General features: G+C 42.6%; 53 protein-coding genes and 1 tRNA gene (2 of these 54 running past the window's edge). 33 read left to right on the forward strand and 21 right to left on the reverse strand.

Features of this window, described 5'->3' with window-relative positions; all coding sequences use genetic code 11:
- Window positions 1-159, forward strand: the 3' end of a protein-coding gene (locus PY04_RS01775) for a DHHA1 domain-containing protein (protein ID WP_014733466.1). 1,056 nt of this gene lie to the left of the window's left edge; the window shows 159 of its 1,215 coding nt (coding positions 1,057-1,215); the start codon falls outside the window, past its left edge; its stop codon occupies window positions 157-159.
- Here PY04_RS01775 and PY04_RS01780 read toward each other — a convergent pair.
- Window positions 136-957, reverse strand: a complete 822-nt coding sequence (locus PY04_RS01780) for a 7-cyano-7-deazaguanine synthase (RefSeq protein WP_014733467.1) — start codon at window positions 955-957, stop codon at window positions 136-138. The two genes, PY04_RS01775 and PY04_RS01780, sit on opposite strands and share 24 nt — an antisense overlap.
- Before the next feature lie 58 nt (window positions 958-1,015).
- Between PY04_RS01780 and PY04_RS01785 the strand changes: the two genes are divergently transcribed.
- The gene (locus PY04_RS01785; protein WP_014733468.1) at window positions 1,016-1,585 is read left to right on the forward strand and encodes a DUF116 domain-containing protein; all 570 of its coding nucleotides are present in this window, start codon (window positions 1,016-1,018) and stop codon (window positions 1,583-1,585) included.
- Window positions 1,586-1,615: 30 nt separating this feature from the next.
- Here the strand turns inward: PY04_RS01785 and PY04_RS01790 are convergent, their stop codons facing one another.
- The 3 genes from PY04_RS01790 to PY04_RS01800 are packed head-to-tail and all read right to left on the reverse strand — an operon-like array spanning window position 1,616 to window position 4,471.
- Window positions 1,616-2,524 (reverse strand): radical SAM protein, encoded by a 909-nt coding sequence (locus tag PY04_RS01790; RefSeq protein ID WP_014733469.1) that lies wholly within the window; start codon window positions 2,522-2,524, stop codon window positions 1,616-1,618.
- Complete coding sequence (locus PY04_RS01795) at window positions 2,521-3,261, reverse strand: dihydroorotate dehydrogenase electron transfer subunit (RefSeq protein WP_048055895.1); 741 nt, start codon at window positions 3,259-3,261, stop codon at window positions 2,521-2,523. The genes PY04_RS01790 and PY04_RS01795 overlap by 4 nt, the downstream gene beginning before the upstream one ends.
- A complete protein-coding gene (locus tag PY04_RS01800) occupies window positions 3,239-4,471 on the reverse strand; it encodes a dihydroorotase (RefSeq protein ID WP_048055896.1) in 1,233 nt (410 codons plus the stop codon). The genes PY04_RS01795 and PY04_RS01800 overlap by 23 nt, the downstream gene beginning before the upstream one ends.
- Before the next feature lie 293 nt (window positions 4,472-4,764).
- Here PY04_RS01800 and PY04_RS01805 point away from each other — a divergent pair, with 293 nt between their 5' ends.
- The 10 genes from PY04_RS01805 (at window position 4,765) to purL (ending at window position 16,292) form a co-directional block, all read left to right on the forward strand.
- Window positions 4,765-7,251 carry an ABC transporter substrate-binding protein gene (locus PY04_RS01805; protein ID WP_014733472.1) on the forward strand — a complete coding sequence of 829 codons (2,487 nt, stop codon included), beginning with the start codon at window positions 4,765-4,767 and terminating at the stop codon, window positions 7,249-7,251.
- A gap of 268 nt (window positions 7,252-7,519) precedes the next feature.
- Window positions 7,520-8,569, forward strand: coding sequence for an ABC transporter permease (locus PY04_RS01810; RefSeq protein WP_014733473.1), 1,050 nt, complete (start codon window positions 7,520-7,522; stop codon window positions 8,567-8,569).
- A 10-nt stretch (window positions 8,570-8,579) separates the two neighbouring features.
- The gene (locus PY04_RS01815) at window positions 8,580-10,010 is read left to right on the forward strand and encodes an ABC transporter permease (protein WP_014733474.1); all 1,431 of its coding nucleotides are present in this window, start codon (window positions 8,580-8,582) and stop codon (window positions 10,008-10,010) included.
- A 10-nt stretch (window positions 10,011-10,020) separates the two neighbouring features.
- Window positions 10,021-10,980, forward strand: a complete 960-nt coding sequence (locus PY04_RS01820; RefSeq protein ID WP_048055897.1) for an ABC transporter ATP-binding protein — start codon at window positions 10,021-10,023, stop codon at window positions 10,978-10,980.
- 11 nt (window positions 10,981-10,991) lie between these two features.
- On the forward strand, window positions 10,992-11,999 hold the full coding sequence (locus tag PY04_RS01825) for an ABC transporter ATP-binding protein (protein WP_014733476.1): 1,008 nt from the start codon (window positions 10,992-10,994) through the stop codon (window positions 11,997-11,999).
- An 11-nt stretch (window positions 12,000-12,010) separates the two neighbouring features.
- Window positions 12,011-12,544: a hypothetical protein gene (locus PY04_RS01830; protein WP_014733477.1), complete on the forward strand. Its 534-nt coding sequence runs from the start codon at window positions 12,011-12,013 to the stop codon at window positions 12,542-12,544.
- Entirely contained in the window at window positions 12,507-13,076 is a 570-nt protein-coding gene (gene pgiA, locus PY04_RS01835; RefSeq protein ID WP_014733478.1) for a glucose-6-phosphate isomerase, read from the forward strand. The genes PY04_RS01830 and pgiA overlap by 38 nt, the downstream gene beginning before the upstream one ends.
- Window positions 13,077-13,146: 70 nt before the next feature.
- Window positions 13,147-13,389 carry a phosphoribosylformylglycinamidine synthase subunit PurS gene (gene purS, locus PY04_RS01840; RefSeq protein WP_014733479.1) on the forward strand — a complete coding sequence of 81 codons (243 nt, stop codon included), beginning with the start codon at window positions 13,147-13,149 and terminating at the stop codon, window positions 13,387-13,389.
- 1 nt (window position 13,390) lies between these two features.
- Complete coding sequence (gene purQ / locus PY04_RS01845) at window positions 13,391-14,062, forward strand: phosphoribosylformylglycinamidine synthase I (RefSeq protein ID WP_014733480.1); 672 nt, start codon at window positions 13,391-13,393, stop codon at window positions 14,060-14,062.
- A gap of 115 nt (window positions 14,063-14,177) precedes the next feature.
- On the forward strand, window positions 14,178-16,292 hold the full coding sequence (gene purL / locus PY04_RS01850; RefSeq protein ID WP_014733481.1) for a phosphoribosylformylglycinamidine synthase subunit PurL: 2,115 nt from the start codon (window positions 14,178-14,180) through the stop codon (window positions 16,290-16,292).
- On the opposite strand, the gene PY04_RS09625 is transcribed toward purL, so the two are convergent.
- The 5 genes from PY04_RS09625 to PY04_RS01875 are packed head-to-tail and all read right to left on the reverse strand — an operon-like array spanning window position 16,282 to window position 22,835.
- The gene (locus PY04_RS09625) at window positions 16,282-16,452 is read right to left on the reverse strand and encodes a hypothetical protein (protein WP_014733482.1); all 171 of its coding nucleotides are present in this window, start codon (window positions 16,450-16,452) and stop codon (window positions 16,282-16,284) included. The two genes, purL and PY04_RS09625, sit on opposite strands and share 11 nt — an antisense overlap.
- Before the next feature lie 13 nt (window positions 16,453-16,465).
- Entirely contained in the window at window positions 16,466-17,908 is a 1,443-nt protein-coding gene (locus PY04_RS01860; protein ID WP_014733483.1) for a bifunctional ADP-dependent NAD(P)H-hydrate dehydratase/NAD(P)H-hydrate epimerase, read from the reverse strand.
- A gap of 54 nt (window positions 17,909-17,962) precedes the next feature.
- A complete protein-coding gene (gene acnA, locus PY04_RS01865; RefSeq protein ID WP_237710131.1) occupies window positions 17,963-20,476 on the reverse strand; it encodes an aconitate hydratase AcnA in 2,514 nt (837 codons plus the stop codon).
- The gene (locus tag PY04_RS01870; protein ID WP_014733485.1) at window positions 20,473-21,675 is read right to left on the reverse strand and encodes an NADP-dependent isocitrate dehydrogenase; all 1,203 of its coding nucleotides are present in this window, start codon (window positions 21,673-21,675) and stop codon (window positions 20,473-20,475) included. Before PY04_RS01870 ends, acnA begins: the two co-directional genes overlap by 4 nt.
- 41 nt (window positions 21,676-21,716) lie before the next feature.
- On the reverse strand, window positions 21,717-22,835 hold the full coding sequence (locus PY04_RS01875; protein ID WP_014733486.1) for a citrate/2-methylcitrate synthase: 1,119 nt from the start codon (window positions 22,833-22,835) through the stop codon (window positions 21,717-21,719).
- Between the two features lie 370 nt (window positions 22,836-23,205).
- Here PY04_RS01875 and PY04_RS01880 point away from each other — a divergent pair, with 370 nt between their 5' ends.
- The 6 genes from PY04_RS01880 to lysX all read left to right on the forward strand — a co-directional run bounded on the left by PY04_RS01880 (window position 23,206) and on the right by lysX (window position 30,313).
- Window positions 23,206-24,315 carry a glutamine amidotransferase family protein gene (locus tag PY04_RS01880; RefSeq protein WP_048055898.1) on the forward strand — a complete coding sequence of 370 codons (1,110 nt, stop codon included), beginning with the start codon at window positions 23,206-23,208 and terminating at the stop codon, window positions 24,313-24,315.
- Window positions 24,312-25,820 carry a glutamate synthase-related protein gene (locus PY04_RS01885; RefSeq protein WP_014733488.1) on the forward strand — a complete coding sequence of 503 codons (1,509 nt, stop codon included), beginning with the start codon at window positions 24,312-24,314 and terminating at the stop codon, window positions 25,818-25,820. The genes PY04_RS01880 and PY04_RS01885 overlap by 4 nt, the downstream gene beginning before the upstream one ends.
- The gene (locus tag PY04_RS01890) at window positions 25,817-26,650 is read left to right on the forward strand and encodes a hypothetical protein (protein WP_014733489.1); all 834 of its coding nucleotides are present in this window, start codon (window positions 25,817-25,819) and stop codon (window positions 26,648-26,650) included. The genes PY04_RS01885 and PY04_RS01890 overlap by 4 nt, the downstream gene beginning before the upstream one ends.
- A 97-nt stretch (window positions 26,651-26,747) precedes the next feature.
- Window positions 26,748-27,992 carry an argininosuccinate synthase gene (locus PY04_RS01895; protein WP_014733490.1) on the forward strand — a complete coding sequence of 415 codons (1,245 nt, stop codon included), beginning with the start codon at window positions 26,748-26,750 and terminating at the stop codon, window positions 27,990-27,992.
- A 42-nt stretch (window positions 27,993-28,034) separates the two neighbouring features.
- On the forward strand, window positions 28,035-29,378 hold the full coding sequence (gene argH / locus PY04_RS01900) for an argininosuccinate lyase (RefSeq protein WP_014733491.1): 1,344 nt from the start codon (window positions 28,035-28,037) through the stop codon (window positions 29,376-29,378).
- A 113-nt stretch (window positions 29,379-29,491) separates the two neighbouring features.
- Window positions 29,492-30,313, forward strand: a complete 822-nt coding sequence (gene lysX, locus PY04_RS01905; RefSeq protein WP_048055899.1) for a lysine biosynthesis protein LysX — start codon at window positions 29,492-29,494, stop codon at window positions 30,311-30,313.
- Between the two features lie 10 nt (window positions 30,314-30,323).
- Here lysX and PY04_RS01910 read toward each other — a convergent pair whose 3' ends face one another.
- On the reverse strand, window positions 30,324-33,005 hold the full coding sequence (locus PY04_RS01910) for a hypothetical protein (RefSeq protein WP_014733493.1): 2,682 nt from the start codon (window positions 33,003-33,005) through the stop codon (window positions 30,324-30,326).
- A 131-nt stretch (window positions 33,006-33,136) separates the two neighbouring features.
- Window positions 33,137-34,741: a radical SAM protein gene (locus tag PY04_RS01915; protein ID WP_014733494.1), complete on the reverse strand. Its 1,605-nt coding sequence runs from the start codon at window positions 34,739-34,741 to the stop codon at window positions 33,137-33,139.
- A gap of 153 nt (window positions 34,742-34,894) precedes the next feature.
- Here PY04_RS01915 and PY04_RS01920 point away from each other — a divergent pair, with 153 nt between their 5' ends.
- The gene (locus PY04_RS01920) at window positions 34,895-35,533 is read left to right on the forward strand and encodes an METTL5 family protein (protein WP_048056173.1); all 639 of its coding nucleotides are present in this window, start codon (window positions 34,895-34,897) and stop codon (window positions 35,531-35,533) included.
- A 298-nt stretch (window positions 35,534-35,831) separates the two neighbouring features.
- On the opposite strand, the gene PY04_RS01925 is transcribed toward PY04_RS01920, so the two are convergent.
- Window positions 35,832-40,754: a DNA polymerase domain-containing protein gene (locus PY04_RS01925; RefSeq protein WP_014733496.1), complete on the reverse strand. Its 4,923-nt coding sequence runs from the start codon at window positions 40,752-40,754 to the stop codon at window positions 35,832-35,834.
- A 94-nt stretch (window positions 40,755-40,848) separates the two neighbouring features.
- Here PY04_RS01925 and PY04_RS01930 point away from each other — a divergent pair, with 94 nt between their 5' ends.
- Entirely contained in the window at window positions 40,849-41,661 is an 813-nt protein-coding gene (locus PY04_RS01930; protein WP_014733497.1) for an MBL fold metallo-hydrolase, read from the forward strand.
- On the opposite strand, the gene PY04_RS01935 is transcribed toward PY04_RS01930, so the two are convergent.
- From PY04_RS01935 to PY04_RS01945, 3 genes are read right to left on the reverse strand one after another with little or no spacing between them, the layout of a single operon-like run.
- Window positions 41,658-42,398 carry an ATPase gene (locus PY04_RS01935; RefSeq protein ID WP_048055900.1) on the reverse strand — a complete coding sequence of 247 codons (741 nt, stop codon included), beginning with the start codon at window positions 42,396-42,398 and terminating at the stop codon, window positions 41,658-41,660. The genes PY04_RS01930 and PY04_RS01935 overlap by 4 nt on opposite strands.
- 32 nt (window positions 42,399-42,430) lie before the next feature.
- Window positions 42,431-43,723 carry a phosphopyruvate hydratase gene (gene eno / locus PY04_RS01940; protein ID WP_014733499.1) on the reverse strand — a complete coding sequence of 431 codons (1,293 nt, stop codon included), beginning with the start codon at window positions 43,721-43,723 and terminating at the stop codon, window positions 42,431-42,433.
- 40 nt (window positions 43,724-43,763) lie between these two features.
- Entirely contained in the window at window positions 43,764-44,321 is a 558-nt protein-coding gene (locus PY04_RS01945; protein ID WP_014733500.1) for a Maf family nucleotide pyrophosphatase, read from the reverse strand.
- Window positions 44,322-44,446: 125 nt separating this feature from the next.
- On the opposite strand from PY04_RS01945, the gene PY04_RS01950 reads away from it, so the two are divergent.
- Window positions 44,447-44,731 carry a 50S ribosomal protein L44e gene (locus PY04_RS01950; RefSeq protein ID WP_014733501.1) on the forward strand — a complete coding sequence of 95 codons (285 nt, stop codon included), beginning with the start codon at window positions 44,447-44,449 and terminating at the stop codon, window positions 44,729-44,731.
- Window positions 44,732-44,735: 4 nt separating this feature from the next.
- The gene (locus PY04_RS01955; RefSeq protein ID WP_014733502.1) at window positions 44,736-44,933 is read left to right on the forward strand and encodes a 30S ribosomal protein S27e; all 198 of its coding nucleotides are present in this window, start codon (window positions 44,736-44,738) and stop codon (window positions 44,931-44,933) included.
- On the opposite strand, the gene PY04_RS01960 is transcribed toward PY04_RS01955, so the two are convergent.
- On the reverse strand, window positions 44,908-45,363 hold the full coding sequence (locus PY04_RS01960) for a 6-carboxytetrahydropterin synthase (protein ID WP_014733503.1): 456 nt from the start codon (window positions 45,361-45,363) through the stop codon (window positions 44,908-44,910). The genes PY04_RS01955 and PY04_RS01960 overlap by 26 nt on opposite strands.
- 67 nt (window positions 45,364-45,430) lie before the next feature.
- Here PY04_RS01960 and hxlAB point away from each other — a divergent pair, with 67 nt between their 5' ends.
- Genes hxlAB through PY04_RS01985 form a run of 5 tightly spaced genes read left to right on the forward strand, consistent with a single transcriptional unit; the run spans window position 45,431 to window position 49,044 of the window.
- Window positions 45,431-46,651 (forward strand): bifunctional 3-hexulose-6-phosphate synthase/6-phospho-3-hexuloisomerase, encoded by a 1,221-nt coding sequence (gene hxlAB / locus PY04_RS01965; RefSeq protein WP_014733504.1) that lies wholly within the window; start codon window positions 45,431-45,433, stop codon window positions 46,649-46,651.
- A 43-nt stretch (window positions 46,652-46,694) separates the two neighbouring features.
- A complete protein-coding gene (locus tag PY04_RS01970; RefSeq protein ID WP_014733505.1) occupies window positions 46,695-47,438 on the forward strand; it encodes a hypothetical protein in 744 nt (247 codons plus the stop codon).
- Entirely contained in the window at window positions 47,432-48,097 is a 666-nt protein-coding gene (locus PY04_RS01975) for a TIGR02253 family HAD-type hydrolase (RefSeq protein ID WP_048055901.1), read from the forward strand. Before PY04_RS01970 ends, PY04_RS01975 begins: the two co-directional genes overlap by 7 nt.
- Window positions 48,081-48,266 carry a hypothetical protein gene (locus PY04_RS01980; protein WP_014733507.1) on the forward strand — a complete coding sequence of 62 codons (186 nt, stop codon included), beginning with the start codon at window positions 48,081-48,083 and terminating at the stop codon, window positions 48,264-48,266. The genes PY04_RS01975 and PY04_RS01980 overlap by 17 nt, the downstream gene beginning before the upstream one ends.
- On the forward strand, window positions 48,253-49,044 hold the full coding sequence (locus PY04_RS01985; RefSeq protein WP_014733508.1) for a glutamate cyclase domain-containing protein: 792 nt from the start codon (window positions 48,253-48,255) through the stop codon (window positions 49,042-49,044). The genes PY04_RS01980 and PY04_RS01985 overlap by 14 nt, the downstream gene beginning before the upstream one ends.
- Here PY04_RS01985 and PY04_RS01990 read toward each other — a convergent pair.
- Window positions 49,031-49,636, reverse strand: a complete 606-nt coding sequence (locus PY04_RS01990; protein WP_014733509.1) for an HD domain-containing protein — start codon at window positions 49,634-49,636, stop codon at window positions 49,031-49,033. The genes PY04_RS01985 and PY04_RS01990 overlap by 14 nt on opposite strands.
- A gap of 47 nt (window positions 49,637-49,683) precedes the next feature.
- Between PY04_RS01990 and PY04_RS01995 the strand changes: the two genes are divergently transcribed.
- Window positions 49,684-50,160: a GNAT family N-acetyltransferase gene (locus PY04_RS01995; protein ID WP_014733510.1), complete on the forward strand. Its 477-nt coding sequence runs from the start codon at window positions 49,684-49,686 to the stop codon at window positions 50,158-50,160.
- 28 nt (window positions 50,161-50,188) lie between these two features.
- Window positions 50,189-50,265 (forward strand) — tRNA-Arg (locus PY04_RS02000).
- A 321-nt stretch (window positions 50,266-50,586) separates the two neighbouring features.
- On the opposite strand, the gene PY04_RS02005 is transcribed toward PY04_RS02000, so the two are convergent.
- Window positions 50,587-52,047, reverse strand: a complete 1,461-nt coding sequence (locus PY04_RS02005) for a transporter (RefSeq protein ID WP_014733511.1) — start codon at window positions 52,045-52,047, stop codon at window positions 50,587-50,589.
- Between the two features lie 256 nt (window positions 52,048-52,303).
- On the opposite strand from PY04_RS02005, the gene PY04_RS02010 reads away from it, so the two are divergent.
- From PY04_RS02010 to PY04_RS02025, 4 genes are read left to right on the forward strand one after another with little or no spacing between them, the layout of a single operon-like run.
- Window positions 52,304-52,882 (forward strand): winged helix-turn-helix domain-containing protein, encoded by a 579-nt coding sequence (locus tag PY04_RS02010; RefSeq protein WP_014733512.1) that lies wholly within the window; start codon window positions 52,304-52,306, stop codon window positions 52,880-52,882.
- 10 nt (window positions 52,883-52,892) lie between these two features.
- Window positions 52,893-53,198 carry a DUF211 domain-containing protein gene (locus PY04_RS02015; protein ID WP_014733513.1) on the forward strand — a complete coding sequence of 102 codons (306 nt, stop codon included), beginning with the start codon at window positions 52,893-52,895 and terminating at the stop codon, window positions 53,196-53,198.
- A gap of 1 nt (window position 53,199) precedes the next feature.
- Complete coding sequence (locus tag PY04_RS02020) at window positions 53,200-53,757, forward strand: helix-turn-helix domain-containing protein (RefSeq protein ID WP_014733514.1); 558 nt, start codon at window positions 53,200-53,202, stop codon at window positions 53,755-53,757.
- 57 nt (window positions 53,758-53,814) lie between these two features.
- Complete coding sequence (locus PY04_RS02025) at window positions 53,815-55,218, forward strand: acetate--CoA ligase family protein (RefSeq protein WP_048055902.1); 1,404 nt, start codon at window positions 53,815-53,817, stop codon at window positions 55,216-55,218.
- On the opposite strand, the gene PY04_RS02030 is transcribed toward PY04_RS02025, so the two are convergent.
- The 3 genes in view from PY04_RS02030 to PY04_RS02040 are tightly spaced (at most 51 nt apart) and all read right to left on the reverse strand, a layout consistent with a single transcriptional unit that may run on beyond the window.
- Window positions 55,215-56,291: a DUF835 domain-containing protein gene (locus PY04_RS02030; protein ID WP_048055903.1), complete on the reverse strand. Its 1,077-nt coding sequence runs from the start codon at window positions 56,289-56,291 to the stop codon at window positions 55,215-55,217. The genes PY04_RS02025 and PY04_RS02030 overlap by 4 nt on opposite strands.
- A complete protein-coding gene (glmU, locus tag PY04_RS02035; RefSeq protein WP_014733517.1) occupies window positions 56,288-57,550 on the reverse strand; it encodes a bifunctional sugar-1-phosphate nucleotidylyltransferase/acetyltransferase in 1,263 nt (420 codons plus the stop codon). The genes PY04_RS02030 and glmU overlap by 4 nt, the downstream gene beginning before the upstream one ends.
- A 51-nt stretch (window positions 57,551-57,601) precedes the next feature.
- Window positions 57,602-57,671 carry the end of a ribose-phosphate diphosphokinase gene (locus PY04_RS02040; RefSeq protein ID WP_014733518.1) on the reverse strand. Its footprint extends 767 nt past the window's final position, so 70 of the gene's 837 nt are visible here — the last part of the coding sequence; its start codon lies beyond the right edge, outside the window — the gene reads right to left on this strand; it ends in the stop codon at window positions 57,602-57,604.

Raw genomic sequence — 57,671 nt, forward strand, 5'->3', positions numbered from 1 at the left:
GTTCCTGTCTCAATGAAAGAGCTGTTGCAGAAGGTCATAGATGAGCTTGGAGGTAAGGGAGGAGGAACAGATAACCTTGCAAGGGGTAAAATAGAGGCTGAACCCGAGGACATAATTGATGTTGCTTTGGAAAAGCTAAAGGAGATGCTCGAGACCTAGCTTTTTATATACATATTCCTTTTGTTCCCTCGGCACTCTTGGCCTTTCAACTTTTTTGAGTGCCTTTTCCTTGTCTAGAAGTCCATATCTAACAAGTGCGGCAATTCTTCTATGTTCAAACGAATATCCATGCTTCTCCCAAAATCTTTCCAATGCCGGTCCGAGGATTAGACAGTTACTTGTATATCCAGGGAGCTCTGGAAGCTTAAAAGGTAGCTTTTCTAGAATCCTCATCCTTTCTTCTTCTGTCATGAGGGAGAGTAGTCTTACTTGGATTACTCCTCCGCTCATTAACATATAAGGGTGATGTCCGAATGGAATCTCATGACCCGTTATTATATACTTATATCCATGTCTCAACGCATACTTCCTTAGGATTTCCATTGTTCTCTTTGAGCATTTTCTGCAGGGAGATTTAGCCTTTAGCAATGCCTCTCTGAATATATCGGAATAGTCCTTCTCTATTATAGTTAGCTTGACGTTGAGGTAATCGGCAACTTTCTTAGCATTTTCTATTGCAGCAGGAGCCATAAAGCCGTGGTTCACCATAACAGCCTCAACGTCTAAGTTGTACTCTTTCCTGGCAAGATATAATGCTACTGTGGAATCTTTTCCTCCGGAATATGCAACTATAGCTTTGTCAATATTAGTTATAATTTCTTCTAGCTCTCTCTTGATCTTATCTTTATCCGGAGGATGCTCTAGAAAGGCCTTGCACTCTTTGCATATTGGCCTTCCATTTATTATCAGTATCTTTGTTACCCGCTCATCGTTTATGCAAAGTGAACACCTCAGCATTTTCGACGCCTATACATTTTTAATCCCAGTTTTAAAGTTCATGTTTGGGTTAGTTCCAATGACGCTTGATAATATTATTGCAAAACTACTAGCTCTTGGGGCCGATTTGAGTACAAGGAATGCTGTGAAGGCTGCCTTATCTTTGATAAGTGAGAACGAGGAATTAACTGATCAAATATATGTTGAACTCAAGAATAAAGCGTATAAAGATGACTTTAAGAGAGTTCCAGTTGAGAAGAGGGCAATTTTTATTCCTCAGTGTCTCAGAAACATAAAAGCTTGTGAAGCGGAGTTTACTGAGTATGGTTGGATCTGCAAGAAGTGCGGAAAGTGTCAAATCGGAGAAATAATAGAGTATGCTGAGTCTCTTGGATATAGGCAGTTTTACATTGTACCTGGAGGGAGTCTCGTTAAGAAGATTCTAAAGGATAAAGTTCCCAAGGGGGAAATTAAAGGGGCCGTAGGAATAGCTTGTTGGCCTGAGCTTGCTGAAGCCGCTGAAAAGTTATCTTCGCTGAAAATACCCATTCAAGGAATTCCCTTGCTTAGAGCTGGGTGCATAAATACTATCGTGGACGTTGAAAGAGTTAAAGAGGTTTTGCGACTCGGAATTAGGATCGATTTCTAATTATTTCTAAATTGATAATTGCAGGCATGGTTAAAGATCTAGCTTACTCCTTTTAACTAGGGGAGCAACTTCCCTTGCAACTCTTTTCACGCTGAAGAGAGTTATTGGGTCCATTTGCTTCAGTTGAACCAATAGGCAACCACTTATCCTAACATCTATGTACTTCTTAGCCTCCATGGCTGCCTTCAAAAATTCCCTTATACTTTCAGCCCTTTCAAAGTCCAATCCCGCTTTTTTAAGCCTTTCAACATTTAGTTCGTGGATCGTTAATGGCTGGAGGAACATCTCATCTATTCCTGCTTCTGCTGCTATTTGGGCTATTTTTGGTATGTCTTCATCATTTATTCCTGGCATGAAAATAGTCCTTACAGCTGAAACTACGCTTTTGTCTTCGCCAACTATCTTCAGTGCATTTACGACATTTTCGAAGGTATCCGCATTTGTTATCATCCTATGTTTCTCCCTAGTCGCTGCATCTAGGCTTATCATAACAACGTCAAAATCCAACTTTTCCCAGAGTTCTCTAGTCAGGAGGGAACCATTCGTTTGTAGATCCAGTCTTGCCTCTGGAAATCTTTCTCTAAGCATCCTATTTACCTCAACTATTCTTGGCGATAAGAGAGGTTCTCCATACTGGGATATTGTTATTGCCTTTGGATTGTCCCATCCATAATAACCTGGCTTTGGTGCTTTCCCCAGCTTTACGGCTACGTTGGAGTAGCAGAATATGCAGTCATGGTTACAAGCTGGGGTCAGCTCGTAGCTGGGGTGATGGACAGGATTAGGATTTGTTAGGTCTAGCCCTTGGCAATAATTGCAGTGAGTTGGCCATGTTATCTCTTCTACGAACTTCTTTAGCATTCTTGCCTCTTTATTTTCTAGAATTTGAGGCTCAACTCCCATTAATTTGGCAAATTCTTCCCACGAGTATTTCTTCATACTCTCACCTTCCTTCCGTCCGGTAACCTTGAGAATCTGCCAAATTCTGTTTCCTTGAGTTGCTCTCCCGTGAAAACTGGCCCATCTCTGCAGACGAGGTATGGGCCTAGAGCACAACTACCACACACACCAATTCCGCATTTCATGTACCTCTCTGCTGAGATCTGTACTCTTTGATAATTCATTATCTCGAGGATTTTAGCAAGCATTATCTCTGGCCCGCAGGCATAAACTTGGGAGAATTCTTCTTTTCTGTTCCTTAGAATATCCGTTGGAAATCCTTTTACTCCATAACTTCCATCGTCTGTAGTTATCACGACTTCATTAACATAGTTTTCAATGTCCAAAAGAGCTAGCTCCTCTCTGGTCCTAGCCCCATAGATCAGAACTTTTTCCTCTAACTTCCCATGCTTTGCGAGTGCGTATATGGGAGGTATTCCTATTCCACCCGCCATTAATGCGACTTTTCCCTCCACTTCCGTAAATCCGTTCCCATAAGGGCCTCTTATCCATATGTTATCTCCCTCTGTAAGGTTGAACATTTCACTTGTGAACTTTCCAACCCTTTTTACAACAATTAAATCCTTATCCGCCAGACTGAATGGTTTTTCTCCCTTTCCTGGTATCCATACCATTATAAATTGGCCTGGTGTGAAGTTTAGCCTTTTGGAAAATCTAAATGCTTTGATATTCTTTGCAACTTCCCACACTTCCCTAAGCTTGACCCTCTCTAACAACCCTCTCCCCCCTCGGCTTTCCAATAATTTCATCATTTTCCATTACAACTTCTCCCCTTAGAATCGTCATTATAACTTTTCCCCTGATTTTCCAGCCTTCATAAGGACTCCATCCGGCTTTTGTGTAGAAGTTCTCTGGTTTTACAACCCATTCCTTCTTCATATCCACTATTATAAGGTCGGCATCCTTTCCCTCTTCGAACCCCTTGTTCTTTAGTCCAAATATCCTTGCTGGATTTAATGATGTTTTTTCAACAACATCTTTTAGCGTTAAAAGTCCTTTGTTGACTGCATCCAGGAGTAGATGGAGCTCTGTCTCAAGTTCAGGAAGTCCTGCTGCTCCTGCTTCTTTATCTTCTATCGTGTGTGGGGCATGGTCGCTGGCTATTATTGGGACATGCTTCAATTTCTCCCATAGGTACCTTCTATGCTCTTCATCTCTTAACGGAGGGTACACTTTTAGGAGTTTGTTCTTTTCAAAGTCCTTTTTGGTTAGGAATAGATGGTGGGGAGTGACCTCGAAGCTTACCCACTCTAATTTATCTTTGAGAATTAGCTCTATTCCCTCCTTGGTGGAAACGTGGCATATGTGAAGTTTTTTCTTAACTTCTTTGCTGGCCGATAGGGCCTTTTCTATTGCTCTGATTTCAACAATTGGTGGTCTGTTAGGGTATCTTCTTATTAGCTCATAATCTTCAGCATGCACGCTTACTATCCCAGGAGCCTTGGAGTAGTCCTCCTTAAAGTTTCTGGAGTAAATTCCTCCCGTTGAGGCTCCCATGAAGATTTTATAAAAATCTGCGTTTTTAGAGGGCTCATTTCCAGCTATTAAAAAACCTAGGGCATAATCTGCATAGCTTTTCTTTCTGAAGATATATTCTCTCATTTTCAAAGTTCTCTCATCCATTATTGGGGGTTTTGTATTTGGCATATCAAATACCGTTGTAACTCCTCCATGGATTGCAGCTTTTGTTCCACTTTCTATGGTCTCCTTATAGGATTCTTCAAAATCTCGCAAGTGGACATGCACATCTATCATTCCTGGGAGTACTAGTTGGCCCTTTCCGACTCTTATTTCATTGTCTCCTTTTAGTTTCCTTAGTGAAAATTTTGAAATTTTGCCATCATTCACTCCAATATAACCGTCAAATATCCTTTCTTTAAGGAAAAACTTGCCAGATATTACGAGATCCACTATTCTCACCAGCATGATGAGATGTTTTCTCGATTCTTAAGTTTTTTCTAAGTTTCCTATATCTTGATGGAAATTTAAATTGCAAATAAGGAGATTTCTGAGCTTTTTTATAAAATTCCTTGGATAGTTAAAGCTTTACAAGCTTGTTAAGGTTTGATGTAGAAAATCGTTGTGATACGAGTTTTTTAGTAGCTTATTTGTAATATTGTCGTAATCCTTAAATACTGAATCCGATGTATAAAATCATGCCATACCACTCTATTAGTGGCATTATTGTGCCATTTGAGATACACGGCAGGTGATATCCAATGAAGAGGCTGTTTGGCATATTGACAATATTGGTTGCCCTTGGTATGATAGTGACTCCACTTCTAAAGCCAGTAGCTGCAGAAGATCAGAAAGTCCTTAAGATAGCAATGTATTCAGCAACTGGTTCACTCTTTATGGGTGCCTGGAACCCAAGTGCAGCAGGTTTCAGAGATGTATACTCAACTAGAGCAGCAAGCCTCGCTCAAGATGAAGGGTCAAGTGTCTGGGGTATTGATGGAGACTATCATCCATATAGGTGTACTATAATAAAGGCTGAAGAGAATGTTAAGGTTCCCGATGATGCACTAGTTTTCAACTCAACCACGAAGAAGTGGGTTGCTGCTTATGCTGGAAAGACCGCCCCAACGGCAGTGACCTTCAAGTGCCAGAAGATATACTTCCATGACGGTCACAAGCTTAGTGTCGCTGATGTGATGTACAGCTACTATTGGGAGTGGGAGTGGACAAGCCAGGATGGTGACAATGACCCATACTATGATAAGAACGAGGCAGACTGGAGTGCAGAGACAATGCAGAAGCTCCTCGGTATTAAGGTTGTAAGTGAAGATGACAACCACTTCGTTATAACGATCTACCACACCTACACGTTCCCACCATACAAGAAGTACCAGTACTGGTACTTCACGCCATATGTATCCTTCCCATGGCAATTAATCTATGCAATGAGCGAAGTTGTTGCTCACAACCCCAAGTATTCATTTAGTGAATCCACTGAGGAGGTTCAGCAGATTGATATGCTCACCCCCGAGCACGCAAAGGCTGTTATGGAGGAGCTTGAGAAGCTTAAGAAGGAGAAGCCAATTCCAGATGCTATTAAGCAGTTCATCTACAACGAGCAGGATGAAATTAAGGAGTATGACGACATAATTAACTTCATAAAGAAGCACAACCACATGTTTATCTCAACAGGTCCATACATAATCGATGTCTATAAGCCCGAGAACCTCTACCTTAGGTATGTAAAGTTTGACAAGTGGGTTAAGCCTGAGTATGCTGAGCCAATGTACAACTTTGAGCCATACTTCGATGTTATAGAGCTTTACGGTATACAGAACGAGAACACGATAATCCTTGGTGTTGCTAAGGGTGAGTATGACCTATCCTGGTACTCATTCCCATCATTCAAGTTCTCCGGTCTAAGCGAGGAGGACAAGAAGAACATTGACATGTACGTTAACATTGGTGGATTCTGGGACATGGTTTGGAACCCAGTTCACGACAAGGACAATCCATACCTGATCACAGTTGGAGACAAGAAGTACTTCAACCCATTCGCAATTAGGGAGATAAGATTTGCAATGGAGTATCTCATTAACAGAAACTACATTGTTCAGAACATCCTCCAAGGTTCTGGTGGTCCAATGTACACCCCATGGACGAGTGGTGACAAGCTTGCAATTGAGAAGCTCAAGCCTGTTGTCGATGCATTTGGAATTGATGCCCAAGGTGACGAAGAATATGCTCTCCAGCTCATTGATGAGGCAATGCAGAAGGCAGCTGAGGACCTCAAGAAGATGGGATACACATTAGAGAAGAAGGATGGAAAGTGGTACTTCAACGGAGAGCCAGTTAAGATCGTAGGTATCGGAAGACAGGAAGACGAAAGAAAAGATGAGGCATACTACATCGCCAACATACTCAAGAAGGCAGGATTTGAAGTTGAAGTCAAGATTGTTGACAGAAGAACTGCAAGCAAGATGGTCTACCTAACAGATCCAGCTAACTATGAGTGGAACTACTACACTGAGGGTTGGGTTGCAGGAGGAAGTGTCAAGTTCTCAATTAGCAGGATTCTCCAGTACTACACCACCGCATGGTTCGGTCCTGGATTCGTTGGTTGGAAGTTCACTCCAGAGAACACCTACAGAGCAACAGTTAAGGAGGTTCTTGAGTTCCTTGGCAACGGAAACATCCAGGATGCAATTGACATGCTTGAGCTTGAGTACTACACAAGTGTTGACAAGCTTAAGCCAATCCTTGACTGGACTGCAGATGACATTGGATGGCTTATCTATACCAGCCACTACAAGAACATGACCCTCGACTCTGAGGCTAAGTACTGGGACATGACCAAGCTCGGTGCTGCACTCGGTATTTATGAGAGCTTCAGAGTATTCACTGCAGAGAACTGGGAGTTCTTCCCAGTCAACAAGAAGATCAAGTTCAGGGTTATGGATCCAGCAGTTGGTCTTGGTAACAGCATCGTTATGAAGAGCGCATACCTTGCAGAAGCTCCCGAGACGCCTACTAAGACTGAGACAACAACTACACAAACCCAGACACAGACAGCTACTCAGACAACAGCAACCCAGACTGTAGAGAAGACCCAGACCGTGACCCAGACTGTTGAGAAGACTGTGACTGTTACGCAGACTCAGACTGCTACTGGTGGAGGCATTTGTGGTCCAGCGGCAATAATTGCCCTGGCAGCAGTCCCACTCCTCCTAAGAAGGAGGAGGCGCTGATTTTCTCACCTTCTTTTTTGATTTTCTCTTCTAATTGTCGTTTTGAACTGTTTTTGTTATAGTACTACACTAAAACTCCTACAAAGAGAACCCTTATGGCATCGTAAATGCTTCTGTAATAATCATTAGTTTTTCCTATTAATTGATCTCTTTTTCTACCATTTCGATGTTTTTCGAAAAGAAAATATTTAAGGTAGTTTTACAAGCTTGAAAAAGATAATGCTCAAAAATGTTCGTTACGAATCGGAGTTGAACAGGAGGGTGAGAAATGGGGATGGGTAAATATCTGCTCATAAGAGCTCTCAATGCTCTGATAGTCCTTTCAATAGTTACCCTAGTAGTATCAGCACTTTTCGTGAAAATGGCTGAGAAGGATTTAGAAAATAGAATACAGGAACTAGTAAATTCTGAGTATCAAAGTTTAGTTCAAAAAGGTAGAGCCCCTGCAGATCCAGAAGCTTGGAGAGAGGAGAGAATAGCATACTACAGGCATCAATTTAAACTGGACAGACCGTACTGGTGGAGAGTTTTGTATTATGCGAAGAGGACAATAACCCTTGACTTCGGAAACACAAGAATACCAATATTTGGTACGGAAAGAAATGTTAAAAACATAATAGCCCTCGCCCTACCGAGAACGATTCTCTTATTCACTACGGCTCAAATTATAGTCATTATCATAGGTCTGCTCTTGGGTGTTAAAGCAGCTCAAAAAGTTGGAAGTCTCTTCGACAGAGCACTCTCAATCCTGGCATTGATAACCACGAGCATACCAATGTGGTGGTTTGGAATGATGATGCTCCTTATATTCGCGTTTAAGCTGGGCTGGTTCCCAGCAAATTCAATGCCTGATCCTAATCTAACAGGTCTGGCCCATGTTTTGGATGTAGCTAAAAGGTTAGTTCTCCCTGTGACGACAATAGTCTTTGTTCTGTTTGGAGGATGGGCATGGGTTACGAGAAACATAATGATTGGTACCATGCAAGAAGACTTCATAATGGCTGCTAGGGCTAAGGGTGTTCCAGAGAGGAAGGTTATCTATGGGCATGCTCTAAGGGCTGCTGCTCCACCAATAGTTACAATGACAATATTCTCCCTCCTTGGTTCCCTTGGAGGTGCAATAATTACCGAGAGTGTATTTAACTGGCCAGGGATGGGAAGAGTTTATTGGATTGCAATCCAGACAAACGAGATTAACCTCGTTATGGGGCTGACTTTCATTAGCGTGGCTCTCTACCTAATAGGTGTGATAATAGCTGACATATCCTATGGTTTCCTCGATCCGAGAGTAAGAGTTGGTGCCTCAGCAAAGATGTGAGGTGAGTAAAATGGTTAGGTGGGTTGATCTTAAGGACTCAATTTCAAACTTTTGGTTTGAGTTCAAAAGGCAGAAGACGGGTATACTTGGCATCCTCTTACTAATATTTTGGATAGTTGTTGCAATAAGTGCTCCTTACATAACCGAGCCTGACATTCCAGATAAGTGGAAGACTATATGGATAGATTACCCAAAAACAGTTCCTCCAACTTGGGTTAAGTTCTTTACTGGGGTTGAAGAGGCTCCTCACTACGTTATTCACTCGGATCAGCTTCAGCAGTACATAACAACAACTTCTCGGGGTGTAATAATAGACATTCCCTATAACATGAAATATGATGTCCCACCTCAGGATATTGTTATCATGGATATTTCAGGAAACTCCACAAATAGACGTCTAAAGCCATCTCTAACGCTTAAAGTTAAGAGACCTGACGGGGAGGAAATAACTCTTGTATCTGGGTTAAAGATTAAGGGATCAACTGATGTCCAAGTTGCGAGGGATAGCTCAGTTAGAAAAGCCGTAATAAACTGGGTTAAGCAAAAGACTGGGGTTCAGTTAGATCCAACTAAAGAATTTGAGCTAATAACTACGTTGGACACACTTAAGGTTGTGTTTGCTCAAGTATCACCTGACATGTTAGATAATCCAAAGCCCCTCAAGGGAGAGTATCATATCATAATAGAGATCAAAACTCCAAAAGGTACTTCTGTAGATCTATCAAAGACTGAAGTGATATTTACTGGAAGAACCTACGGATATTTAGGAACCGATGACAAGGGTAGAGATCTATTTGCTGGAATAGTCTGGGGATCGAGAGTTTCACTTTCGATTGGTATAGCAACGGCTGTTCTAACGGTTCTAGTGGGTATTTTCTACGGTGTTGCTGCAGCATACTTTGGAGGATGGACCGATGAGATAATGATGAGATTCCAAGAATTCATGGCTTCAATTCCGAGCTTGCCAATCCTTATCCTACTTGGTACATACTTTGGAGGCCACATACAGCTTTGGCAAATAGTTCTCTTACTTACCGTGTTCGGATGGGTAGGAATAGCGAGAGTTGCTAGAAGTATGGCATACCAGATCAAAGAGCAAACTTATGTGGAGGCTGCTATAGCACTTGGTGCAGGTACTGGTAGAATAATCTTCAAGCACATGGTTCCGCAGTTATTGCCTTACGCATTCGCTCAAATGGCACTTAGCGTTCCAGGAGCAGTTCTTGCAGAGGCATCTCTTAGCTTTCTTGGTCTTGGTGATCCAACTCAAGTAACTTGGGGACAAATCCTTCACGATGCACAAAATGCAGGAGCTGCAGTAAATGGTTATTGGTGGTGGGTAATTCCACCAGGACTTGCGATAGCTCTGGTAGCATTGACATTCGTGCTATTAGGTACTGCATTGGATAGAGTTCTTAACCCAAGACTCAGGAGATTGTGAGGTGGGTAATATGGCGAAAAAAGTCCTTGAAGTTAAGAATCTTAAGATGTATTACTTCACCTCTAGGGGTCCAGTTAAGGCCGTTGATGATGTTTCCTTTGACCTAGAAAAGGGAGAAGTAATGGGACTTGCAGGAGAGAGCGGCTGTGGAAAGTCTTCAATAGGGTTCACACTAATGGGAATGCCTCAGCCTCCCGGAAGAATTGTTGGAGGTAGCATAAAGATCGATGGAAGAGAAATAGTCGGACTTCCAGAAGATGTTCTAAGAAGAGAAATTAGATGGCAGAAAATCTCAATGATATTCCAGGGAGCTATGAATGCTCTGAACCCAGTTTATACAATAGGGTACCAAATGATTGAACCTCTAATTTATCACAAGGGAATGGACAGAGAAGAGGCATTAGACAAAGCAATGAAATATCTAGAAATGGTGGGACTTGACCCAGAGATAGTTTATCGGTATCCTCATGAACTTTCAGGTGGTATGAAGCAGAGAGTCGTTATAGCCACGGCATTACTACTTGAGCCCGACATTGTCATAGCCGACGAGCCGACAACAGCATTAGACGTTGTAGTTCAGGCTCAGATAATAAACCTCATGAAGAGACTCAAAAAGAAGCTCGGTCTTTCAATGATATTCATTACTCACGACCTTAGCATTCTCGCAGAGATAAGTGACAAAGTTGCCATAATGTACGCTGGCAAAATAGTCGAGATAGGACCCAGCGAGAAGATATACAATGAGCCAGCCCACCCATATACACAGAAACTCCTTGCTGCAATTCCAAGGTTGCATGAAGATGTTGAAAAGCTTGAGTTCATCCCTGGAAGTCCACCAAACCTCATAAATCCACCGAGCGGATGCAGATTCCACCCAAGATGCCCATATGCAATGGATAGGTGTAAACAGGAGGAACCAAAGCTTGTTGAAGTTGATAAAGATCACTATGCTGCATGTTGGCTCCTGTGAGGTGAGAGGGAATGGCTGAACCCGTGCTTAAAGTTGAAAATCTCAAAAAGTACTTTCCTGTTAGAAGAGGGCTGTTGGCTTCACTAAGAGGGGAGCCCCCAAAGTTCGTTAGGGCAGTTGATGGGGTTAGCTTTGAAGTTTACAAGCAGGAAGTGTTTGCGTTAGTTGGTGAGAGTGGTTGTGGTAAGACAACAACAGGAAAGCTCGTAATGAAGCTGTTGGAACCAACGGACGGAAAGATATACTTAGAGGGCGTAGATGTTACTGAGTTAAGAACCAAGGAGGAGATTAAGGCATACAGAAGAAAAGTACAGATGATATTCCAGGATCCGTTCAGTTCAATGAATCCAAGATTCAGGATATATGATGTCCTTGAAGAACCTCTCCTTATTCATGGAATAGGAGAAACAAGGGCAGAGAGAGAAGAGCTTATATACAAGGCCCTTGAAATGGTAAAAATAGTGCCTCCAGAAGAGTACGTTCACAGATTTCCCCACATGCTCTCTGGAGGTCAAAGGCAGAGAGTTGCAATTGCTAGGGCTCTCATCTTGAATCCAACGTTTATAGTGGCTGATGAGCCGGTCTCAATGCTTGACGTTTCTATTAGAGCAGAGATCCTGGAGCTTATGAAAGAGCTTAAGGAGAAAATGGGTGTTACCTATCTCTACATCACCCACGACCTCTCTACGGCAAGATACTTTGCTGACTGGATAGCAGTGATGTACCTTGGAAGGATAGTTGAAATGGGCCCGGCCAAGGAGGTTATAGACAACCCAATACACCCATACACAAGAGCTCTATTAGCGGCTGTTCCGGAGCCTGATCCAACAAGAAAAGACGTTATAAAGGAGCTACCGATCAAGGGTGAAGTTCCAAGTGCCGTGAACATACCACCGGGATGCAGATTCCATCCTAGATGTGTCTACTTCAAGAAGGGTCTTTGCGACAGAGAGGAGCCCAAACTCATAGAATATTCCCACAACCACTGGGTTGAGTGTCACCTGGCTGGGAAGATATAACGGTGCCGAAGATGGGAATGCTTAAAGCTTTGAGATATCCTACGATCCTAGTAGGACTTTTTCTTCTTTTTATATCCCTTGGAATAGCCTTTACAGCTATGAAATCCGAGCTTGTTGAGAAGACGCTATCAGGACAGCTTACTCCCGGAACGCACTTAGTTGGAGACAGTGATATAGTTATAATTGTTGATGCTAATTTAACGCTGTTCTCTGAAGATGCTAATGTTTCTGTTTCATGGAGGGGAAAGTATTATTCATTTGAACTTAAAAATGAAACAAGGATTTTTAAAGGACTTACGGATTTCCCTATAATAACCACGGATGGGAATGTGAAATATGAACTAACTGTTGTTGGATATTCATATCCATACTCTTGGCTTTCTCCAGTAGGTTTTGTTGTAATGATAGCTGGAAGCGCTCTTTCTTTGTTAGGGTTCGCGAGCTATCTTCAGGGAGAGATGGAAAAGGTCAAAAGGAAGAAAAGAAAAAACACTGGTGGTGGTGAAGATGTACAAGGAGCCACTTGGCGTAAGGGTGGACTTTGAAACTGGGGTAATAGAGGGAGCGAAGAAGATAGTTAGAAAGCTCAGCGACATGAAGGGATACTTTGTAGATGAAGATGCGTGGAGGGAACTCGTTGAAAAAGAGGATCCAGTAGTCTATGAAGTATATGCGATTGAGCAGGAAGAAAAGGAGGGTGACTTAAACTTTGCTACTACAGTTCTATACCCTGGAAAAGTTGGAAAAGAGTTCTTCTTTACGAAGGGCCACTTCCATGCAAAAAAGGATAGAGCAGAAGTATATGTTGCCCTCAAGGGAAGGGGCGGAATGTTGCTCCAAACCCCAGAAGGGGAGGCTAGATGGATCCCAATGGAGCCTGGAACTGTAGTTTATGTTCCTCCTTATTGGGCTCATAGAACCGTAAATACTGGAAGTGAACCTTTCATATTCTTGGCAATTTATCCTGCAGATGCTGGCCACGATTATGGGACAATAGCGGAGAAAGGATTTAGTAAGATAGTCATTGAGGAGAATGGGGAAGTCAAAGTCGTTGATAATCCAAGATGGAAGGCCTGATTATTTTACATTTTTATGTCAAAATAATGCTTTTAAACATCTCTTTTTTACACGATTTTGGTAATGCGAGATGAGGTGGAAAGTTAGGGTTCTCGTTAGGCTAAAGGAGGGCCTTAATGATCCTGAGGGAAGAGTCATTGGAAATGCACTGAAGAATCTTGGCTATAGAGTGGAGAGTCTTAAAGTGCCAAAGTGCTTTGAATTCTTCTTGGAAAGTGAAAAGCCTGAGGAAGAAGTAGAAGAGATGTGTAGAAAGCTTCTGGCTAACCCCCTAATTCATACATGGGAATACACAATTGAACCGGTGGAGTAATATGCCCAGATTTGCAGTAATAGTTTTCCCCGGGACAAATTGCGACTTTGAAACTGTTGACGCGATAAGAAAGGCGGGTGGAGAAGCGGAGAGAGTTTGGTACAAAGAGTCCATAAAAGATTATGATGGGGTTGTTTTGCCAGGCGGATTCAGTTATGCTGACTACCTAAGAGCAGGAGCAATAGCGGCGAGGCAGAAAATAATTGAAGAAGTTAGAGAACTCGCTGAGAATGGAAGTCCAGTACTTGGAATATGCAATGGGTTTCAGATTCTTACTGAGGCAGGCCTTTTGCCTGGAGCATTAAGACCAAATAAAATTCCTAGGTTTATCTGCAAATGGGTAAATCTCCGAGTTATGGACACAGAAACAGCTTTTACAAGTTTATATGAGCCTGGAGAGATAATAAGAATGCCCATAGCTCATGCTGAGGGCAATTACTATGTTGATGACCCATATAAAGTTCGCATTGTCTTTCAATATAGCGATGAAAGCGGCAAAGTGGATGAGGAGAGTAATCCAAATGGCTCTGTGATGAATATAGCAGGAGTGGCAAATGAAAAGGGAAACGTCCTTGGTATGATGCCACATCCAGAAAGAGCTAGTGATATTTTCCTTGGAAGCGAAGACGGTCTTAAAGTATTTAGAAGTATGGTTGAGTGGGTTAAGAGATAGAATTTTTTCATTATTCTTTTTGCAGAGGACTTCTATTAGACATTTTTCTGTAAAAATAAGTCTTAAAAATGGGATTATTTTTACATTAATTCGTCAATAAAAAGGAGGGTTTCCCATGTTTCCTCATGAAGAAAAATTCATACGTGAGAGACTTGGAAGGGAGCCAAACGAGTTGGAATGGTCAATGCTCGAAGTTATGTGGAGCGAGCATGCCTCCTATAAGTCGAGCAGGCCGTGGCTTAAGCTTCTCCCAACTAAAAATGAGCACGTGATTCTTGGCCCCGGGGAAGACGCCGGGATAATAAAGTTCGATGAAGAAACGTGGATAGTTGCAGGTATAGAAAGCCACAACCATCCCTCTGCAGTAGAACCTTATGGAGGGGCTGCTACTGGAGTTGGGGGGATAGTTAGAGACATCTTGTGTATGGGGGCGAGGCCAATAGCCCTTCTTGACCCGATACGCTTTGGACCTCTTGAGAAAGATAGGAATAGGTACCTCTTTGAGTATGTGGTTAAGGGGATAGCGGATTATGGAAACAGGATAGGGGTGCCAACGGTTGGAGGAGAAACTGAGTTTGATGAGAGCCTGGATGGGTACACCTTAGTTAACGTTGCATGCATCGGGATAATGAAACCAGAACATTTGGTTCACAGCTATGTAACCGAGTCCGGGCTTAAGCTAATTTTAGTAGGGAACAGAACAGGTAGGGATGGCATCCATGGAGTAACATTTGCTAGTGAAGAGCTAAGCGAGAACGCGGAAGAGGAAGACAGATCTGCCGTCCAGATTCCAGATCCATTCACGGAAAAGTTGCTAATAGAGGCAACTCTTGAAGCTGTGTATACAGGCAAAGTTAGAGCCCTTAAAGATCTTGGAGGTGGAGGTTTAACATGTGCTGCTTCAGAAATGGCTGGAAAAAAGGGATTTGGGGCAATAGTCTATGCAGATAGGGTGCCTCTTAGAGAGCCAGGGATGAATGTCATTGAAGTTATGATATCCGAAAGCCAGGAAAGAATGTTGCTAGCTGTTAAGCCCGAGGACGTGGAAGATATAGGAAAGATATTCGAGAAGTACGAGCTTGAATGGACGGTTGTTGGGGAGATAATAGAGGAGCCGAGATTCATAGTTTACTGGCACGGTGAGAAAGTTGCAGATCTTCCAATAGATCTTCTGACGGACGTTCCTGTAATTAAATGGCCAACAAAACCGTATAGTGTTGAGAAAGAAGTTGAGACGCCAAGCATAAGCCTTGAGGAGGCCTTCGAGAAGGTATGGAGAAGTCCCAACATAATATCCAAAAGGTGGGTATGGGAGCAGTATGATCATGAAGTTCAAGGGAGGACAGTGGTTAAGCCCGGCTTTGATGCTGCAGTCCTTAAAATAAACGACAGCTATGGCCTAGCCTTTGTTGCCGATGGAAATCCCGGTCACAGTTATCTCAACCCATACCACGGGGCTATGGGTGCTGTTGCTGAAGTTGTGAGGAACTTAGTCAGTGTTGGAGCTAGGCCTCTAGCCTTGATAGATAATCTGAACTTTGCCTCTCCTGAGAGACCTGAGGTTTACTGGGCCTTTGGAGAAACCGTTAGAGGCCTTGCGGATGCTGCTAGGGCATTTGGCTTGGCTTATGTTAGTGGAAACGTTAGCTTTTATAATGAGATTGTTGACAGGCCAATAAAGCCTACCCCGGTAGTTGCCGGTCTTGGGAAGGTCAAGCTTGAGAAGATACCGGGAGGCCCAGAGGAAGGGGACTTAGTGGCTATAATAGGAGAGACAAGAAGGGAACTCGGTGGTTCTGAACTCTATAGGATTTTGGGCATTAAAGAAGGAATTGCGCCAAGAGTTTACCTTGAAAAAGAAAAAAGGAACGCAGAGGCAGTTTTAAGGCTGATAAATGAAGGATTAGTAAGCTTTGTCCATGATGTCTCAAAGGGTGGTCTAGCCATTGCATTGGCTGAGCTCTCTTCGTGGTTTAACGTTGGACTTAAGGCGGAATTCTCAACAGATCTTAAGCCGATAGATTTTGCATTCAGCGAAAGCCATGGGAGATATCTCCTAACGATTCCTGAAGAAAATTTGGATATTGTTAAGGAATTTGTTCCGGTCAAAGTAGTTGGTAGAGTTGGGGGAGAGAGCTTTGCTATTAAAATCAACAGAGAAAAAGTCGAGAAGAGCTTGGAGTGGCTCTCGGACATTTACTGGAATGAGTTATATCGGATCATGGATTGAATCTCTCGTACCATCTTAGTGCTAGGAATAGGACTATGAAAAATACCGTTATGTAGTAGCTTACTTGGTATGGGACATAGCCAAGAATCCCGAATGTATATAGGATAGTTAGGGGAATAACGAGGGCAAGTAAGAGACGGTAGAGCTTTTTCTTTTCCATATTTCTCCCTCTGCTAAAACTCTAGGATTTTCTTCAATGCTAGAGGAAGCCTCCTAGCAACGTCCATAGCAGTGAATGCTTCCCCCATTTCTTCTTTTGTTAAATCTCCTGCATATCCAACCAAAAATGTTCCAGCAGCAGCCGCTCTTAGTTGGCTGTTCCCTAATGCTAAAAACGCTCCTACGGTTCCAGCTAAGATATCTCCAGTTCCGCCCGTAGTCATACCTCTGTTTCCTGTTTTGTTGTATAGCCAAGTCTTGCCATCGCTTATTATATCGTACTCGCCCTTCAGAATTATTGTTCCACTAATCTCCCTAGCCTTCTCCATTACTATTCTCGCCTTCTCTTCTAGGCTCCCTTCTGGCTTTATTCCGAAAAGCTTTGAGAACTCTCCTGCATGAGGAGTTAATATGAAGGTTTTGTCCGCAAGTACTTCTAAGTGTTCTGAGATTATCTTAAGCCCATCGGCATCTATAACTACTGGTTTTTCTACTTTTTCAATGAACTCTCTAACAAAAGCTTTTGTCGGCTCACTAATGCCCAATCCTGGCCCTATAACTACTGCATCCACTTTCTCTGATATCTTTAGGGCTTCGTCAACATGTCTTGCTGTTAAGTTATCTCCTTTCACTTCCCTTATTATCAGGTCTGGATCATTTATCTTGCGCGAGACTCTCTCTGGCGTTAGAAGAAACACTAAGTCTACAAGATAACTTGCCGCCTTTGCTGCTAAATATGGGGCTCCATAGTAGTTTTCACTCCCTCCAATTACCAGTAGCTTTCCATTTTGTCCCTTGTGGCTTCCCTTTCTTCTGAATGCAAACTTGACATGTGCAGGTCCCACTAAGTGGTAGAGCTCCTTGGGATAGCCTATTTTTACTACTATCCTTTCAAACCCTTCGTATTCCTCCTTGTCCCATTGAAATGTGACAGCAAAATCAGCTTTTACCATTATTTCGCTTGGATAACCACTTGGCAAGTCAATACTGACGATTTTGACCTTTCCGGAGTGTTCGTTTATCTTTTCTATTGCACTCTTTATTGGCTCTCTTGGTGTTCCTTTAGTTCCGGCTCCAAGAAGGGCATCAACTATAACATCGAATTCACTCAAATCCAGCTCTTTTATCTGACTCGAATCCTTGAGTATCCTTATATTTACAAAGTCGAGGTTTTTGAGTATATTCCAATTAAGCTTGGCCTCTTCGCTTCTTATTTTTGTTTCTTCCCCTACCAGGAACACTGTTACACTGTTCTCATAGCTTAAGTGCCTTGCAACTACGAAACCATCTCCTCCATTGTTTCCTGTTCCACAGAACACTGCAATTTTTAGACCTTTTCCATATTTTTCTTCAATAATCCTTGCAACTCCTGCTCCTGCGTTTTCCATAAGTTGAAACGGTGTGATTCCAAGCCATTTGGCATTGATGTCCCAGATATAAACGTCCTCTATCCTCATGGTGCTCCCCAATTATATGAAAAAATAGTGGAATATAAGCATGACCATCTAGAATTAATTTCTGGATGAGGAAAGAAGTTCCTTGAGAGCAAATCTTAATATTCCGCCGGCTTTTATGTACTCGACTTCAATGGGTGTTTCGAGTCTAACTATTGCCTCAAACTCTATCTTTTCTCCATTGGGCCTCTTTGCTATGACCTTTACGATTTTCCCTGGATATAGGTCGTTAAGTCCTTTTATTGTGTATACTTCATCCCCTTTAAGGAGACTTCTGGTTGTTGGATCCTTAAACTGGAGGGGGAGTATTCCCATGCCAACTAAGTTACTCCTATGTATCCTCTCGAAGCTCTCGGCTATTACCGCCCTGACTCCGAGAAGTGCGGGTCCTTTTGCAGCCCAGTCTCTACTACTACCAACTCCGTACTGTTTTCCGGCAATTATTATTACAGGGATTCCTTCTTTTCTGTATCTCATTGCGGCCTCGTAAACACTCATCTCTTCTCCGGTTGGCCAGTAGACCGTTTTGAACCTCGCAAATGTTCCGCGCATCATGACCTCATGGTTGCCCCTTCTAGCTCCGTAGGTGTGGAGGTTTTTGACACCAAGTGATCTTAAGTACTTGCCAGCTGGACTTTCGGAGTCTATCTTTCCAGCTGGACTTATGTCATCAGTACTGATTCTATCTCCAAGCATTATTAGAACTCTTGCATTTTCAATGTCTCCTTTTATCGGTTCGAGCTCAAAGAACGGGGGCTTCCTTATATACGTCGACTTCTCATCCCACTCGTACAGTTCTCCCGAATTCGCCTTAATTACCTTCCAACTTTCGCTCTCAAAGAGGTTTTCATAGACTTCTCTGAACATGTCTTCTCCAATTTCGCTTTCTAACGCCTTTATCTCTTCCCTAGTTGGGAATATGTCCCGAAGATATACTGGTCTTCCATTTGGATCATAGGCTATTGGCTCATTTTCAAAGTCTACATTAATCCTTCCTGCTATCGCAAATGCGACAACCAGGGGTGGGCTGGCTAGGTAGGTGTGCTCTATTTTTGGATTTATCCTCCTTCTAAAGTTTCTGTTTCCACTGATGACAGCCGTGGCAGTTAGACCACTGTCTATGGCTTTCTCAACCTCATCCTTCAATGGTCCACTGTTTCCTATACAGCTTGCACACGCGAATCCATTCACATGGAATCCTAGTGCTTCTAGATAGCTCATTAATCCCAGCTTTTCTAAGTATTTAACAACAACCCTGCTACCTGGAGTGAAGCTTGTTTTTACCCATGGTTTTACTTTGAGACCAAGTTCAACAGCTTTCTTTGCTAGGAGAGCCGCTGAGAGGATGTTGTAGGGATTTGATGTGTTTGTGCAACTGGCTATTGCGGCGAGTGCGACTATGCCGTCCTCTACCTCAGTCTCGGCGTTTTCAATTAATATCTTAATTTTCTTCCTGCTATCTTTAAACTGTTCTTTTGCTTTTCTAAGGGGTATTCTGTCTTCTGGATGATGTGGTCCTGCTATGGAGGGTTCAACTTTAGATAGGTCCACTCTTATCTTTTCATCGAATTTGGGCTCGTTTTCTCTAAACAACATGTTCATTTTTGTATACTTCTCAACGAATGCTGCCTTCTCCTTTCCTCTCGTTAGTGAGATGAATCGAAGTGTTTCCTCATCAATTGGAAAGTATCCTACTGTTGCTCCGTTTTCGGGAGTCATGTTTGCTATTACAGCTCTGTCAAATGATGTAAGTGCCTCAAGATTTCCTGTATACTCCAGGAATTTTCCTACGACTCCTTTTTTCCTTAGCTTTTCGGTGATTGTCAAAACGATGTCTGTGGGGGTTACTTCTGGGGCGGGCTCTCCCTCAAGAATCACCCCAACGACTTCTGGAACTCTCATATAATAGGGTTGACCTAAAAGTGCGGCTTCCGCCTCTATTCCTCCTACACCCCACCCAAGAACTCCTATTCCATTAACCATCGGAGTGTGGCTGTCGGTTCCTAAGACCGTATCTGGATAAGCGATACCGTTTTCATAGAACACTATCCTGGCTAAATGCTCAACGTTTATCTGATGTATTATTCCCTTTCCTGGTGGAACAACTCGAAAGTTCTTAAATGCACTAGATGCCCACTTGAGTAGTGAGTATCTCTCCCTATTTGCCTCTAACTCTGCTTTCATGTTTTCGCGGAGGGAATATCTGGTTCCGTGGTACAGAACTATTAGGGAGTGATCTATTACCAGCTCGACGGGTATTAGGGGGTTTACTTTCGTTGGATCTCCTCCCTGCTCAGCAACGTGATCTCTCATTGCTGCTAAATCAACGACCGCTGGAACGCCTGTGTAGTCCTGCATTATTATCCTTGCAGGATAAAACGGGATTTCTCCTTTCCTCTCAAAGACGTTTGCTAGATGTTCCTCTGTTACAATGCCATTACCAATGTGTCTTAAAATGTTTTCAACAAGAATTCTAAGGGAGTATGGGAGAGAATGGACGTCATATCCTTCTCTCTCGAGCTTATTTAAGCTGTAGAATTTAATCCCTTCTCTCTCTTCTAAATACATCATTCATCCCCCTCAATGGCTTTTATAACCTCGTTTGTGAACTCTTCGGTGCTCAAAGCTTTTTGCTTGTCTTTTGCCAAATCGGCTGTAACTTTCCCAGATTCTATGGTTTTTCTAACGGCTTTCCTTATGAGATCGGCAGCCTCCTCCCATCCGATATATTCTAGTAATAGGGCAACGCTTAGTATAGCTGCTGAGGGGTTTGCTATCCCCTTTCCTGCTATATCTGGGGCTGTTCCGTGAACTGGCTCGGCGAGTGCTATGTGATCTCCTAGATTTAGGCCTGCAGCCATGCCTACTCCGCCAACGAGTGCGGCCGCTGCGTCGCTTATGTAGTCTCCGTTGAGGTTAGGTGTCACTATTATATCATATGCCCATGGTTTGAGGATTATCTGCTGAAACATGTTGTCCGCTATTCTGTCGTTTACTAGTATTTTCCCGGGTTTTTCTTCTCCTATGCTGATGTAATCTCCGAATTCCTTCTCTGCAACTTCATAGCACCATTCCCTGAATGCTCCTTCTGTGAACTTCATTATGTTTCCTTTATGCATTATCGTAACACTCTTTCTTTTTTTGTCAATTGCCCACTGTAGTGCCTTTCTCATAATCCTCTGAGTTGCGAATTTTGATATTGGCTTAAGGCTAAGTCCAGAATCTTCCCTTACTTTTATCCCAAATTCTTCCTCAAGAAACTTCATGACTTTTTTAGCTTCTTCGCTAAAGGCTTTCCATTCGATTCCTGCATAAACGTCTTCTGTGTTTTCTCTAAATATTATAAAATCAACATGTTCCGCGTATGCAAATGGAGTTGGAGCGCCGTAATATTTAACTGGCCTTACGTTGGCATATAGGTCAAGTACTTTCCTTAATGTAACGTTTAAGCTTCTGTGTCCGCTTCCTACTGGAGTTTCGAGAGGTCCTTTTATGGCAACCTTCGTTAGTGCTATTCCCTCTATGGTTTCCTGGGGCAGTAACTCTCCTCTTTCTTTTAGCGCCTTTTTTCCTGCCAGAAGCTCCCACCATATTATTTTTCTTTTTCCGCTGTACGCAACTTCCGTTGCCTTGTCTGCAACTTTTAGTGCCGATGGTATGACTTCCCTTCCTATTCCGTCTCCTTCTATGTAAGCTATGATCGGCTCATTTGGAACTCTGAGCTTTCCATTTTTAACTTCGATTATTTTACCCTCTTGGGGAAGCTCCATATAGCCACCTCCTAAAAGTTATGGAGAGAAGAGTGAGGGAGTTATTCTCTCATCTCTATTGGAACGTATTTTTTGCCAACCTCCCCAACATATTGGAGCCTCGGCCTGATTAGTCTGTTGTGAGAAATATACTCAGCTAGATGAGCTGTCCACCCTGCTATTCTGCCCATCGCGAATATTGTTGTGTACAGCTCTATTGGGATTCTCATTGCATGGAACACTATACCTGACCAATAGTCAACATTTATACTAACCCCTTTTTTGCTTAGGTGTTCTTGAACCAATGCTTCCAGCTTTTCGGCTATTGCGTATAATCTTTTATCTCCGAGCATCTTTGCATATTTTTTGAATATCCTAGCTCTTGGGTCGTACGTTTTGTAGACTCTATGGCCTGCTCCCATTATCTTTCTCTTTTCTTTCAGGGCGTTAAAAAACCATTCTTCGACCTTCTCTGGACTTCCTATCTCCATGAACTGCTTTATTGCTCCTTCAACAGCACCCCCATGAAGAGGTCCCTTTAGCGCTCCTATTCCTGCAACTATTGCGGAGTAATAGTCACTTAGCGTTGAGCCGACTGTCATAACTGTTAGGGTTGAGGCGTTTATCTCATGCTCTGCATACAGAATCAAGGCTACGTCCATAGCTCTTTCCCACTCTTTGGGGGGCTCTTCTCCGTGTAGCATGTACAAAAAGTTTGCTGCATGGCTGAGTTTTTTGGAAGGTTCAATGGGTTCAAGTTCATTCCTAAGTCTGTACATAGTTGCAACTATTGTGGGGATTTTTGCGGTAATGCTGATTCCTTTTTTTAATACGTCCTCCATTGTTGCACTTGGTTCCCCATTTAAATTCCCAAGGAATGAAACGGCAGTTCTCAAAACTCCCATAGGATGGGCTGCTCTGGGCATCTTTTCTAACAAATCGAGAAGTTCGGAGGGTAGCTTTCTATTTTTCACAAGGTTTTCTGAAAATTCTTTGAGTTCCCTCTTTGTTGGTAGCTTTCCAAACCATAGGAGATACGTGACTTCTTCAAACGTACTCAGCTCGGCCAATTCCTCTATGCTGTAACCTCTATAGTAAAGCCTTCCTCCTCTGCCATCTATATAGCATATGCTCGATTGATCTATGTAAACATTTTCAAGACCCCTAATTGTTGTGCTCACGACTTATTTCACCTCCGAAGGTTTTCGGATATCATTATACTTTATATTATTATTGGACAATTTTTGGTAAAATGTGCAATAGATCTTGATGTTTGTAAAGTATAATTTTGGATACATGTTTAAAATATGCACATTTTATGATAGATAAATAAAGAAAAGTGTGAAATCATCATATTAAAAAAATTTTCGTTAATATTGTTTATTTATTGGAGAATATTCTAAGTTAATGTGCATTAATGTCCAGCGATACATTTTCGAACATTATTAGGTTAATTAGCTAATTTTGTCAAAATATTTTAGACCAAAATAGAAAAATATAAAAAATATTCCTGTATCACTATGAGGGATAAATTGAGAAGGGTAGAGAGCCATGAGGTTCAACGATGATAAGGACTTTTCGGCGTGCGGTATTTTTGGCATAATGGACAGGGCAGGGAGAAGGTTCAGCGGAAAGCTCATAGTAGAAGCTATGTCTCTAATGAAGGTTAGAGGAAATGGTCTTGGAGCAGGATTTGCTGTTTATGGCCTTTACAAGAAGTTCAAGGAGTACTATGCCCTTCACATAATGCTTGACAACAAAGATGCAAAGGAAAAAGTGTACAGTTATATAAGTGCAAACTTTGACATAATCTATGAGGACGAGATCCCTGTAAATGACAAGGCGAATGTAGTTGATCCCCCCAAATTTATAAGGTATTTTGTTGCTCCAAGAAAGAAAGGTACGGAGAAGTCCCTTAGTGACGAGGACTATGTAATAAAAAAGGTCATGTATGTTAACAGACACATCGAGGGGGCTTACATAATTTCATCTGGAAAGAACATGGGGGTTTTCAAGGGAGTGGGGTTTCCAGAGGATATTGCAGATTTCTTCATGATAGAGGAGTACAGGGGGTATATTTGGACTGCACATACTAGATTTCCAACGAACACCCCTGGCTGGTGGGGAGGGGCACACCCCTTTAGCATTCTTGATTGGAGTGTTGTCCATAACGGTGAAATAAGCTCTTACGGTACAAATAAGAGATATTTAGAGATGTATGGATATTACAGCACTTTAAAAACGGATACTGAGGTTATGGCATACATTTTTGACCTCCTCATGAGAAGACAGGGGCTTCCAATAGAGGTTGTTGCAAAGATCCTTGCTCCTCCAATGTGGGATGAAATAGAAAGGATGTCCGAGAAAGAGAGAAAATTCTACAAGGCTCTCAGGATGACATATTCACCGTTGCTAGTTAATGGCCCCTGGGCTGTTATAGTCGCCAGACATGGAGAAATGTTCGGGCTTACGGATAGAATAAGACTCAGACCCTTAACTGCCGCGGAGAGGGGAAGTCTGTTCATGATATCATCGGAGGAAGCTCCAATAAGGTATCTCTTTCCGAAAGTTGACAAAGTTTACACTCCTTATGGTGGAGAACCAATAGTTGCGAGACTTGAAAAAGATGTTAAAAAATTCGTAGAGGGTGAAATAACGTGATATCCCACGTACTTCCGGAATTTTTGGTTGAGAGGGACGATGAGAGGTGCATAAAGTGCGGTGCTTGTGTGTACCAGTGCCCCTTTGGAGTGCATCAGTGGAATGAGGACAAGACAGACATACTTATTGACTACACCAAGTGCGTTGGCTGTCAGAGGTGCGTTGTGTTCTGCCCTACAGATGCCTTAATAGTTAGGCCGTATCCTGGCTCCTACAGACCAAATGCTTACTGGACCAAGGATATAATCACGGACATAAAGAGGCAGGCAGAAGGTGGGGGAGTTCTTCTTACAGGAACTGGGAACGATAAACCCTACAAGGTTTACTTTGACCATATTCTATTGAATGCATCCCAAGTTACTAATCCTCCAATAGACCCGTTAAGGGAGCCTATAGAGCTGAAGACATTCATAGGGAGGAAGCCAAGGCAGTTGGAAATTGATCCAGAGAACATTGAAATAAAAACAGAAATTCCTCCCAATCTTGAAATAGAAGCTCCAATAATGTTTGCCGGAATGAGCTATGGAGCCCTCAGCTACAATGCTTTTCTTGCAATAGCGATGGCTGCTAAGGAATTTGGGACCATGTTTAGTACTGGCGAAGGTGGCTTGCCACCTGAGCTCAGGAAGAAGTACGGGGATCATGCAATAGTTCAAGTAGCAAGTGGAAGATTTGGGGTTGATCCAGACTACCTTAACTCCGCTGCGGCCATAGAGATAAAGATAGGTCAGGGAGCAAAGCCGGGCATTGGAGGTCATCTGCCGGGGGAGAAGGTTACTGAGGGAATTGCTAGAACAAGAATGATACCACCTGGAACAGATGCTCTTTCTCCAGCTCCCCACCATGATATTTATTCAATTGAAGATCTGGCAACCTTGATACATGCAATAAAAGAGGCAACGAATTATGAAAAGCCTGTATTTGTTAAAGTTGCAGCTGTACATAACATAGCGGCTATTGCAAGCGGTATAGCTAGGGCTGGAGCAGATGCAATAGTTATAGACGGATTTAGAGGAGGAACGGGAGCGACACCAAAGATAATCAGGGATCACGTCGGGATCCCCATCGAACTTGCGTTGGCAGCAGTGGATAGGAGATTAAGAGAGGAAGGAATTAGGCATGAGGTCTCAATAATAGTCTCGGGAGGGATTAGGAATTCTGCAGATGTTGTGAAGGCGATAGCGTTGGGTGCTGATGCTGTGTACATAGGAACCGCTGCCCTAATAGCAATTGGGTGTACAATGTGTCAGAAGTGCTACACGGGCAAGTGTCCCTGGGGCATAACAACTCAAGATCCGGTTTTAATGAGGAGATTGAGCCCCAAAGCCGCGTCTAAGAGATTGGTAAATCTTCTAAAGGCGTGGAGTTTGGAAATAAAGGAGATGCTTGGTGCAATGGGAATTAATGCTGTTGAAAGCCTTCGCGGGAATAGAGAACATCTTAGGGGAATTGGGCTGGAGAAATGGGAGCTTGAAGTTTTAGGAATTAAGGGGGCGGGAGAATGAGTTTGGAAATTGGGATTGTAAACCCCTACCTGGAGAGAGTGAGGAAGTTAGATGACCTGAGCTCCTACATATTGAAATTTGAAAGTGGCGTTGCCGAGATAAATGCAAGGGATTTAACTCATAAGGAGGTCAACGACCTAATAAGGGAGTGCGTCATAAGAGGAGCTAAAAAAATAATTTTGAGAAACGTTTTTGGGCAGAGGTTCATTGGCACAAGGCTTGCTCTAAACGGTATCAAAGTTGAAATTGAAATACACGGCATCCCAGGGAACGACCTAGGTGCGTTTTTAGCGGGACATAGGATTGTTGTTTATGGAAATGCTCAGGATGGTGTCGGGAACACCATGGATTCTGGTGAAATAATAGTACATGGAAGGGCAGGAGACGTCGTCGCAATGAGCATGAGGGGTGGAGAAATTTACATACGAGACGGCGTTGGCTACAGGGCTGCAATCCACATGAAGGGATACATGGAAAGAAACCCAATCCTTGTGATAGGACAAAGTGCTCAAGATTTCCTTGGGGAATATATGGCGGGTGGAAGGGTTGTTGTGTTTGGAATTGGAATTAAAAGGCACAGGGCTAGATACATAGGCACAGGGATGCATGGTGGGAGAATACTAATAAGGGGAACTGTTGAAGAGCACCAGCTTGCGAAGGAAGCTACATTCTCTCAACTGACAGAAGAGGATTGGAAACTAATTGAAAAATCTGCAGAGAAGTTCTGCAATTACTTTGGTTGTGAGAAAGACGAAATTATTGAGGGCGATTGGAAAGTCGTGGCGCCGAAAAGCAAGAGACCTTATGGAGCCCTATATTCTGGCGAATGAAACTTTTTGTTTTATTTGCAACATTACAATTCTTTTTGTAATATCAATTACAAAAGAAATAAAAATATGTTATTTTTGGTAAATTTTGGTGACAAACATGAAAGTCGTGCTAGCTTACTCTGGTGGTCTCGATACATCGGTAATACTCAAGCTCATGCAGGAAAAACTTGGGGCTGAAGTTGTTACTGTAACGGTAGATGTCGGTCAGAAAGACGATTTTGAAAAGATTGAGGAAAAAGCATACAAGTTTGGGGCAGTTAAACACTATTACATTGATGCCAGGGAAGAATTTGCAAATAATTATGTGTCAAAGGCTATAAAAGCCAATGCACTATATGAGAAAGCTTATCCGCTAGCTACGGCCCTGGCAAGGCCGTTGATTGTTGAGAAGCTTGTAGAGATTGCCAAAAAAGAGGGAGCCAATGTTATAGCTCACGGCTGTACTGGAAAAGGAAATGATCAGGTCAGGTTTAACCTTGGAATAAAGGCCCTCATGCCAGAAGCTGAGATTCTCCAGCCAGTTGCAGAATGGAATCTCACCAGGGACTGGGAAATGGAGTATGCAAAAAAACATGGAATACCTGTAAGCGACAAAATTTACAGTATCGATGAGAACATCTGGGGGAGGAGCATAGAGGGAGGGGTTTTGGAGGATCCTTTTGCAGAGCCACCTGAGGAAGTCTTTGAGTGGACAGTTTCTCCAGCAAAGGCCCCCAACGAGCCAGAATATATAATGCTGGAATTTGAAAATGGTATACCTGTTGCTTTGAATGGAGAGAAAATGCCTCTCCTTGAGCTCATCATTAAGCTGAATGAGATCGCTGGAAAACACGGAGTAGGGAGGATAGACCACATTGAGGACAGGACCGTTGGAATCAAGAGCAGGGAAGTTTATGAAGCACCAGCAGCAGTTACTATAATAAAGGCCCATTACGACCTTGAAAAGCTCACACTAACCAAGTGGCTCATCGAGTTTAAAGACATCGTGGATTCAAAATGGTCTTGGCTGGTTTACAATGGGCTCTGGTATGAACCCCTCAGGCATGCTTTAGAAGGGTTCATAGAGGAGGCCGAGAAGGCTGTTAATGGAGAAGTCAAGGTGAAGCTTTGGAAGGGCAATGCGATAGTAGTGGGAAGGACATCAGACAACGCCCTTTATGATATAAAAGTTGCAACCTACGAGAAGTTCAGTAGCTTTGATCAGAAGCTCGCCAAGGGCTTTATTGAGCTCTTTGGAATGCAGAGTGTTCTGGCCTACAATGTCATGCACGGGGTTAAAACTATAACAACAATAGACGAGCTCAAAGAAGCTTTAAAGGAAGCTGAAAAGCTTGCTGGCTGATGCACTATTTTCACTTCTAAATATTTTGCAGTGGTGAATACAATGTACCGGAAAGCTCTTCTGGGCGAAACAAATGAGCTTGCTCTTAAATATATCTCTTCAATGGAAGAAGACAGGGAAATCGTGGGAGAGGTTATAGAGTGTCTAATTGCTCATGTTAAAGGTTTACTTCATTCTGAGCTAATACCTCCAGACAAGGGCGAACTCATTCTAATGGAACTTTTAGAGCTTAAGAAGAATCCTGAACCTCTCTTTTCGATAGAGGCTGAGGACATTCATGAGGCGGTTGAGATATATCTAAAAAAGAAAATAGGGGGAGATGAAGGCTATCTGCCTCTTGGCAAAAGTAGAAACGATCACGTTGCGTGTGCTCTTAGGCTTAAAACAAAGAAAATCCTAAAAGAGCAGATAAAAGAAGTTCTCTCGCTTCGAAAAGTCCTAATTGAAAAGGCCAAGGAGAACTTGCAAACTTTGATGCCCTCCTTTACTCATCTTCAGCCAGCCCAGCCATCAACCTTTGCTCACTATCTGTGCTCTATAGTAGAAACACTTGAGATGTATACGGACATGCTTTTCTTTGCACTGAAAGTAGTTGACAAATCACCCCTTGGAGCTGGAGCGATCGGTGGAACCACGGTACCGCTCGACAGGGAATACATCGGGAAGCTATTATTTTCTAGTGTAGTTGAGAACTCTATATATGCCACAAGTAGTAGAGACTTTCTAGCCGTGGCGTGCTCTGCGGATGTGTTACTGTCAATATCCCTTTCCAGGGTTGCTGAGGATCTAATTATATTTTCAACTCCCAACTTTAACTACATCCAACTTCCCAGGGAGCATTTAGCGACTAGTAGTATGATGCCCCAGAAGAAGAATCCCGTTACAATGGAGGTTGCCAGAGCATGGGGCGGTGAGGCACTTGGTCACTTCGTGGCTTTGATGACAATATTAAAGGGTCTTCCGACTGGATACAACTTGGACATGCAGGAAGCCAACAAGCATGCCCTCAAAATACTGCAGGGAACCCTTGAAACGCTCAGAATATTTAAAAACGCTTTCGAGGGAATTAAGATTAATCCAGAAAACATGATTAGGGACTCGAAAGTGTTCCCAATACTCGCAACGGACATTGCTGAAAAAATTGCTTTAGCGACTGGGAAACCATATAGGGATGTTTATGTGGAGATTGCTTCGATTATACGGGATTCTGAGAGTGTAGAGGAGTTCTATTCGAGAATATCTAAAAAGTATGGAATAGATGTTTCACTTGAGGAGGGCATTCTGAAGCCTGTTTTGGGGTCTCCAGATCCCGAACAGGTTAAAAATTTCCTGTGGAGGGCCGAGAAAAAATTGGAGGAAGACTCTAGAAAATTGAAGGAGATATAGGTTATGTCCGTCTTTATTTTGTTATATTTGCAACATTTAAATTACAATATAACAAAAAAAGTTACAAAAGTGATTTAAATCTTACAAATGTCATGGCTAGGGGAGGTTAAATAATGAAGATAGGGATAACTTTCACAATACTCAGAAAGGAGGAGCTCATGCTCAAAAAAAGGGCGGAGAAGTTTGGGGAAGTTGTAATGCTTAATGATAGGGAGATTGTGTTCCCTGGTGACTTTGATGTGGATGTCGTAATAGTTAGAGATGTTAGCCATTTCAAGGCTCTCTACATTTCCAAGCTCTTTGAGGAGAATGGCATACCTACAGTTAACCCCCACTGGCTTATCTATGAAGCGGGGGACAAATTGCTCGCAACCTTAAGACTCGCCAAAAAAGTCCCAGTTCCGGAGTGGGCGGTCGCCTTTGACAAAGAAAGTGCCGTGATTGCTGCCAGAAAGCTTGGTTACCCTGTAGTGTCGAAGCCTGTTTTTGGGAGCTGGGGAAGGTTAATAGCTAAGATAGAAAATGACAATGTTGCAGAGGGGATATTTGAGCATAGGGAGTGGATGGGTAATCCGCTCTATAAAGTCTATTACCTTCAGAAATTTGTCGAGAAGCCCGGTCGTGATATAAGGGCAATAGTCATTGGGGGCGAGTTTGTAACGGCAATATATCGCTACTCAAGTCACTGGATAACCAACGCTGCTAGGGGGGCGAAAGCTGAACCTTGTGAAGATGAGGAAGTTAGAGAGCTGGCTATTAAGGCATGGGAAGCTTTTGGTGAGGGAGCGTTAGCTATTGACATCTTTGAGAGCAGGAAGGGCTTACTCGTTAACGAGGTCAACCCTACAATGGAATTCAAATCTGCCTATGAGGCTACAAAGGCAGATATTGCTGGTAAACTTGTCGAATACGCTGTGAGCATTGCAAAAAGGTAAAAAAGAGGGCTCACTCTCCAATGTTAATTCCTAGAATGATGTCTGTTTTCCCACCTGAAACTCCCTTGAGTCTGAAAAGTGCCGTCCAGGATTTGTGGGGAATTCCAGAGTCATAGTCCCAATCGAAGTAGTCATCATCTAGCAGGATCGTAAATCCGATCCCACCCATTGGGTCATCATCGTCTCCCCACTTCTCAAGGTCTTCCTCCCATCCCTGGTATTCAAAGTAAATGAACGGGGTCTGGGGAGCATTGAGGTCTAAAATCGTTGCATTGAACTTTAACTCTCCCTTATTCCCCTCAACTATCCCTCTTTTTAGGCCTTTTTCGAGAACACATTTGCCGGCTGAAAACGATGAAATGTTGAATACTGTGTTTTTGGCTTTCTTTAGCATTACCTTCTCGTAGCGTGGAAATACGTAGGACGTACCTGAGGGAACGAGTGGGTAGACATGAACCTTTGAGTCTGGTATATTCTTGTATTTTTCGAGCTTTTCAAACCCTGTGCAGGCTCTAGTATAGAAGTAATACTCATCCTCAAACTCGTCCGTATCCTTGATGAACCTAACGCTGTGGAGAGTTATTTTTGCAGCAGTCTTTTTCAAGGTTCTTGGCACTTCGACTTCATATATAAAGTACCTAACTAACATGTTTCCATTGTCGGAAATGACCTCTATCTCTCTTCCATTTGGATACCTGCCAGCAGTAATTCCCGTGCTGGCTATTCCAACTTTATCAGGTTTTGCCCCTATAAGCCAGTTAAAGACATTTCCCCACTCTGTACTGATGCCTTGCCCAGATGCCAATAAGTAACTTGTTTTTGCAGCATCATATCCCCACTTTGCCGCTGTTCCTAGCTCAGCAGTTGCCAGTCCTACTGCTAGATCTATTAGCATTCCCGCTCCGAGCGTTACATATTCTCCGGGATCGTCATTGTCCCATGCAACGGTTTTCAGGATTATGGATCTGTACTCTGAGGTTTCATTTAGTGGCATTGAGAAAACTGGATATCCGTTTATAAACCGGTAACTTATGTTCCCCAAGGCCTGTGGAACGTGGTAGAGAAGTCTGCTTTTATCCTCTGCTTCCACCCATCTAACCATTGGATATCCAAAAGTATAGACGGGTCCATATGTGAATGCTGGACCGTTTTTGTGTCCATAAGCGTAAGCCCATGATGCTATCTGAATTTCTCCCTCTCTGTCGTCTTTGTTGCCTTTTATGTATATGTCTTCCACTACTATAACGAGGTACCTCTCAACGTCTTTATCTACCACTATTCCCTCCCTGGCATCGACTATAATGTTGCTTTTCTTTGGAAATCTTATATTGGCTCGGGGGCTTGATATCCATGTAAGAAATTCCCTCTTCCCGATGTATCTAAAAGAATTCTCAAATGTGTAGTCTACTCTCAATGTCCCTCCCCTGCTGAGAATTTTCCCCCTTCCGGAACTGAGTAGCTTTCCATCTCTCTTCCTATAGAGTTTCCATACCAGCCCATTTATGGAGATGTAGTACTCTTCACTGCCATCCATGTCGGTGTCTATGTACATCTTCATCGGCATGCTATTGTGAAATGTGCTTCCATCCTTAAAGTGTAAGATCATGCCGAATCCGTATGAGTATGCCTTGAAAGTTACACCTTCGAAACCATTGACTTCCTCATAATATCCGGCTGATGTGTAGTAAGTTATCCATCCCCTCTCTCCTTCTAAGAGGAGATATCCGCTTTTTGGATAGGATAGTCTGCTTTTTCCACAATTCCCTCTTATCTTAAGGAACACCTGTTGCGGGAATACTTCCGAATAATTTCTGATAGTTAGAGTTGCGTATCTCCCTTTGAATGTAATGTTGCCCCTTTGAATTTCCTCCCCATAGGCGTCTTTTAAAATGTAGTGACCTGAGGGCGATATTAATCCAGAATACAGCTCAAGCTTCCAGGAGTTTCCAAACTCTCTCCCCGTGGTTATCTCAACGACCGTAGGTTCAGGAGATATGATTTTTCCTCCCGGCATGTAGAGCTTCTCTATGTGGATGCAGTCAGTAGGGAGGCTCTCGTTTGCAAATTCTAACGTTAGCGTAACTTCCGCTCCTGGATTTTTTAGTGATGTTTTTGCACCTACAGAAGCTATTATCGATGTGTCGTTGGGTGCAATGGCTACTGAACCGACATCCGTCAGTTGTTCTGGTTTCAAAATGCTCACATATTTCCCTGGAGTTATGATTATACTGTTTAACTTTGGCACCATGGAATCTTCCAGCTTAATACCCATGTTTATCCCTTCAATAACCTCAACTCCTTCTGGGAGCTCTATTGGAACTTCTTCCTCTTCTTTCGGCTCTTGGGTTTGAGTTGGAGTTTGTGTTTTGGTTTCTGTTTTTTCGTTTTCTCTGGTTTCTGTACTTGTCTGGGTTTTTGTGGGGGTTGGAGTTTCAGTTTCTACATCCTCCCGGTGTTCATCGGGTGTCTGGGCTGGGGTTGTTGTCGGTGATGTTGTTTCTGTTTGAGTTTTGCCTGAGCTTTCTGGAGAGGGTGGGGACTGTGTTGACGTTGTCTGCTGGTGCTCGGAAGAAGTTTGCGTCTCTTTACTATTCCTCTCTTCTCCCTGAGTTTTGTAGGGAATTTCAGGGCTGATACACCCACTTATAAACACCAAAATTAACAAGAGCACTCCAAACATAAGTTTCCTCATTATCTAATCCTCCACTTTCAAGCCCAAGCCGTGAGAATAAACTCACGAACTCGAACTTGAATATGCTTAAAAATTTTTAATGTATTAGAACTACTTAAGGCTTCTCATTTACAAAAAGCAAAAAGAAAATTTCAATAAGCCTCGGCAAGGCTTGGTCTATACTCCCACCTATGTTCATCAACTTCTATCTTTATGTCAAGTGGCTCAAGATTCTTCACTTCAAATCCCTTCCTCTTTCCCCACTTCTCTATCTGCCTTAGAACTATTCTAACGCCGATTCTTGCTAGTGGGAAGAAGGGGATTAGGAATGGGTTTCCTCTCATAACCTTTGGTAGCCCCTTAAGAATTTCCCTGGCCATATGCTTCCATGCGTAGTAGAGGTGGAGGAACTGACCGTATGTTATCATATCTTCCACTCTGTAGAATTCTTCCCCTTTTAGGACTCCCATTGGTACAAATGCAAGTGGGGTAACTGTGAAGTGGGCTCTATCCCCTAATTTTTCCTCCAGTTCTTTTTCCATAGTTATTATCAGCCTTGCGGTCATAATCTCTGCTTCGTCATTATCTCCTGGAAGGCCCAGGATTGTAGTATACGCTGGGAACCAGTAATTCTTGTTAAAAACGTAAGTTCCATTGAGTAGAACCCAAGGCCATTCCTCTGGTGAAAAGGGCTTCATCTTATTGTTCATTAGCCTGCCTATTATCTCTGGGTCTGCGGTTTCCATTCCAACTTGTATTCCAATCCAATGATTTTCATTTGCACCAACTATCCTAGAAATTTCTTCTATCATCCCGGGAATTGCCAATGCTCCGGCAACCGTTCCATGTGTTGGGTTGACGTTCCTTGTGTACTTTCTTGCCATTTCAAAGAGCTCAATTACAGCTTCTGCATTTGGATAGAAGTTCTTTCTGTCCTCTACCTTGTACAAGAATATGTCCTCGCTGTGTAGCCAGGCATGGTCTATCCCAGCGCTTACGTTAACTTTAATCTCTTCCTCAATTTTGTCCAGAGGAATGAACCTCGCCACCCTCAAATTCGGTTCGCAGAATCTACACCCTCTCCCGCATCCTCTCATAACTTCAACAAGCCCCTTATAAGATGGCGCGACGATTGTGGGGATTTCCTCGATCCTTGGCCATCCTCTTATGAAAATAGTTTCCTCAGCCCCTTCTTCGATTATCTTTTTAAATATCTCGCATACAGCATGTTCTCCCTCACCAATTACTACGTGGTCTATTTTTAGTCTTTCACGCTCTTCTTTTCTGATTTCCAACTGCCATGCTCCGGGACCGCCAACGACTATCTTGAACTTTAAATTTTTCCTTTTCCTAATGGCGTTGAGTCTTCCAACAAGTTCTCTGAATTTAACCGAAGTATAGCTCTTCCACTGCCCTCCGTTGGTAAACATCATTGTTACTGGGCCCAACCCTAAGGGATCCATCTCATAGAGAGCCACTATCTCAGTATTTTCATCTATAAACTGTTCAACCTTCTTTGGATGTGCTACTACAACATCTTCCCGTGAAAAGCATCTTAAGAGTGCCGCTTCAATTTTTCTGAGTCCATAAGGTGCTTGCGTCAGTTTCCCATTTTCATCTGGTAGTTGTGAATCGAGAAGCCTGAACACCCATTTTGGAAGCTTATCATATGGTGCACACCCGAGAAAATCGAGTAGAGGGACGTCATGATATGTGCTCGTCAACGTTTCGTCTGTGGTCAAGACGATCTTTGTCATCGATGTCACCTCCAGCTATGAAAGAATATTTTCATACTTAAGAAAATTACGCAACAAAAAAAGTAAATTTGACAAAATTTTTGTTAGTTTACTGTGGAACTTGCATTTTTCAATCAAAAATACCAAAAAATAATCACACAAACGTTAATAATGATGAAGAAGAAGGAGCTTGAAATAATCCTTTCAAAGCTTGAAGGGTTTGAGAATCCAAAGCCCCACTTAGAGCAGTATAGAACTCCAGGACGAGCCGCTTCAGAGCTATTATGGCTTGCATATTCACTTGGGGATATTCAAGGGAAAACAATTGCCGATTTAGGTGCTGGGACGGGAGTTTTAACAGTTGGGGCCCTTTTATTAGGTGCAAAAAAGGTTTATGCGGTTGAAGTTGATCCAGATGCAGTTCGCATTCTTAAGAGAAATTTAAAGAAGCTGGGATTTGAGGATAAGGTTGACATTCTTAACTCCAATGTTTCTGAATTCTTTGAAAGAGTTGATACCGTCATTATGAATCCCCCCTTTGGAAGTCAGAAGAGACATGCTGACAGACCATTTCTACTTAAAGCATTTGAAATAGCTGATGTTGTTTATTCAATTCACCTTGGGAAGAAAGAGGTTAGAATGTTCATTGAAAAATTCGCTCGGGACAACGGATTCGTAATCACGCACAGACTAACAACATCAATAGAGATACCTGCTCAGTTTTTCTTTCACAGGAAGAGGTTGGAAAGAGTGGTAGTGGATATCTACAGGTTCACTATTCTGAACCAAAGTGCTGTTAAGAGTCTTTATTAGAAAACTTGGGACACTGACCCCCTCCTCGCCCTGTAGGGCGGGGGTTCCTCTTGGGCGTCAACGCCGGAGCTAAAGTTTGGAACAGAGTAAATACCTCAGGCGACAACAGTTCTTCCAGGGGCAAATCGTGGATTTCAATAAAACAGAAAAAGCTAATCATGGGGAGTTTAAGAAGGAAATTAGTTCAGCCACAGTCCAGCAAATGGTTAATCCTTAAATTTTTTCTTTTGAAAGCCTTGTTCCTGGGTAGTATGAGATCCCCGTAAAAACATCTAGAGGCCCCAAAGCAAGGTGGAAGTCACTTCTTCACCTTAATCCACGCTCCTAGTCCTACTTGTCTGCTCTTCTGGTATTTAAGATCCTCCTTTTTATAGCCAAAGGCCTCAAGGATTCTCAAGACGGCCGGGAGTACTTGGTTCTCGATGTAGTATTCTGCATCATATTTATTCTTTCTGGGATCATACTCTTCAGCAAGGATTGCCCTCTTGCTAATTGGACCATCTCCACGTAGCACGATATACCCTATAACCATTCCTGGTCTTACTTTAACTCCCTTGGCTGCTAGCCTCTTGGCGACTGCCACATGAGGACCTATAGCTTTATATTCATTCAGCGGCCTTGTTATCTGTTCATATATCACAAGCTTCTCTGGAGGTACTTCATACTTCATTAGCTTTTCCGTAACTTCCTTTACTATTTTCACGGCCTTTTCAACGTTACCCTCCTTGAGAATAGCCTCAAGGACTTTTGCCTGTGTTTCTTTAGCTATCTCGCTCCAGTCTCTTCTAACTATCTCGAGCCCTCTTGTAATGATCTTGTCTTCTTCATCAATTAGTGCGTACTTCTTCTTTGTCACGAAGAAGCCTCTTCTGTAGAATCCCTCATACTCGAGCTCTAGAAGACCTGGCAGTTTCTCATTTATATACCTCACGAACTCTAGAGCCTTCTTCTTTATTTCTGCTGGATCTCCTCTGGGTATCGTGGCGTAGAGTCCGTCTGTATCTATGTACAACACCTTGAAGCCGAACTTCCCTTCGAGCTCCTTTCTCACGAGCTCTATGTACTCCCTTCCCCACGCTGTAACGCTCTCTGCGCACTCTTTACAGTACCAGCGAGCTTTTGCATAGCCGTAGTATCCGTAGTAGCTGTTGTGGGCATAGAGAAGGCCAAAGCCTACGAGAAAGTTCTCATCTTCCTCAACACTGAGGTCGTACACGTATCCTTCATAATCCTCAACTTCAACACTCTTGACTCTGTCTAGTGCTATGTCCCCCTTTAGGAGCCATTCAATTTTCTTTGCTTTCCCCTCATCAAGTTCTCCGCTCTCAATGAGTTCCTGGACTTTTTCATACCCTATATCCTTCTTTAATGTCTTTCTCAAAACTTCCTCAAGGACGTCTTTTGGAAGGGAGTAGGGATTGTATGCGTTCTTCTTTTCTGAGAGTTCTTCATTTATGTAAACTGAATAGGAGTTGCTATCTTTATCTATCTTAATTGACGAAACGCCTAGGGAGTTTAGGAGGAAGATAATTTCATTTGTCAAAAGCTCGCTTTTGATTAAAAACTTGCTGGTGTGAATATTTCCATTTAAGTACCCCTCAAGGAAGGCCAAGCGAACGTTATATGGAGATGTGAAAATTTGTTCTGGGATTTTTTTCTCTAAATGATTTCCACACAGACCCTTGAACAGCAGATATGCAGTCTTTTCAGGAATTTCAATATAATCCTGTGCCCTTTTTATCTTTCCAAAGAACTTTATCGCGAGCTTCTCTATGTCATTAAGAGCTTTGCTGTCTCTACTGTATAGCCTCACCATGCAGTTCTGGCTATTCCTTAGCTTCTCTGCACTTCCCTCCCTTACATAGTGACCGAGAAGCTTTGCAAAGTCGTTGTCGAGTTCTATAAAGGGTTTCATCCTGAAGCCATTGTTGCTACTTATGTACCATTCCTTAAGCTCCTTCTCGGGCATTAGGGGAAGGACATCTCTGATTGCATTAAAATTGACTAGGTATTCTCCCTTATCTTTGTTGTATTGAATCACTTTGACCAGCCTTTCATAGAGTTTCCTGTATTCTCTGAGTGCGTCTTCATTCAAGACCTTGTACCCTGTTTTCGTAAGCTTTAGGTAGTTAAGTCTCTCAAGATGCTCAAGGTAGCGTTTTGCTGTTTTAGGTCTCTCTTCTTCCCCAAAAATCCAGCGTAGGGTTCTTAGCATCTCATTGAAAAAGTTCTCTCTTCCCTTGATGGGGATTGTCATGGTGACATCCGAGGTTTCTTCGGGCGGGAGGGAGAGAAGAATCTCGACGATGTTAATTCTTTCGGGTTTTTCGGGAAGCTTGATCCTCATTGGAACGGCTATTAGGTCTCCTTCTCTTACTTCTTCACCCTTCACTTCAATAAGATCCCCATTTCTGAAGACAAAGAGGCTATGTCCGTGAGTTATTTTTATTGTCCTTCCGGATGTCAGCTTTATCTTATAAATATTCCCTGAGTAAGAATGCCTGATAACTGCTTTGATCGGCTTAACTCTTGAGGTCTTTGTTTTTCTGTCAAAGGATATTGCCATAATGTTTTTGGTCTCGAGAACTTCTGTACTGCCGTTTCTAATGACAAGATTTGCATTCCTTTTTATTAAGTTATCAATGAACTCCCCAATCCTGTAGAACTTTAGTCTTCCATTTTCAAGTATGGGAATCCACTCGTCTGGTAGAATGCTATTTGCAAGGATTTTGATAGCTTTCTGCCTGTAATCGAGAAGTTTTTTCTCAACGGGGTTTATTGTAGCTTTCATCTTCCGCTTTATTTTCTGCCTTTCCTCAAGGAGATGGCCGAGTAGGCTTGGAATAAATCCTTCCACATCCTTGCAGAATTTATGTCCGACCTCTGGAGCAATATCGTATTTCCTGCAGCCTTCCCTATTTAGTGTATCTGGAGAAACGTTGTGTGTGATTATTATAGAGGGGTATAGAGAGTTGTGTGTCAAAATGCCGTTTGCAAAGTAATAAGGAGTTCCTTCGAGTGTCAGGTCATATACCTTGCCCTCGTAGTATTCGGTAGTTACTTCAAAGTCTGAGAGTTTATAGAAGGAGTTGTTTCCAATATTATTGCTCTCTCTAATAATTTCAGCAAGGGTCTGGTTCTTCGCTTTACTAATGAACCCTATCATAGTCTGGAAGAGTATGAGGCTGTCCTTTCCTTTGATTTCCAGGATGTACTTTGTTAAAGGTTTTCCATTTTCAGAGTAAGTGTGCTCGGATATGCTGTGCGGAATCCCAAGCTTCTCTAGTAACTTTGATATTAAGCTTAATTTCCATTTCTCTTCTGCTTCTTGAGTTGCAACAATACTTTTTTCGGTCTTATCAACTATCCCACAACCTTCGAAGAATCCTTTGAGTACCGAAGGAGCGTGAAGTTTCTCGATATCATTAATAAGCCTTTTAATTTTGGAGTATGCTTCTTCTTTGGCAACTTTTAGAGTCATCGCGTTGGATCCGTCCTTTTGTAATACAGTGGGGGTCACTCCAAACAGACGTTGGAGGATGTATGTAATCCTTTGGATAACTTCCTCTCCGTTTTCTCTAATTGTTATCTCTATTCCATTCTGGTGAAAAGTTGTTCCTTTGTTCCCAGCAAGTATTATTCCGGCCAGTTCTCCTTTGAGTACATCCTCCTCAGGTAGTTTGGTTTCCTCAATTTTTCCAATCTTTTCAAAGAATGGTGTTGTTATTAATTTGCCCTTGATACCCTCTGTTAGGAGGGATTTTGCAAGAATATCATGTATCAACGCTTGTTTACCGTTTCCGCTAACTACAGGTAGTTTGTGGTTGGGAGTGCATTTAAGGCCGTTTACGTTGATGAGCTCGCCCTTGTAGTTGTATTCCCAGACTTTTTGTACCTTCTGCCATCCATCGATTCCAAGGACGTAGTCTCCTTCCTTGACTTCGCTTATATTAACAATCCCGCGACCCTTAACAATGACTTTAGTATCAGGGGGATGACATCTGAAGTCTAGATAAACTATGTTTTCCCATAACCCCCTTTCTGGCTCTTTCACATATCCGCCAGCGTAGCTCTCTCTAAGCCTCCTCTCATATTCTCTCTCATCGGGCTTATTTGGGGCAAGCTCATTTCTTTCGTAAGCTTTCCTTAAAAGATACCATTCCACTAAATTCCCAGTTGATGACCGTGAGACGTCCCAGAGAGGTTGTCCAACTAGCCTGGTCAACTGAACTTCCATGGGAAAGAACTCTTTTCCAAGTTCATAAGTTACTTGGGCGTCTTCCATTGAATATTTGGCAACTCTCTCTAGTCCTTTTCCAGTTTCCCATGCCTCTGCGATTTCATGTGCATACACCTTCTCCTTAGGCTTCCCAAAGATTGCCTCGTAAACGGCCTCGAGTGTGTAGGTTGGCAGGTTAATGGTTCTCCTGACGACATGGTATAAGTCGAAGTGTATTCTTCCCTTTATCTCTACCGCGTTCATGTCCCCAAGTCTCTGCATCTTTGGTGGGCTTCCGTCCCTTCCGAGTGGTAGTTTTATTCCAAGCTTCTCCGCTCTCTTAACTAAATATGGAAAATCGAAGGAGTCCCCGTTGTAAGTTATTATTACATCCGGGTCTTTCTCTCTAATGACTTTCAGAAATCTTTTTATCATCTCTCTCTCGCTCGACACGACTTCAACATATGGCAGATTAATTCTCTTCCATGTAATGACCTTTGCTCCTTCTTCGTCTGCGTAGCTTATCATCAGAATTGGACCCTTTCCAAACTCTTCCCCCTCGTGGTAGAGGGTCTCTATATCAAATGCTAGAAGCTTCAATTCTTCATCCCCATCCATTGGGACTATTCCTTTGTCTATTAGATATCTCTTGGCGAAGGGTATGTCGTATTCAAAGATTTCAACGACTGCTGGGTGTTCTCTGATCTTTTCCCTAATTGCGGGCACATCCTGTGGGTGCTCAAAATACAGCTTCCAGACCTCAATCGGTCTTCCGAGATATTTCTTCTTTACCTTCTCAACATCGATTATTCTAACTATTTTCCCATGTCTCTCGGCCGTTACTTTTCTAACTTCATCAATTGCTGAATCATCTTTAAGGAGGGCATAGATGTATGGCTTAAACGTTCTGTCGTATTCGATCTTAAATTCTCCATTTTCCTTTTTAAAGAGCCTTATAACGGGCTTTCCATCTTCGGTTATGTAGTCAGCGTCAAGTATCATCCCTCACACCAAGATTACTATAGAACACGCTTTCAAAAAAGATTTTCCACCACGCTTAAAAACCACTTATGTGAGTTTATTGCGGAGGGGTGGGATGATAGAGATAACTTTTCTTGGAGGGGGCGGAGGAAGGTTCGTTACTATAACTCAAGCAAGGGCTACTGGGGGCTTCTTCATAAAGGCCAGTAAAAATATATACGTGGATCCTGGGCCTGGAGCATTAGTGAGGATGTGGAGGTATAAGATAGATCCCAGGAAAATAGATGTCCTCTTTATATCTCACAGGCACACAGATCACTGCAACGATGCCGAGGTTTTAGTTGAGGGGATGACATATGGGGTTACGAAAAAGAGAGGCGTTCTAATAGGTTCCAGAAGTGTTGTTCATGGTGATGAAAATCATACACCTGCCCTGAGCAAGTACCATTTAGATGCACTTGAGGAAGTTCATGCTCCAAATCCGGGTGACAGATTCAAAATTGGGATGGAAGAGATGGTGATAACTCCTTCTATTCATAGCGACCCTACGACCATAGGATTTAGGCTTAAGACCTCCTATGGGGATATTTCCTACATCCCGGACACGGAATATTTCGAAGAGCTCGTTGAGTGGCATGATGGGGCTAGGGTCTTGATAGCCTCTGTAACAAGGCCTAGGGACATGAGGATTCCCTACCATCTCTGCACGGAGGATATTGTTTATATGCTCAAAGCAATGAAGCAGAAGCCAGAGGTTCTCATAATGACTCACGCTGGAATGAAGATGCACTTCGCGGGCCCTTATAAGGAGGCCCAGTTCATTCAAAATGTAACAGGGGTCAAAACGTACGTCGCGAAGGAGGGGTTTAGGGTAACCATTGGAAAGGACATAACCGTCAAGACTTTAAGGCCGGCTAGATTCGTCTAGGCTTTTAGGATATCGATTATCAGCTCTCTCGCCATGTCCTTTGTTAGTGCTCCGGCTCTGAGCTCCCTCAAAACCCTTTGTATTGCAAACCTTTTCATTATGGGGGCTCTCTTTACTGCTTCTCTCCAGAGAGGACAACCATAAGATAACTTATAATCCTTCCATCCAAGTATTTCAAGGAGTATCTTCTTATTTAAGGCTAGAAAAGCTGGGAGATTTAAAATTACAATGTTTCCATTGTAGTAAATTGAACCACTTCCAACACTTAGCATGTCTCCGCTGGCCAATATCTCAGCCCCAATTTCTTTCGCTTTTTTCTCAACGGCGCTCATGACCATTGAATGGCATCTTCCGCATATTGGAGCCCTTTTGTTCATGAGTCTCTCCATCTCTTCTAAATATCCTGGTACATCAACGAGTATTGCTCCTTTTTCTTTGATTTTCTTGATAGTATCTTCACTCATTTGAGGAAGCTTGGCCGTTACTGGGATAGCGTCAAACCCTGCCCATCTAAGTATTTCAAGCGTTGCTGTACTGTCACTACCTCCAGAGTATGCAACTGCAACTTTTGAGGATATATTCTTTCTTTCAAAAGGTTTCCCATATAGTCTCATCTCTAAAAGGTTCCTTAGCCCGATATAGGCTTCATGAGAGATGAATGCCTTAACTCTTTCGAGAGCCCTCAAGCTTGCCTTTAATCTGAACTCCTCAATGAAGCTTTCTGCCCTTGGAAGCATGAAAAAAGAATTTTAAAAGGGTTTAAAAACCTTCAGAAGAAGACTTTTCTAAACTTCTTGCCAGCATAAACTGCGACTCCTTCAAGCTCCTCTTCTATTCTAATTAACTGGTTGTACTTTGCGTTTCTGTCGCTCCTTGCTGGTGCTCCGGTTTTTATCTGGCCCGCATTCAGGGCTACTGCAAGATCTGCTATTGTTGAATCCTCAGTCTCACCACTTCTGTGCGAAACTATGACTCCATATCCTGCTCTAAAGGCAGTGTATGCAGCATCAATGGCCTCGCTTAGTGTTCCTATTTGGTTAACCTTTAGGAGAAGGGCATTTGCTGCTCCCATCTGGATTCCCTTGGCGAGTCTTTTTGGATTGGTGACAAAGAGGTCATCACCAACTATCTGAACCTTGCTTCCGAGCTCCTTGGTTATCATGACAAAGCCTTCCCAATCTTCTTCGTGGAATGGGTCCTCAATTGAGACTATTGGATATGTTGAAGTCAGCTCCTTGTATAGCTCGAGAAGTTCACCCCTATCGTACTCTTTTCCTCCTACCACGTATTTCCCAATTTCCTCGTTATAGAACTCGCTAGACGCTGCATCTAATGCAAGGGCTATCTCTTCCCCTGGCTTGTATCCGGCTTCTTCAATTGCCTTTATTAGGACGTCAAGGGGTTCCGTGACCTCTTTCATTGGAGGCGCGAATCCGCCTTCATCACCAACATTTACCGCGTTCTTTCCGTACTTCTCCATGATAACCTTTTTGAGAACGTGGTAAGTTTCGCTGACCCACCTTATTGCTTCCCTGAATGAGTCCGCTCCTATCGGCATTATCATGAACTCCTGAAAGTCAAGCTCATTGCCCGCGTGAACACCTCCATTAATGACATTGCTGAGGGGAACTGGGAGAACATAGGCATTTACTCCTCCCAGGTACTGATATAGTGGTAGCTCAAGGGAGTTTGCAGCAGCCTTTGCAACTGCCAGTGAAACTGCAAGTATTGCATTGGCACCGAGGTTGCTTTTGTTTTCAGTACCGTCAAGTTCAAGGAGGAGCATGTCAATTTCTCTCTGCCACCTAACGTCCATTCCAATGAGCTCTGGCGCTATTATCTTATTGACGTTTTCAACGGCCCTTCTTACTCCCTTTCCATGATATCTCTTTCCCCCGTCTCTCAGCTCAACTGCTTCGTGTGTTCCTGTTGATGCACCACTTGGGACTGCTGCTCTTCCCATTGCGACATTTGTGTAAACGTCAACCTCAACTGTTGGATTCCCCCTACTGTCGAGTATTTCTCTAGCAACTACAGCCGTAATCTCATAGGGGTTCTCCATATTCGACCACCAAAGGTGATATCCTTTCCATCCTTAAAAATCATGTCTTTGGTTTGAGGCCTAGTTTCATCAATTCGACAACTACCTTAATGGGCAGGCCGACCACGTTATAGTAGTCTCCCTTTATCCATTCCACGAAAACTGATGCATACCCTTGAATGCCGTACCCTCCTGCCTTGTCTTTCCATTCTCCTGTTTTGAGGTACCATTCTATAAGCTCCTTGCTCAGCTTTCTGAACTTAACTTCTGTAATCTCTGCCCCTTCTATTCTCTTTTCTCCCTTAATTATGCAGTACCCTGTGATAACTTTGTGGATATTATCGCTTAATAACTCGAGCATTTTTCTTGCTTCGTGTTCACTCCTGGGTTTTCCTAGGATCATATCATTGAGAACCACGGTAGTATCGGCGGCAACTATTATCTCCTTAGGATACCTCTTTGCGACTGCAAAGGCTTTTCTCCTAGCTATCTCAATAGCCCTTTCTTCCGGTGAACTTGCCATGCTTGTCTCTTCAACATTGCTGGGGACTACTTTAACGTCAAAGAATCTCTCTAGAATTTCTCTTCTCCGGGGGCTTGCAGATGCTAAGATTACCATCGGACTAAACTTTTAACTAAAGATTTTTAAACTCCCCCCTTCCACCACTGAATGCATGATCACTAAGCATGGCTCGGGGGTGTCCGTGAAAGGAGCCCTCCGGGCCCTGGAGGGAGGTGGAAAATATGAAGTATCCGAAGCAGATAAGGACGTACTGTCCGTTTTGTAAGAGGCACACTATTCACAAAGTTGAGAAAGTGAAGAAGAGGCCTAGGAGTGAGCTTAGTGCGGGTCAGAGAAGGTTCAGGAGAATCCTTAAGGGTTACGGTGGATTCCCAAGACCAAAGCCAGAGGGAAGAGAAAAGCCAGTTAAGAAGCTTGACCTTAGGTTCAGATGCACTGTTTGTGGAAAGGCCCACACTAGAGGTAGAGGATTCAGGGTTAAGAGGTTTGAGCTAGTGGAGGTGTGATGCCATGGCTCTCCCAAAGAACATAATTCCCATGCCGAGGTCAAGGTTCCTTAGGGTTAAGTGCATTGACTGTGGAAATGAACAGATAGTCTTTAGTCACCCAGCAACAAGGGTTAGGTGCTTGGTGTGCGGTGCAACGCTAGTTGAGCCCACTGGTGGAAAGGGAATAGTAAAGGCTAAGATCCTTGAAGTTCTAGAGTGATCTCGGCATAGCTTCTGGGATCTTCCCATATCCTCACTTTGATTTTCTCAACATTTTTCCCAGCTTTTTCGAGAATCCTCTCGGCAAACCACTCTGCTAGGTATTCTGCAGTAACGTTCGGCTTGTCTATCACAACTACTTCATTTTTTGGGAGTTCTATTTTCTTCCCATTCCTCTCTATCTGCACTTTGTCATTCGAAGCTTTTACCCATCTTTCGCTGACTATTATTCTGTGATCCAGAAGCTTTGCTAGCTCTGAAAGGTGGTTGAAGTCGAATATCATGCCGTTCTCGTTTAGTTCTCCTTCAATTTCTACTTCCACCCTGTATGTGTGTCCATGTATTCTGAGGCATTTACTTTCGTAAGGTAGTTCAAGAAAATGGCTGCTGTCAAAGTCTTTTGTCCAATAAATCTTTTTCCTTACCTTCATCTCCATCGGAATATAATTAGTATAAAGTTTAAAAGAAGGTAACTCTACTCATCACCGGGTGTGAGAGATGATCCTCCAAGTTGCTCTTGATTTAACTGACATAGAGCAGGCCATTTCAATAGCCGAGAAAGCTGCTCGTGGCGGCGCTCACTGGCTTGAGGTTGGAACCCCATTAATTAAGAAAGAGGGGATGAGAGCTGTCGAACTTCTCAAGAGAAGGTTTCCTGACAGAAAAATCGTTGCAGATTTAAAGACAATGGACACTGGAGCCTTGGAAGTGGAGATGGCTGCCAGGCATGGAGCCGATGTCGTTTCAATTCTTGGAGTTGCAGATGATAAGACAATAAAGGATGCTTTAGCCGTTGCGAGGAAATATGGAGTAAAAGTAATGGTCGATCTGATTGGAGTTAAGGATAAAGTCAAGAGAGCCAAAGAGCTTGAGAAGATGGGAGTTCACTACATTCTAGTCCACACTGGGATTGATGAGCAAGCTCAAGGAAAAAGTCCACTTGAAGACTTAGAGAAGGTTGTTAAGGCTGTTAAGGTTCCAGTCGCCGTTGCAGGCGGTTTAAACCTTGAAACAATTCCGAAGGTTATAGAGCTTGGAGCCACGATCATAATAGTTGGTAGTGCAATAACAAAGGCCAAGGATCCGGAGGAAGTAACGAGGAAGATAATAGACCTGTTCTGGGATGAATACATGAAAACTATAAGGAAGGCAATGAAGGACATCACCGAGCACATCGAGGAAGTTGCAGAGAAGCTTAAGCTTGAGGAGGTTAGGGGATTAGTGGATGCAATGATAGGGGCAAATAAAATATTCATATACGGAGCAGGAAGAAGCGGGCTCGTTGGAAAGGCCTTTGCAATGAGGCTAATGCACCTCGACTTCAATGTTTATGTTGTTGGTGAAACGATAACCCCAGCATTTGAACCGGGTGACCTCCTCATAGCCATAAGTGGTTCTGGTGAGACAAAAACGATAGTAGATGCCGCTGAGATAGCTAAGCAGCAGGGAGGAAAAGTTGTTGCGATAACGTCCTATAGGGACTCAACACTTGGAAGGCTTGCGGATGTTGTGGTAGAAATACCAGGAAGGACTAAGACGGATCTACCTACCGATTACATAGCAAGGCAAATGCTTACCCAGTATAAGTGGACGGCTCCTATGGGAACTTTATTTGAAGATTCTACCATGGTGTTCCTTGACGGTGTGATAGCCCTTCTCATGGCTACATTCCAGAAGACGGAGAAGGACATGAGGAGAAAGCATGCCACTATAGAGTAGTTCTTTGATATTTCTCTCCTTCTCACATTTTGGAGGAATATCAATGAGGCCCATATTTGTGGGCATCGGAAATTATGGTATGAAGGTGGTTTGGAGCATAAAATATAGTAAGGCTAGAAAACTCTTCCTTAACCCTACTCTATACCTTTTTAGAAAGGAACTTTTCTTAAAAAAGCTTGAAGAAGTGTTCTGGAGCATTGAGAAAGAAGCTCAGATATGGTTCATATTTGAGCCAAAATCAGTAAATTTGGAAATACTATCACATATCCTAGAAAACTCACCTTCAGACTTAATGAAGATTGCATATGTTTTAATCCCCGGTAGAGAGCTTGTACTTGAAGAAAAACCTGAGTGGGTGCATTACTTTGAAACAGTCTTCTATGACTCCTTTTGGGAATTTCTAAAAGGTCGAGAAGATAAGCCAATTTGGCAGGCTTATCTTGAGGCATCTGCATCAATAGGGGAGATGTTCACGCGACTTTACAGTTACCTTGACAATCAAATGCTGGTAAATGTTGATCTGGCAGATTTTCTTCAAATAATCAAAGGAGGAAACGTTGGAATTTTGCGGTTATTGAAAACCGTAGATTTCAATTGGCACTGGGGTATATGGGAGAGGGGGTTGATCAATATACTCGCAAATAGCAGTACATCACTAGAAGACGTGATTAATATTCTAAAAAGGTTCCAAGAGATATTAAAGGAAAAAGACATAATATGGGGAGTCAAGATGGATGATAGTATCAAAAGTACAGAAGTACTGGCACTATTGGTGAGAAAATGGTGAGAATAAGAGCAATATTCTTTGACTTGGATGGAACGTTAGTGAGTGAATGGCCCCTGGTGATGACATTTCTTCCAATAGTTTACTCTGAGATTTCGAAGAAAATAGGAGTTCCAAAATATAAGGCTAGGGAGATATTCTTAAGGGAGATAGAAAACCGAAAAGGCACATATGAATGGCACGACTGGAACTTCTTCTTTGAGCTTTTTAAGTTGCCCTTCAAATTTGAGGACTTCTTACTTAGATACCCGGATCGCATTGAGGTTTTCTCTGGTGTTCCAGAAGTCCTTGATAGCTTATCTCGGAAGTACATTTTAGGAGTAATAACAAGTGGACCTAAGTATCAAGAATTAAAACTAGCCCTTACAAATCTCCGCAAGTATTTCGATGTTATTATAACGCGTGATCATGTAAAAGCTGTGAAACCAGACCCTAAAATATTTATTGCAGCCCTTGAAAAGGCTGGAGTTGAGGCTGGAGAATCCCTTATGGTGGGAGATAATTTGGAGCAGGATGTGCTTGGGGCTAAAGGAGTTGGCATGAAAGCAGTTTGGATAAACCCCAGTAATGACAACAGTTATAATATTGCGGATTTTGAGATAAAATCGATTCTAGAACTTCCAAGAATCTTAGAGGTGATTGAGAATGAAGAAGATATTTGAAAAGGAAGGAATTTTCGTAGAGTACAAAGAAAAGATAGTCAAAACGGCAAGAGATGATGTGCTGCTCCATAAAGAGGAGAATCCTACGAGGTTGTGGTGGGAGTTGAAGGAGGCGATTAAGGGTAAGAGGGTTAAGATAGTTGTGTATGAGGTAGATGGAAGTGATTGATCACCTTATTGCTACAGACATAGGAGGGAGGGGAGTAGAGAAGTTATATTTAAAGTATAAGCTAAAGAGACCTCAATACCTTTCAAATGCAGCTAATATTCTTTTAAGTTCTGAGAGAGTCTTAATAGTGTCTGACTTTCCAATACCCCCTTCCATGACTCCTGAAACAGATGGGCCCCCAGGAGCCCTTGCCTTAGCATTAGCTCTAACATCACTTGGGAAAAGTGCAACAATCCTAACGCAGGATATTGTAGCAGATGCGTTAAAGGATTTTTATAGGGATGTTATCACAAAATTTCCAAACATCGAGAAATACTCGTGCTTAGTAAGCATAGAAACTCCTGGTAGGGCCAGGGATGGGAAATATTACTCATTCTCTGGCCTAGAAATAAGGGTTAGGCCTTATGATGAGCTCTTTCTTAATGCCTCAGAGAAGGAAATACCAACAATAGGAATTGGGGATGGAGGAAATGAGATAGGGATGGGCAACTTGGAGCTTAAAGGCAGATATTATTCTACGGTTAGAACAACGGAGTTAGTAATTGCTGGAGTATCAAACTGGGGGGCATATGGCCTTGTTGCAGAGCTTTCGATCAGAGAGGGAGTTAACTTGCTTAGAGAATTTGATGAAAAGTCTGTTGTCACTAGTCTCGTTGAAGCCGGGTTAATCGATGGCATAACGAAAAAGAGAGAGTCAAGTGTTGATGGTTTGCCTCTCGGCCTTCATGAAAAGATAATATCGCTCTTAAACGAAATAATAGACATTAAAATAGCGTGATTTCCTTCTTTAACTCCTCTAGAAAGTCCTCGACGATTTTATGCCTCTCCTCTGCAATTTTCTTTCCAGTTTTTGTGTACATGAGGTCTTTTAGTTTCAGTATTTTCTCCTCAAAATGTCTAATTGAATCCTCTATGCTTCTGCCGTGCTCGCCAGAGTACATAAACACCCTCGCTATCCCTACTGCTCCAAGTGCGTCTATCTTATCTGCATCACTAAGGATTTTTGCTTCTAATGTCCTTGGCTCCACACCTCTTGAGAACCTGTGGGCCTCTATTGCGTGGACTACTTCTTCAATTTTCGGATAGTTGTTTAGTATGTCCCTGGCTATCTTAGCGCTTTCTTTGGCATGATCTTTGATCAATCCTTTTTCCTCTAGTGGCCTTGCAACATCGTGAAGAATCGCTGCTAAAGCTAAAACTTCTAGATCTGCACCTTCTTTTTTGCCGATCTCTAGGGCCAGCTTTAACACTCTCTCAGTATGAGAGAGGCCGTGACTACCTTCCCCCAGCATCTCTTTTGCAACTTCTATTGCTCTCTGGATTTCTGGTTTAATACTCCCTAGGTGCTTCACAATTATCTCTTCGAGCATTTTCGTCCCCCATACCTTTTTAAAACCGGCAGTTTATCTGTTCTTCGATGAGTGAAGTCACAATAGAGAGGCTCAAAGAAATTAATGAAAAAATTCTCCGGGAGCTCATTGAGGTTTACATGAGTGGATATAAGGGACTGGAAGAGTATGGAGGGGAAGGGGAGGAGTATGCGAGAGATTACATTCTTTGGTGCTGGAAGAGGGCTCCAGACGGGTTCTTTGTGGCCAAGGTTGGGAATAAAATAGTCGGGTTTATCGTTTGTGATAGAGATTGGTTTAGCAGATATGAGGGAAAAATCGTTGGTGCGATTCACGAATTTGTTATAGATAAAGAGTGGCAGGGTAAAGGAATTGGAAAGAAGTTGCTGAAGACATGTTTGGACTTTCTTGAGAAATATAATGACACAATAGAATTATGGGTTGGGGAGAAAAACTTTGGGGCAATGAAATTATATGAGAAGTTTGGGTTCAAAAAGGTAGGTAAGAGTGGTATTTGGGTGAGGATGGTTAAGCAAAATTTATAAATCAACATCATAACTTAACCCCGAGTGTGGGCCCGTAGCCTAGCAGGATAGGGCGCCGGCCTTCTAAGCCGGAGGTCGCGGGTTCGAATCCCGCCGGGCCCGCCATTCTTCTAATACCAAATTCCATACACTTCGTCTTCTCCAAGTGTTCATTTGGAATGTTTTTGGCAATTTGATTATGGTATCTAGACTGGCCTTCATGAATAAATCATAATTAGTAGCTAGATCCATCAATAGTCAAAACAATAAATTTACCAAAAATATAAACATCTGAACCTGGAAAATATTATCATTGAAAGCACTCTGATTCAGTATGTTGTTCTGATTAGTTCGTTTAGAACAAAGAACGCAAGAACAGTTGTTACAAAGTATGCAAGGCTTAGTAGACGGTACATCAAACTAACATCAAGCATTGAAAGGCCAGTCTTATCTTTTCACCCTCATAATTGTCACGTTTCCAATCCTGTAAATTGGAGATGCCACGCAGCTCATATTAACTTGTCCCCACCGTTCGTGAATAAAGGGCTCGAGGATAATATACTTAACATGGTATTTTTTGATAATGAGCTTTTTCTCATTGCAATCTCCTGTAAACAGCTTTTCTAAGTCCTTTCTCCTTTGCTCGTTGTCGAGAAAAGTGTTCCCATGTCCATACATCGTGGCTATAATCGGTCTTCCAGTTAATGCATTTAACATCATTCCAGCCTCTTCGCTCGTTGCTATCGTATCATCTCGGTTGGTATTGGTCAGTATCCAGTCTCTGACCTCTAGAAAGTGCTCTCTTGGAAAATAATTGGAGAAGTCTACTCCAGAAACTTTCACAAAAGGATCTCTCCTAATGGAGTCCCAAAAATTCAACGCCCCGGCCACAGGGAAGAGGAATACCATGATGATTAGGAGCATTGTGGCCATTTTCCTAGAAGATATCTCAACGATGGAGACACCATATGCCGCTAGGAGGGTATAAGTGTACGGAAGCAAGCCACTGAATCGTGACGACCACAGTATTATCCCAAGGGGTTTGAGAAGCTCCGGAGAAAGTCTAGCAACCCATATAAGTCCGATGAATAAGAGCAACGTTGTAACAGTAGTTTCTTTCCTCTTTCTCCAGTTTATAATAGCCAGCCCGAGAAATGGAATAAGGTAAAGAGGAGGGAGCAGGCTAGTGAGTTTCCTTTCCAAGGTGTCCGTTTCCCAAAACCTGTATATATCTTCGATCTGAGGTGCAGTTTCGGCATGAATAAGGGCGTTAATAATGAAGGGAGAGAAGACGGCTAATGCTATGATGAATGTCAACAATGCCCGCTTTTCTCTCTTTAGAATCCCGACCACTATAGGGAGAGCGAGTAAAGGCAGCACGAACGCATAGTGGGTCCACAGAGCGAGACCCATTAAAATGCCTGAGATTACCCATTGCCGCCTGATGAAATGGAGAAGAGACAGTACTCCAAACAGTGGAGCGAGTTCCTTTGGATTAGGGTAAATGTGAGCGGTTAATAGCATTAAGGAGAGAGATGCCGCCGCTATTCCGGCATTCTCTCCCCAAAGTTCTTTGGCTACGTGGAACATAACTAGTATTGTTGAGAGTGCCAGAGCCGCCTGTAGTATCATCATGCTTTTCTCAATTGGGAAGCCAAATCCCCACGATATCCCCGCGACGAGGAAATGGTAAAAGAACGGGTACCAGTTCGGATACACGTTATAGGTCTGATCTAGGAAGGGACTCCTTCCAAGTAATATTCCTCGGGCTATTGCTGTATGAACGAGTGTGTCTCCACCTATGATATACCCTGGCGGAGTTTTCCTCGTTAAGAAGTAGGGAAGAGTAATTAGGATTGTCACAAGGGTTATGTAGCAGAGCAAGTGTTTTTCATTTGCGTTTTTCATAATTCAACCCCTAATATTACTCGTTGAAGTGTTTTATTATAAGGCTATTTTCAAGTTCATTCAAGGTCATTTTCTATCTCGTTATATGAGACTTTAGATTATGAGGTGATTGTTATTGGGAAGGATAATTTCTAAAAAACAAAAAATATGTTTTGGGGGCTTTGAATAATCTCCTAAAACTGATGGAAGAAAATAGAAAAAGTTTTAACTTTTCATGTAAACCTAAATCAGAACGTTAAAATTGGAGGGGCGGAGAATGGCAAAGAAGGTTAAGGTAATTACAGATCCAGAAGTCATTAAAATAATGCTTGAGGACACTAGGAGGAAAATTCTCCAGCTTTTGAGAAATAAAGAAATGACAATATCCCAATTGAGTGAAATACTTGGAAAAACTCCCCAAACAATATATCACCATATAGAGAAACTCAAGGAGGCGGGCTTAGTTGAGGTTAAAAGAACCGAGATGAAAGGGAACCTCGTTGAAAAATACTATGGTAGAACTGCTGACGTATTTTATATAAACCTGTATCTTGGCGATGAGGAGCTAAGGTACTTTGCCCGTTCGAGATTGAAGACAAAGCTTGATATCTTCAAAAAGCTTGGTTATAAGTTTAATGACGAAGAGTTGCTTGACTTGATGGATAAGATGCTAATGAAGGAATATGAGACAAAAGTTAAGATATCGAAAGAGATTGAGGAAAATGAGGAAGCTCTAAAGGAGTTTTCCAATGAGGATATAATACATGCTGTTGAATGGCTTTCAATGGCTGAATTGGGAAGAGATGAGGAATACATAGAATTACTTAAAAAGCTAAGTCAAATTCTTAAGAGGTGACGGGGAGAAGATGGCCAAGGGGATAAGGCTCCTTGTTTTAGATGTTCTGAAGCCCCATCAACCCTTAGTTACAGAGCTTGCCCTAGGACTGAGCGAACTTGAGGGAGTGGAAGGAGTGAATATTACGCTAGTCGAGATCGATAAAGAAACTGAAAACGTAAAGATAACGATTGTGGGTGATAATCTGGACTATGAGGAAATAGTTAGGACAATCGAGGAGTTTGGAGGCGTTGTTCACAGTATTGACATGGTTGCCGCGGGTAAGAAAATAGTCGAAGAGGGAGAAACCCCCCAGGATAAGCTGGAGGAATATTAGGATGTGTAGGAAAGATGTTATGATAATCTCAGATCCAAAGCAGTTGAAAGTGTTGTCAGATCCAACCCGTATAAGCATATTAGGCCTTCTTAGGTATCACCCAATGACAGTTTCAGAAATAGCACAGGCCCTGGGAAAGGACAGATCTACAATATATAGGCATATAAAAGCTTTGGAAGATGCTGGACTGGTAGAGGAGGTTGAGAAGGTTGGAAATGAAACCGTTTATGGAAGAGTAGCTTTGCTGTTTTTAGTCAGAGTTGGGCCTGATAAGGATACCGAGGAATTCAGAAGAACCTATCTCATGAGAGAAATGGCGAAGTTAATAGAGATTCTTGGAAAGGCTGGAATAAGAATAAAAGACAAGGAAAGATTTTCTAAACTCCTTGAAGAGGTTTTTCATGGCATAGAGTCGGACTCTCAACCACTTATAGAAAGGATATCCTCCATAGACCTTGATGAAATAACGCTAATCCACTTTTTAAACTTCTTGACCCTAATCTACTCTCCAAAGTATACTAACAAGGTCAAGGAGTTAAAGGAATTATTGGACATTTAATCCAACTTGGAAAATTTTATATATGTAAAATTGGTCCCCCATGTTAGGTGGTTAGAGGTGGCTGGAGAGCTGGATTTTCTATTTTACCCTAAGAGCGTTGCAGTAATTGGGGCCTCTCACGTCCCTGGGAAAATAGGAAATGCAATAATGCGTTCAATCACGGCGAACTTCAAGGGCAAGGTTTATGCTGTGAACATAAAGGGTGGTGAGATTGAGGTCAACGGAAAGAAATTCAAAGTTTACAAGAGCATCAAGGATATTCCAGATGAAGTCGATGTTGCAGTAATTGCAGTACCTGCAAAATTTGTTCCAGATGTTGTTGAGGAGTGCGGGGAGAAAGGGGTAAAGGGAGTTGTTGTAATATCTGCTGGCTTCAAGGAGGCTGGAAGGGCTGATTTAGAGGAGGAGCTCGTTAGAAGGGCCAAGAAGTGGGGAATAAGGGTAGTTGGTCCTAACTGTCTTGGAGTCACAAACCTTGAGAACGGCTTTGACTGTAACTTTAACCCGCCCGAGAGGCAGGCAAGACCAAAATTTGGGCCAATAGCCTTTATGAGTCAGAGTGGAGCATTCGGTGCAGCAATTCTTGATTGGGCAGCGAGGCACGAAGTTGGTATGAGCAAGTTCATAAGTCTTGGAAACATGGCCGACCTCGATGAGAGTGACTTCATGCTCTACTTGAAGGATGATCCAAAAACAAAGGTCATAACTGCTTATATTGAGGGAGTAAAGGACGGAAGGAAGTTCTTCAATGCGGCTAAAGAAACTACGAAGGTTAAACCCGTTATAGTTCTCAAGGCTGGAAGGACTGAGGCTGGAGCAAAAGCTGCCGCTTCCCACACTGGTTCGTTAGCGGGAAGTTATAAGATCTATGAAGCAGCATTCGAGCAGACTGGTGTTCTTTCGGCCAAGAGCATGAGGCAACTTTTCAATTATGCAAAGGCATTGGCCATGCAGAAGCCCGCTAGCGGGGATAGGGTTGCGATAGTTACCAATGGTGGCGGGGCTGGAGTGATGATGAGTGATGGCCTCCTTGAGGTGGGCCTCAAGCTTGCGGAGCTAAGTGAAGAAACTAATGAAAAGTTTAGAAAGGCTATAGAGGAAGGTAAGCTCCCAGAACACATGAGCTACAGGAACCCAATTGATGTCATTGGCGATGCTCCTTCAAGCAGGTATGAGCTTGCAATTAGATACGCCCTTGAGGATCCAAACGTTGATATAGTGGCAGTTATAGCCCTCTTCCAAAGCCCGGCGTTGGATGAGGGAATAGTTGATGTGATGGAGAGGGTTCAGGAGTACGGAAAGCCTATAGTATTCGTCGCTCCGGGTGGAGAGTTCCCTGAGAAAATGGCAAGGAGAATTGAAGAGAAAGGAGTTCCAGTATTCGAAACTGTTGAGGATGGAGTTGACGCCGTGTACGCCTTAGTCAAGTATGGGTTATATCTTAAGGAGCTTTCTGATTAGAGTTTTTGGAATTCTTTCTCAATTATTTTCATTTGATGCTCATCAAGGACTCTGGGGTTTATGACAAGTAAAATGCTCCCGTTGTTCTCTATTGCAATATCTTTGACAGTGTATAAGAATTTCATTGCTGGATTAAATCCATTTTCGAGAATCAAAAATTCGAGGCAATCTATATACAGTAAGTTATACCCAACCTTGAATGCCTTTGCAATAAGATCCGTTAGAATGTCAATCTTTGTTGGTGATATAGCATAAACGTTCTCTCTTATTTCTCCTTCCCTAACCTTTGTTACCCAATACACTAACGTTGAACTGTTTATTTCATTTGTTGGGTGCTTCCTAGTTATCATTACTGTGTTCATCTTTGAGGCTATGTCCAGTGCTTTCCCTTCATCGGTAGTCCAATAGGCTCCTGGCTTTATAACTAAATGTGGGGTTTTCTGTGGGGTTTTAGGGACGAATATTACCATCTTTAAGGCTCCTATAGCCGCAATTAGTCTGAAGATTGCTGCTCCGAGGAATGCTAGTGGATAGAACCAGTCTACATGCCTTGTAAATGGGTAAGTCAGGTTTAATACTCCTACCCCGGCAATTCCAAGTGGAAATAAAGCTTGAAGACTTCTCTTCTCCACAACATGTTCCCATAAGATGAATGCCAGGTAAACCAAAGCACCTCCAAGGATTAAGGATGGACACAAGGAGGATAGCATAAAGTTTCCTCTAAACATGCCAACTGCCATTGCAAATATCCATGCATATGATGCCACTAGAACTATCCCAATTATTGTGATGTGTCTCGGTCTTATTGTGTCATACTTTAACATAAACGCGGCTCCTAAGAGAAGTATTCCTATGTAGAAACTTGGTATTTTGCTGACAATGGGGTATATGTGAGGGTCTATCGTTATGCCTAATGGCTTCAATATGTAGTTTTCAATATCAAGCATTGCTATGAAAAATGCAACGGAAAGTATTGTCCAGCCTTTTTCCTTGGTTTTTATAGCTTTATACGTTGCAACACCAAACAGTATCCCCCTCGACAATAAATTAAGGAGGGGGATTATAGAGCTCATTTTTCTATCACCGTTTTCTCTTGCTTGACAACAACAAGAACACCTGGTGGAATGTTCTTGTCGACTATGACTCCGGGACCTACAAAGGCGTTACTCCCTATCTTTCTTCCCGGATATATACTTACGTTTATTCCGACCTTCACATTATGGCCTATTATCGCCCCGAGCTTTCTTCTCCCTGAGTCCTCTAATTTTCCTTTTACTTCAACTTTTACCGTTCCTTTGTCGTGTCTGAGATTTGCCGTTATCGTTCCTGCTCCTAAATTTGTATTCTCTCCTATTATTGAGTCTCCAACATAGTTCAAGTGTGGGGCGTTGCTATTGTCCATTATTATTGAGTTCTTTATCTCGACTGCATTTCCTATGTGGCAGTTGTCCCCTATACTTGTATAGGGCCTTATGAAGCAGTTTGGCCCTATCCTAGAATTCTTTCCAATCTTCACCGGCCCTATTATGTAGCTTCCCGCCCTAACGACTGTTCCCTCCCCAATTTCTACTGGAGGAATTATAGTTGCTCCCTCCTCAACGATGCCTTTGATCTCGTGTTTTAGCTTGGTTTTTAGGATGTACTCGTTAACCTCTAGGAGATTCCATGGTCTCCCGATATCGTTCCAATAACCTTCGTATTTGTAGAAAACGACGTTCTTTCCCGCTTCAATCATGAGATTTATTGTGTCCGTTATCTCGTACTCGCCCCTCTCGCTTTCCTCGGTTCTCTCTATGAATTCAAAAACATCATCTTTGAAGATATAAATTCCGAGATTTGCAAAGCCCTTGACATTTCCTGGCTTCTCAAGTATTTTCTTTACGTATTTTCCCTCTACTTCTACCTTTCCAAATTGGCTGAGGTCTTCAAATTCTTTAACTACTAGAGCTGCGTCTCCATTGTTCTTTCTAAAGGTATGTAAGAGTCCTCTGATGGCATCTTGCTCAAAATATATATCCCCATTGACTGCGAAGAACGCCTCTCCCTTTTCTATAAATTCTTTTGCAGAATATATCGCCTTTGCCGTTCCTTCTCCTTCGACTTGATCTACGTAGGTTATTGGTTTTCCGTGGAATTCATCTCCTAATAAATCGATTAGTTTTTCTTTCATATATCTAACTACTATAATGAACTCGTCGACGAAGGGATCAAGGTTTTCGATTACATACTCTATTATCGGCTTGTTCGCGACCTTAAGCACTACCTTTGGTCTATCATCTGTTAGTGGCCTTAATCTTTCTCCCTTTCCGGCTGCTAAAATCACGGCCTTCATTGTACTTCCCCAATTAGAAGGGTAAGTATGAGGAAGTACAAAAATCATGCGTTAAAGCCTAAGTATTTCAGGAACTATGCTTATCTTTGAAACGGGTGTGGGGATTGTATTTGTTACTGCT

The sequence above is a fragment of the Pyrococcus sp. ST04 genome, assembly GCF_000263735.1.
Classification (GTDB): Archaea; Methanobacteriota_B; Thermococci; order Thermococcales; family Thermococcaceae; genus Pyrococcus.

Bases quoted from the DNA above. Each gene is read 5' to 3' on its own strand.
- PY04_RS01780 (WP_014733467.1), bottom strand. From the start codon at position 957: ATGCTGAGGTGTTCACTTTGCATAAACGATGAGCGGGTAACAAAGATA.
- PY04_RS01785 (WP_014733468.1), top strand. From the start codon at position 1,016: ATGACGCTTGATAATATTATTGCAAAACTACTAGCTCTTGGGGCCGAT.
- PY04_RS01790 (WP_014733469.1), bottom strand. From the start codon at position 2,524: ATGAAGAAATACTCGTGGGAAGAATTTGCCAAATTAATGGGAGTTGAG.
- PY04_RS01800 (WP_048055896.1), bottom strand. From the start codon at position 4,471: ATGCTGGTGAGAATAGTGGATCTCGTAATATCTGGCAAGTTTTTCCTT.
- PY04_RS01805 (WP_014733472.1), top strand. From the start codon at position 4,765: ATGAAGAGGCTGTTTGGCATATTGACAATATTGGTTGCCCTTGGTATG.
- PY04_RS01810 (WP_014733473.1), top strand. From the start codon at position 7,520: ATGGGGATGGGTAAATATCTGCTCATAAGAGCTCTCAATGCTCTGATA.
- PY04_RS01815 (WP_014733474.1), top strand. From the start codon at position 8,580: ATGGTTAGGTGGGTTGATCTTAAGGACTCAATTTCAAACTTTTGGTTT.
- PY04_RS01820 (WP_048055897.1), top strand. From the start codon at position 10,021: ATGGCGAAAAAAGTCCTTGAAGTTAAGAATCTTAAGATGTATTACTTC.
- PY04_RS01825 (WP_014733476.1), top strand. From the start codon at position 10,992: ATGGCTGAACCCGTGCTTAAAGTTGAAAATCTCAAAAAGTACTTTCCT.
- PY04_RS01830 (WP_014733477.1), top strand. From the start codon at position 12,011: ATGGGAATGCTTAAAGCTTTGAGATATCCTACGATCCTAGTAGGACTT.
- pgiA (WP_014733478.1), top strand. From the start codon at position 12,507: ATGTACAAGGAGCCACTTGGCGTAAGGGTGGACTTTGAAACTGGGGTA.
- purS (WP_014733479.1), top strand. From the start codon at position 13,147: ATGAGGTGGAAAGTTAGGGTTCTCGTTAGGCTAAAGGAGGGCCTTAAT.
- purQ (WP_014733480.1), top strand. From the start codon at position 13,391: ATGCCCAGATTTGCAGTAATAGTTTTCCCCGGGACAAATTGCGACTTT.
- purL (WP_014733481.1), top strand. From the start codon at position 14,178: ATGTTTCCTCATGAAGAAAAATTCATACGTGAGAGACTTGGAAGGGAG.
- PY04_RS09625 (WP_014733482.1), bottom strand. From the start codon at position 16,452: ATGGAAAAGAAAAAGCTCTACCGTCTCTTACTTGCCCTCGTTATTCCC.
- PY04_RS01860 (WP_014733483.1), bottom strand. From the start codon at position 17,908: ATGAGGATAGAGGACGTTTATATCTGGGACATCAATGCCAAATGGCTT.
- acnA (WP_237710131.1), bottom strand. From the start codon at position 20,476: ATGATGTATTTAGAAGAGAGAGAAGGGATTAAATTCTACAGCTTAAAT.
- PY04_RS01870 (WP_014733485.1), bottom strand. From the start codon at position 21,675: ATGGAGCTTCCCCAAGAGGGTAAAATAATCGAAGTTAAAAATGGAAAG.
- PY04_RS01880 (WP_048055898.1), top strand. From the start codon at position 23,206: ATGAGGTTCAACGATGATAAGGACTTTTCGGCGTGCGGTATTTTTGGC.
- PY04_RS01890 (WP_014733489.1), top strand. From the start codon at position 25,817: ATGAGTTTGGAAATTGGGATTGTAAACCCCTACCTGGAGAGAGTGAGG.
- PY04_RS01895 (WP_014733490.1), top strand. From the start codon at position 26,748: ATGAAAGTCGTGCTAGCTTACTCTGGTGGTCTCGATACATCGGTAATA.
- argH (WP_014733491.1), top strand. From the start codon at position 28,035: ATGTACCGGAAAGCTCTTCTGGGCGAAACAAATGAGCTTGCTCTTAAA.
- lysX (WP_048055899.1), top strand. From the start codon at position 29,492: ATGAAGATAGGGATAACTTTCACAATACTCAGAAAGGAGGAGCTCATG.
- PY04_RS01910 (WP_014733493.1), bottom strand. From the start codon at position 33,005: ATGAGGAAACTTATGTTTGGAGTGCTCTTGTTAATTTTGGTGTTTATA.
- PY04_RS01915 (WP_014733494.1), bottom strand. From the start codon at position 34,741: ATGACAAAGATCGTCTTGACCACAGACGAAACGTTGACGAGCACATAT.
- PY04_RS01920 (WP_048056173.1), top strand. From the start codon at position 34,895: ATGAAGAAGAAGGAGCTTGAAATAATCCTTTCAAAGCTTGAAGGGTTT.
- PY04_RS01925 (WP_014733496.1), bottom strand. From the start codon at position 40,754: ATGATACTTGACGCTGACTACATAACCGAAGATGGAAAGCCCGTTATA.
- PY04_RS01930 (WP_014733497.1), top strand. From the start codon at position 40,849: ATGATAGAGATAACTTTTCTTGGAGGGGGCGGAGGAAGGTTCGTTACT.
- PY04_RS01935 (WP_048055900.1), bottom strand. From the start codon at position 42,398: ATGCTTCCAAGGGCAGAAAGCTTCATTGAGGAGTTCAGATTAAAGGCA.
- eno (WP_014733499.1), bottom strand. From the start codon at position 43,723: ATGGAGAACCCCTATGAGATTACGGCTGTAGTTGCTAGAGAAATACTC.
- PY04_RS01945 (WP_014733500.1), bottom strand. From the start codon at position 44,321: ATGGTAATCTTAGCATCTGCAAGCCCCCGGAGAAGAGAAATTCTAGAG.
- PY04_RS01950 (WP_014733501.1), top strand. From the start codon at position 44,447: ATGAAGTATCCGAAGCAGATAAGGACGTACTGTCCGTTTTGTAAGAGG.
- PY04_RS01955 (WP_014733502.1), top strand. From the start codon at position 44,736: ATGGCTCTCCCAAAGAACATAATTCCCATGCCGAGGTCAAGGTTCCTT.
- PY04_RS01960 (WP_014733503.1), bottom strand. From the start codon at position 45,363: ATGAAGGTAAGGAAAAAGATTTATTGGACAAAAGACTTTGACAGCAGC.
- hxlAB (WP_014733504.1), top strand. From the start codon at position 45,431: ATGATCCTCCAAGTTGCTCTTGATTTAACTGACATAGAGCAGGCCATT.
- PY04_RS01970 (WP_014733505.1), top strand. From the start codon at position 46,695: ATGAGGCCCATATTTGTGGGCATCGGAAATTATGGTATGAAGGTGGTT.
- PY04_RS01975 (WP_048055901.1), top strand. From the start codon at position 47,432: ATGGTGAGAATAAGAGCAATATTCTTTGACTTGGATGGAACGTTAGTG.
- PY04_RS01980 (WP_014733507.1), top strand. From the start codon at position 48,081: ATGAAGAAGATATTTGAAAAGGAAGGAATTTTCGTAGAGTACAAAGAA.
- PY04_RS01985 (WP_014733508.1), top strand. From the start codon at position 48,253: ATGGAAGTGATTGATCACCTTATTGCTACAGACATAGGAGGGAGGGGA.
- PY04_RS01990 (WP_014733509.1), bottom strand. From the start codon at position 49,636: ATGCTCGAAGAGATAATTGTGAAGCACCTAGGGAGTATTAAACCAGAA.
- PY04_RS01995 (WP_014733510.1), top strand. From the start codon at position 49,684: ATGAGTGAAGTCACAATAGAGAGGCTCAAAGAAATTAATGAAAAAATT.
- PY04_RS02005 (WP_014733511.1), bottom strand. From the start codon at position 52,047: ATGAAAAACGCAAATGAAAAACACTTGCTCTGCTACATAACCCTTGTG.
- PY04_RS02010 (WP_014733512.1), top strand. From the start codon at position 52,304: ATGGCAAAGAAGGTTAAGGTAATTACAGATCCAGAAGTCATTAAAATA.
- PY04_RS02015 (WP_014733513.1), top strand. From the start codon at position 52,893: ATGGCCAAGGGGATAAGGCTCCTTGTTTTAGATGTTCTGAAGCCCCAT.
- PY04_RS02020 (WP_014733514.1), top strand. From the start codon at position 53,200: ATGTGTAGGAAAGATGTTATGATAATCTCAGATCCAAAGCAGTTGAAA.
- PY04_RS02030 (WP_048055903.1), bottom strand. From the start codon at position 56,291: ATGAGCTCTATAATCCCCCTCCTTAATTTATTGTCGAGGGGGATACTG.
- glmU (WP_014733517.1), bottom strand. From the start codon at position 57,550: ATGAAGGCCGTGATTTTAGCAGCCGGAAAGGGAGAAAGATTAAGGCCA.